Source organism: Pseudomonas sp. Pdm06 (assembly GCF_014851795.1).
Lineage (GTDB): Bacteria > Pseudomonadota > Gammaproteobacteria > Pseudomonadales > Pseudomonadaceae > Aquipseudomonas > Aquipseudomonas fluorescens_AA.
On record NZ_JACVAH010000020.1, the window covers coordinates 1 to 57,671 of the forward strand.

The 57,671-nt window shown below is 60.5% G+C and carries 52 protein-coding genes and 1 pseudogene (1 of these 53 running past the window's edge); 35 read left to right on the forward strand and 18 right to left on the reverse strand.

The window, feature by feature from the left end; all coding sequences use genetic code 11:
- The 15 genes and pseudogenes from IB266_RS26725 to IB266_RS26790 form a co-directional block, all read left to right on the forward strand.
- On the forward strand, nt 1–686 hold a 686-nt coding region (locus IB266_RS26725), incomplete at its 5' end, for an RHS repeat-associated core domain-containing protein (protein ID WP_318646606.1).
- A gap of 2 nt (nt 687–688) precedes the next feature.
- On the forward strand, nt 689–1,093 hold the full coding sequence (locus IB266_RS26730) for a hypothetical protein (protein WP_192263479.1): 405 nt from the start codon (nt 689–691) through the stop codon (nt 1,091–1,093).
- A 346-nt stretch (nt 1,094–1,439) separates the two neighbouring features.
- The gene (locus IB266_RS26735) at nt 1,440–2,693 is read left to right on the forward strand and encodes a cystathionine gamma-synthase family protein (RefSeq protein WP_072410372.1); all 1,254 of its coding nucleotides are present in this window, start codon (nt 1,440–1,442) and stop codon (nt 2,691–2,693) included.
- A 135-nt stretch (nt 2,694–2,828) separates the two neighbouring features.
- Nucleotides 2,829–4,259, forward strand: a complete 1,431-nt coding sequence (locus tag IB266_RS26740) for an amino acid permease (RefSeq protein WP_060740446.1) — start codon at nt 2,829–2,831, stop codon at nt 4,257–4,259.
- A gap of 59 nt (nt 4,260–4,318) precedes the next feature.
- A complete protein-coding gene (locus IB266_RS26745) occupies nt 4,319–5,203 on the forward strand; it encodes a LysR substrate-binding domain-containing protein (RefSeq protein WP_192263481.1) in 885 nt (294 codons plus the stop codon).
- A gap of 30 nt (nt 5,204–5,233) precedes the next feature.
- On the forward strand, nt 5,234–6,598 hold the full coding sequence (gene thrC, locus IB266_RS26750) for a threonine synthase (protein WP_192263482.1): 1,365 nt from the start codon (nt 5,234–5,236) through the stop codon (nt 6,596–6,598).
- A gap of 11 nt (nt 6,599–6,609) precedes the next feature.
- Entirely contained in the window at nt 6,610–7,047 is a 438-nt protein-coding gene (locus IB266_RS26755; RefSeq protein WP_053125728.1) for an Lrp/AsnC family transcriptional regulator, read from the forward strand.
- Nucleotides 7,048–8,162: 1,115 nt separating this feature from the next.
- A complete protein-coding gene (locus IB266_RS26760) occupies nt 8,163–9,221 on the forward strand; it encodes a homoserine dehydrogenase (protein WP_192263483.1) in 1,059 nt (352 codons plus the stop codon).
- A complete protein-coding gene (locus IB266_RS26765) occupies nt 9,218–10,630 on the forward strand; it encodes an aldehyde dehydrogenase family protein (RefSeq protein WP_192263484.1) in 1,413 nt (470 codons plus the stop codon). The genes IB266_RS26760 and IB266_RS26765 overlap by 4 nt, the downstream gene beginning before the upstream one ends.
- Nucleotides 10,631–10,855: 225 nt before the next feature.
- Nucleotides 10,856–11,860 (forward strand): hypothetical protein, encoded by a 1,005-nt coding sequence (locus IB266_RS26770; RefSeq protein WP_192263485.1) that lies wholly within the window; start codon nt 10,856–10,858, stop codon nt 11,858–11,860.
- 558 nt (nt 11,861–12,418) lie between these two features.
- The gene (locus IB266_RS26775) at nt 12,419–13,693 is read left to right on the forward strand and encodes a glycoside hydrolase family 68 protein (RefSeq protein WP_192263486.1); all 1,275 of its coding nucleotides are present in this window, start codon (nt 12,419–12,421) and stop codon (nt 13,691–13,693) included.
- 596 nt (nt 13,694–14,289) lie between these two features.
- Nucleotides 14,290–14,649, forward strand: a pseudogene (locus IB266_RS30820) (DUF6124 family protein).
- A 370-nt stretch (nt 14,650–15,019) separates the two neighbouring features.
- On the forward strand, nt 15,020–16,021 hold the full coding sequence (locus IB266_RS26780; RefSeq protein ID WP_192263487.1) for a restriction endonuclease: 1,002 nt from the start codon (nt 15,020–15,022) through the stop codon (nt 16,019–16,021).
- 201 nt (nt 16,022–16,222) lie between these two features.
- Nucleotides 16,223–16,795, forward strand: coding sequence for a hypothetical protein (locus tag IB266_RS26785; RefSeq protein ID WP_192263489.1), 573 nt, complete (start codon nt 16,223–16,225; stop codon nt 16,793–16,795).
- Nucleotides 16,796–17,212: 417 nt separating this feature from the next.
- Nucleotides 17,213–17,572 carry a DUF6124 family protein gene (locus tag IB266_RS26790; protein WP_192263491.1) on the forward strand — a complete coding sequence of 120 codons (360 nt, stop codon included), beginning with the start codon at nt 17,213–17,215 and terminating at the stop codon, nt 17,570–17,572.
- A 109-nt stretch (nt 17,573–17,681) separates the two neighbouring features.
- Here IB266_RS26790 and IB266_RS26795 read toward each other — a convergent pair whose 3' ends face one another.
- From IB266_RS26795 to IB266_RS26850, 12 genes are all read right to left on the reverse strand, one after another.
- Entirely contained in the window at nt 17,682–19,553 is a 1,872-nt protein-coding gene (locus IB266_RS26795; protein ID WP_192263493.1) for a DNA/RNA helicase domain-containing protein, read from the reverse strand.
- Between the two features lie 24 nt (nt 19,554–19,577).
- Nucleotides 19,578–19,961 carry a nucleotide pyrophosphohydrolase gene (locus tag IB266_RS26800; protein ID WP_192263495.1) on the reverse strand — a complete coding sequence of 128 codons (384 nt, stop codon included), beginning with the start codon at nt 19,959–19,961 and terminating at the stop codon, nt 19,578–19,580.
- A 129-nt stretch (nt 19,962–20,090) separates the two neighbouring features.
- Nucleotides 20,091–20,858: an HNH endonuclease gene (locus IB266_RS26805; protein ID WP_192263497.1), complete on the reverse strand. Its 768-nt coding sequence runs from the start codon at nt 20,856–20,858 to the stop codon at nt 20,091–20,093.
- Nucleotides 20,859–21,421: 563 nt separating this feature from the next.
- Nucleotides 21,422–22,153: a helix-turn-helix transcriptional regulator gene (locus tag IB266_RS26810; protein WP_092333808.1), complete on the reverse strand. Its 732-nt coding sequence runs from the start codon at nt 22,151–22,153 to the stop codon at nt 21,422–21,424.
- Between the two features lie 194 nt (nt 22,154–22,347).
- Nucleotides 22,348–22,875: an inorganic diphosphatase gene (gene ppa, locus IB266_RS26815; protein ID WP_053151827.1), complete on the reverse strand. Its 528-nt coding sequence runs from the start codon at nt 22,873–22,875 to the stop codon at nt 22,348–22,350.
- Between the two features lie 112 nt (nt 22,876–22,987).
- A complete protein-coding gene (locus IB266_RS26820) occupies nt 22,988–23,800 on the reverse strand; it encodes a zinc-dependent peptidase (protein ID WP_192263499.1) in 813 nt (270 codons plus the stop codon).
- Between the two features lie 5 nt (nt 23,801–23,805).
- On the reverse strand, nt 23,806–24,462 hold the full coding sequence (locus tag IB266_RS26825; RefSeq protein WP_106274660.1) for a DedA family protein: 657 nt from the start codon (nt 24,460–24,462) through the stop codon (nt 23,806–23,808).
- A gap of 400 nt (nt 24,463–24,862) precedes the next feature.
- Nucleotides 24,863–25,324: a GNAT family N-acetyltransferase gene (locus IB266_RS26830; protein ID WP_053125701.1), complete on the reverse strand. Its 462-nt coding sequence runs from the start codon at nt 25,322–25,324 to the stop codon at nt 24,863–24,865.
- Nucleotides 25,325–25,431: 107 nt separating this feature from the next.
- On the reverse strand, nt 25,432–26,256 hold the full coding sequence (gene eutC / locus IB266_RS26835) for an ethanolamine ammonia-lyase subunit EutC (protein WP_060740461.1): 825 nt from the start codon (nt 26,254–26,256) through the stop codon (nt 25,432–25,434).
- An 11-nt stretch (nt 26,257–26,267) separates the two neighbouring features.
- Nucleotides 26,268–27,662, reverse strand: a complete 1,395-nt coding sequence (locus tag IB266_RS26840; protein ID WP_103309209.1) for an ethanolamine ammonia-lyase subunit EutB — start codon at nt 27,660–27,662, stop codon at nt 26,268–26,270.
- 283 nt (nt 27,663–27,945) lie between these two features.
- Nucleotides 27,946–29,316: an ethanolamine permease gene (eat, locus tag IB266_RS26845; RefSeq protein ID WP_192263501.1), complete on the reverse strand. Its 1,371-nt coding sequence runs from the start codon at nt 29,314–29,316 to the stop codon at nt 27,946–27,948.
- Between the two features lie 260 nt (nt 29,317–29,576).
- On the reverse strand, nt 29,577–31,097 hold the full coding sequence (locus tag IB266_RS26850) for an aldehyde dehydrogenase family protein (RefSeq protein WP_192263503.1): 1,521 nt from the start codon (nt 31,095–31,097) through the stop codon (nt 29,577–29,579).
- Nucleotides 31,098–31,587: 490 nt separating this feature from the next.
- Here IB266_RS26850 and IB266_RS26855 point away from each other — a divergent pair, with 490 nt between their 5' ends.
- From IB266_RS26855 to IB266_RS26870, 4 genes are all read left to right on the forward strand, one after another.
- A complete protein-coding gene (locus tag IB266_RS26855) occupies nt 31,588–33,495 on the forward strand; it encodes a sigma-54-dependent Fis family transcriptional regulator (protein ID WP_192263505.1) in 1,908 nt (635 codons plus the stop codon).
- Between the two features lie 346 nt (nt 33,496–33,841).
- Nucleotides 33,842–35,191, forward strand: a complete 1,350-nt coding sequence (mpl, locus tag IB266_RS26860; RefSeq protein ID WP_192263507.1) for a UDP-N-acetylmuramate:L-alanyl-gamma-D-glutamyl-meso-diaminopimelate ligase — start codon at nt 33,842–33,844, stop codon at nt 35,189–35,191.
- The gene (gene ubiX / locus IB266_RS26865) at nt 35,188–35,835 is read left to right on the forward strand and encodes a flavin prenyltransferase UbiX (protein ID WP_060740467.1); all 648 of its coding nucleotides are present in this window, start codon (nt 35,188–35,190) and stop codon (nt 35,833–35,835) included. The genes mpl and ubiX overlap by 4 nt, the downstream gene beginning before the upstream one ends.
- Nucleotides 35,828–36,112, forward strand: a complete 285-nt coding sequence (locus tag IB266_RS26870) for a YceK/YidQ family lipoprotein (RefSeq protein ID WP_072411944.1) — start codon at nt 35,828–35,830, stop codon at nt 36,110–36,112. The genes ubiX and IB266_RS26870 overlap by 8 nt, the downstream gene beginning before the upstream one ends.
- 167 nt (nt 36,113–36,279) lie before the next feature.
- Here IB266_RS26870 and IB266_RS26875 read toward each other — a convergent pair whose 3' ends face one another.
- From IB266_RS26875 to IB266_RS26885, 3 genes are all read right to left on the reverse strand, one after another.
- A complete protein-coding gene (locus IB266_RS26875) occupies nt 36,280–36,921 on the reverse strand; it encodes an oxidoreductase (RefSeq protein WP_192263509.1) in 642 nt (213 codons plus the stop codon).
- A 27-nt stretch (nt 36,922–36,948) separates the two neighbouring features.
- Nucleotides 36,949–38,667, reverse strand: a complete 1,719-nt coding sequence (locus tag IB266_RS26880; RefSeq protein ID WP_192263511.1) for a C13 family peptidase — start codon at nt 38,665–38,667, stop codon at nt 36,949–36,951.
- A gap of 102 nt (nt 38,668–38,769) precedes the next feature.
- Nucleotides 38,770–39,225 carry a MaoC family dehydratase gene (locus tag IB266_RS26885; protein WP_060740471.1) on the reverse strand — a complete coding sequence of 152 codons (456 nt, stop codon included), beginning with the start codon at nt 39,223–39,225 and terminating at the stop codon, nt 38,770–38,772.
- A 360-nt stretch (nt 39,226–39,585) separates the two neighbouring features.
- Between IB266_RS26885 and IB266_RS26890 the strand changes: the two genes are divergently transcribed.
- Genes IB266_RS26890 through IB266_RS26900 form a run of 3 tightly spaced genes read left to right on the forward strand, consistent with a single transcriptional unit; the run spans nt 39,586 to nt 41,265 of the window.
- Nucleotides 39,586–39,951: a CidA/LrgA family protein gene (locus tag IB266_RS26890; RefSeq protein WP_192263513.1), complete on the forward strand. Its 366-nt coding sequence runs from the start codon at nt 39,586–39,588 to the stop codon at nt 39,949–39,951.
- A complete protein-coding gene (locus tag IB266_RS26895; protein WP_192263515.1) occupies nt 39,948–40,664 on the forward strand; it encodes an LrgB family protein in 717 nt (238 codons plus the stop codon). Before IB266_RS26890 ends, IB266_RS26895 begins: the two co-directional genes overlap by 4 nt.
- Nucleotides 40,665–40,674: 10 nt before the next feature.
- Nucleotides 40,675–41,265: an LON peptidase substrate-binding domain-containing protein gene (locus IB266_RS26900; protein ID WP_192263518.1), complete on the forward strand. Its 591-nt coding sequence runs from the start codon at nt 40,675–40,677 to the stop codon at nt 41,263–41,265.
- A 180-nt stretch (nt 41,266–41,445) separates the two neighbouring features.
- Here the strand turns inward: IB266_RS26900 and IB266_RS26905 are convergent, their stop codons facing one another.
- Both IB266_RS26905 and IB266_RS26910 read right to left on the reverse strand, forming a co-directional pair.
- The gene (locus tag IB266_RS26905) at nt 41,446–42,762 is read right to left on the reverse strand and encodes a bifunctional DedA family/phosphatase PAP2 family protein (RefSeq protein WP_192263520.1); all 1,317 of its coding nucleotides are present in this window, start codon (nt 42,760–42,762) and stop codon (nt 41,446–41,448) included.
- Between the two features lie 187 nt (nt 42,763–42,949).
- Nucleotides 42,950–43,627 carry a DNA-3-methyladenine glycosylase gene (locus IB266_RS26910; protein WP_192263522.1) on the reverse strand — a complete coding sequence of 226 codons (678 nt, stop codon included), beginning with the start codon at nt 43,625–43,627 and terminating at the stop codon, nt 42,950–42,952.
- A gap of 196 nt (nt 43,628–43,823) precedes the next feature.
- On the opposite strand from IB266_RS26910, the gene IB266_RS26915 reads away from it, so the two are divergent.
- From IB266_RS26915 to IB266_RS26975, 13 genes are all read left to right on the forward strand, one after another.
- A complete protein-coding gene (locus tag IB266_RS26915; protein WP_192263524.1) occupies nt 43,824–45,095 on the forward strand; it encodes a glutamate-5-semialdehyde dehydrogenase in 1,272 nt (423 codons plus the stop codon).
- A 1-nt stretch (nt 45,096) separates the two neighbouring features.
- Nucleotides 45,097–45,783 (forward strand): nicotinate-nucleotide adenylyltransferase, encoded by a 687-nt coding sequence (nadD, locus tag IB266_RS26920; protein ID WP_192263526.1) that lies wholly within the window; start codon nt 45,097–45,099, stop codon nt 45,781–45,783.
- A gap of 71 nt (nt 45,784–45,854) precedes the next feature.
- Nucleotides 45,855–46,349 carry a ribosome silencing factor gene (gene rsfS / locus IB266_RS26925; protein WP_058543147.1) on the forward strand — a complete coding sequence of 165 codons (495 nt, stop codon included), beginning with the start codon at nt 45,855–45,857 and terminating at the stop codon, nt 46,347–46,349.
- 9 nt (nt 46,350–46,358) lie between these two features.
- A complete protein-coding gene (gene rlmH, locus IB266_RS26930; RefSeq protein WP_047229490.1) occupies nt 46,359–46,826 on the forward strand; it encodes a 23S rRNA (pseudouridine(1915)-N(3))-methyltransferase RlmH in 468 nt (155 codons plus the stop codon).
- 9 nt (nt 46,827–46,835) lie between these two features.
- Nucleotides 46,836–48,731, forward strand: a complete 1,896-nt coding sequence (mrdA, locus tag IB266_RS26935) for a penicillin-binding protein 2 (RefSeq protein ID WP_060740479.1) — start codon at nt 46,836–46,838, stop codon at nt 48,729–48,731.
- Between the two features lie 31 nt (nt 48,732–48,762).
- A complete protein-coding gene (rodA, locus tag IB266_RS26940; RefSeq protein WP_192263592.1) occupies nt 48,763–49,866 on the forward strand; it encodes a rod shape-determining protein RodA in 1,104 nt (367 codons plus the stop codon).
- A 17-nt stretch (nt 49,867–49,883) separates the two neighbouring features.
- The gene (mltB, locus tag IB266_RS26945) at nt 49,884–50,894 is read left to right on the forward strand and encodes a lytic murein transglycosylase B (RefSeq protein ID WP_060740480.1); all 1,011 of its coding nucleotides are present in this window, start codon (nt 49,884–49,886) and stop codon (nt 50,892–50,894) included.
- Nucleotides 50,894–51,904: a septal ring lytic transglycosylase RlpA family protein gene (locus tag IB266_RS26950; RefSeq protein WP_060740481.1), complete on the forward strand. Its 1,011-nt coding sequence runs from the start codon at nt 50,894–50,896 to the stop codon at nt 51,902–51,904. The genes mltB and IB266_RS26950 overlap by 1 nt, the downstream gene beginning before the upstream one ends.
- Before the next feature lie 168 nt (nt 51,905–52,072).
- On the forward strand, nt 52,073–53,230 hold the full coding sequence (locus tag IB266_RS26955) for a D-alanyl-D-alanine carboxypeptidase family protein (protein WP_060740482.1): 1,158 nt from the start codon (nt 52,073–52,075) through the stop codon (nt 53,228–53,230).
- Between the two features lie 81 nt (nt 53,231–53,311).
- Nucleotides 53,312–53,587: a DUF493 domain-containing protein gene (locus tag IB266_RS26960; RefSeq protein WP_053125656.1), complete on the forward strand. Its 276-nt coding sequence runs from the start codon at nt 53,312–53,314 to the stop codon at nt 53,585–53,587.
- Nucleotides 53,587–54,234, forward strand: a complete 648-nt coding sequence (gene lipB, locus IB266_RS26965) for a lipoyl(octanoyl) transferase LipB (RefSeq protein WP_192263528.1) — start codon at nt 53,587–53,589, stop codon at nt 54,232–54,234. The genes IB266_RS26960 and lipB overlap by 1 nt, the downstream gene beginning before the upstream one ends.
- Before the next feature lies 1 nt (nt 54,235).
- Nucleotides 54,236–55,258 (forward strand): lipoyl synthase, encoded by a 1,023-nt coding sequence (gene lipA, locus IB266_RS26970; RefSeq protein WP_014340371.1) that lies wholly within the window; start codon nt 54,236–54,238, stop codon nt 55,256–55,258.
- A gap of 995 nt (nt 55,259–56,253) precedes the next feature.
- Complete coding sequence (locus IB266_RS26975) at nt 56,254–57,186, forward strand: S66 peptidase family protein (RefSeq protein WP_192263529.1); 933 nt, start codon at nt 56,254–56,256, stop codon at nt 57,184–57,186.
- 127 nt (nt 57,187–57,313) lie between these two features.
- Here the strand turns inward: IB266_RS26975 and IB266_RS26980 are convergent, their stop codons facing one another.
- Nucleotides 57,314–57,671: the 3' portion of a lytic murein transglycosylase gene (locus tag IB266_RS26980; RefSeq protein ID WP_192263531.1), read on the reverse strand. Its footprint extends 965 nt past the window's final position; the window shows 358 of its 1,323 coding nt (coding positions 966–1,323); its start codon lies off the right edge, out of view; it ends in the stop codon at nt 57,314–57,316.

Below are 57,671 nucleotides of genomic sequence, written 5' to 3' on the forward strand. Positions count from 1 at the left end.
GCGAACAACTGGAACAACCGCTGCGCTTCCAGGGCCAATACTTCGACCCGGAAAGCGGCCTGCACTACAACCGGCACCGCTACTACAATCCCGAGACCGGCCGCTATTTGACGCCTGATCCGAGCAAACTGGCGGGTGGGCTCAATGGGTATCGCTACACCCTGAACCCGACGGGGTGGGTGGATCCGTTGGGGTTGGTGGATTGTCCGGGGAAGGGTGGGTGTAGGCCGGCGGTTGGGGATCAGGATCCGGCGGCGAAGGTTGGGGTGGATGGGGGTGAAACATCCCTGCCAAAACCTAAATACCTTTATCGCGGAGACTTAAGAGGGCCAGAGGTGATTTTTAAGGAGGGCTTTGTGAGTTTGGGAGAAAGTACCGATTTACTGCTCCATGCTTTGGATAATACAAATCCACCCAGTAAGTATGTTAGTACGACAACGAGCGTAGGTGTTGGGATTGATTTTGGAACAAGATACGGAACACGGAAGGGCTATTTATATATTCTTAAGAAGATCCCCGGACGGGATGTGAATAAAGAAATCCCAAAAAACGATATTCCTTTTAGCTATGAACACGAGATTGCAATTTTTGATCGAGTAAAGACTGGGGATATTATTGGGGTGACGCCGTTGAAGAAGGATGGCACCTTCGTGGGTTATTCATTGCCCAATCCTAATAGAGAGTGATAATGAAAAATAGAAAAACTATTTTCGTCCTCAGGGGAGAACAGAAAGAAGAGGCTTGGCTCGATATTAATGAGCGAAGGTTGACTATTCTGCTTACGCTAAGTAATGGGTGGTCGAAAGCTTATATGGGAGTAAATATATATGACTGCTTTGGGAAAATTATAAAGGAGCACTCTGACTTAAAGTTTTTATGCAAGGGCGCTAAGCGAAATGTGCGCCCTTCAAGCATGTCTGCGCAGATGACGTTAGGCGTCGTGGCCTATGAAAATACTCTAGGAAAGCCTGCCTCAAGAGAAAATTTGGTGAATATATTTGATTATGATGATCAGGATATAATCAATGACCCTCAGTTGCAGAAGGATTATTTTTTTCTCTGGATGGAATCTATACGGGATGTGGACGAATAAAATCTAGATTGTGTGGTATAGGATGTGTCTATCGATTTCAGCGTTATGACAACTCGCGCCTACCAGCACAGCAAAAAAATCACGCCTCCCCAATGTGGGAGCGAGCTTGCTCGCGATAGCGGAGTATCAGTCACCCTCAATGGCAACTGACCCACCGTCATCGCGAGCAAGCTCGCTCCCACAGGTTCATCGGTGATTCGCCGGTCGCTACTCGGCCCTCAGCCATTAAAAAAACCACCCCTTTGGCACCGATAACATCGTTTCTCGGCCCCGCGGCTTTTCCCTATATTGGCCCTCAGATCCGGTGGATGGCTCAACGTCCACCCCCTCAGTGTGAGTAGCCTCAATGAACAATAAACCTGACAGCACAGGGCTTGATAACGCTGGCGCGGGAACCCGGGCGGTCTGGGGTGGGGAGCAAGTCAGGCACCCCTACAACGCCACGCAAACCCCCATCGTGGCCAGCGCCGCGTACGGCTACGATGACATCGACGTCTGGTACGACGTCGCCTTGGGCAAGGCCCCCGGTTTTATCTACAGCCGCATGAGCAACCCCACCGTCGAGACCCTCGAAGCCAAGATTCGCGAGTTGGAAATGGCCGAGTCCGCGGTGGCCTTCAGCAGCGGCATGGCGGCGATCAGCAGCGTGCTCTACACCTTCCTGGCCCATGGCGATCGCGTGGTGTCGACCAAGGACAGTTACGGCGGCACCAATAAGATCTTCGAAGAATTCCTGCCGCGCACCGGCGTGGCGGTGACCCTGTGCGAGACCTTCGATCACGACGACATCGAGCGTGAAATCGCCAAGGGCTGCCAGGTGCTGTACCTGGAAACTCCCACCAACCCAACCCTGAAGATCCTCGACATCCCGCGCCTGGTGGCGGCGGCCAAGCGTGTCGGCGCGGTGGTGGTGGCGGATAACACCTTTGCTACGCCGCTGAACCAGAGCCCGCTGGCCTTGGGGGTGGACGTGGTGATCCACAGCGCCACTAAGTTCCTCAGCGGCCATGGTGACGTGCTCGGTGGCCTGGTGTGCGGCCGCGAAGCATTGATGGCCAAGGTGCGTCATTACCGGGAAATCAACGGCGCGAGCCTCGACCCATTTTCGGCCTACCTGATCATCCGTGGCATGAAGACCCTGGCGCTGCGCATGCGCCAGCAGCAACACAGCGCCCGGGCCCTGGCCGAATTCCTCTGCACCGAACCCCTGGTGGAGTCGGTGAATTACCCCGGCCTGCCCAGCCATCCGAACCACGCCGTGGCCTGCGCGCAAATGTCTGGCTTCGGCGCCATCGTCAGTTTTGTCCTGGCCGGAGGCATGGACACGGTCAAGCTACTCCTGCCGCGCCTGCGCTTCGCCCATTGCGCGGGCAACCTGGGCGCGGTGGAAACCATCTACGGTCCGGCCCGCACCACCAGCCATGTCGAGAACACCTTGGAGGAACGCCAAGCCCTGGGCATCTCCGAAGGGCTGGTGCGGGTTTCGGTGGGTATCGAAGACACGGACGATTTATTGGACGACCTCAAACAGGCCTTCGCCTTTGTCAAAAAAACACTTGATCCGCAACTCAATGAAGTCCTCACCGAGACAGTGACCTGAAGTGTGAATGTTGATACTCCGCGACAAGGCTGTCAGCGGGGCGTTCATGAATAGGAATAATAATAAAAGCTCAGTGGCGCTTGTCTTACTCGCGCAGAGGTAGAGGCGCGCCCTGACATTTCATGAGAAACAACCATGTCCATAACAGAACAACAAACTAATACGCGGACCGGCTTCAAGCAGGAAATGCAGACGCGCCATATCGTCATGTTGGCACTAGGCGGCGTCATTGGTACCGGGCTGTTTCTCACGTCCGGCTACACCGTCAACCAGGCCGGCCCCATGGGCGCGGTGATCGCCTACATCATCGGTGCGCTGATGGTCTACATGGTGATGATGTGCCTGGGGGAACTGGCGGTGCAGATGCCCGAAACCGGCTCGTTCAGCACCTACGCCACGCGTTTCCTCGGGCCCGGCACTGGCTACACCGTGGCCTGGTTGTATTGGTTGACGTGGACGGTGGCCATCGGTTCCGAGTTCACCGCTGCCGGTATCCTGATGTCCCGATGGTTTCCCGATACGCCGGTGTGGATCTGGAGCGCGCTGTTCGCCGGCGTGGTGTTCCTCACCAACGTGGTCTCGGTGCGTTTGTTCGCCGAGACCGAGTTCTGGTTGTCGTTGATCAAAGTACTGACCGTGGTGGTGTTCCTGTTGATCGGCGGTGGCGCGATTCTCGGCCTCTTGAACATCGACCAGGCCCACAGCATCGGCTTGAGCAACTTCACCCGCGAAGGACTTTTTCCTACCGGCTTCATGCCCATTGCGATGACGCTGCTGGCGGTGTCCTTCGCGTTTTCCGGCACTGAACTGATCGGCATCGCCGCCGGCGAAACCAAGGACCCGCAACGCAATGTGCCGCGCGCCATCCGCACCACCGTGCTGCGCCTGGCGGTGTTTTTCGTCGGGACCATTTTTGTCCTGGCGACCTTGCTGCCCCGCGAGCAAGCCGGCCTGGTGGAGAGCCCCTTCGTCACGGTGTTCACCTACATCGGCATTCCGTACTCCGCCGACATCATGAACTTCGTGATCATCAGCGCCCTGTTGTCGGCGGCCAACTCCGGGTTGTACGCCGCCTCGCGGATGCTCTGGACCCTCAGCGACCAAGGCCACCTGCCCAAGCAATTCTCGGCCCTGACCCGCATGGGCACGCCGCTCAACGCGATCATCGTCAGCATGGCTGGCGGCGCCGCTTCGTTGCTCAGCAGCGTGTTCGCCGCCGACACCATCTACCTGGCGCTGGTGTCGATCTCCGGCCTGGCCGTGGTGGTGGTGTGGATGAGCATCGCCGCGAGCCAGATCGCGTTCCGTCGTCACTATGTGGCCAACGGCGGCGACATTCGCGACCTCAAGTTCCGCGTTCGCGGTTATCCGTGGGTGCCGCTGGGGGCGTTGGTGTGCTGCAGCCTGGCGTGTGTCGGGATCGCCTTCGACCCTGAGCAGCGGGTGGCGCTGTACTTCGGCTTGCCGTTCATCGCCTGGTGTTACTTCGTGTATTACATTACCCGCAAAAGCCGCGAGCGACGCTTGTCGGTTGCCCTCGTGGCACAACCGTCGGACGCGTTCTAAGCCGCGTCGACGGGGCGGGCAAACGTGCCCGGTGCGTGGGGGTCAACGAGGTCCAGATCATGAAGCAAAAAACGTTGCCCCCGTTGAATTGGCTGCGGGCATTCGAAGTGTCGGCCCGCTGCCTGAACTTCACCCACGCCGCCGACGAATTGTTTTTGACCCAGGGCGCGGTCAGCCAGCAGATCCGCCAATTGGAAAGCCATCTGGGGGTGGCGCTGTTCAAGCGCTTGCCCCGGGGGCTGGGCCTGACCGAGGAAGGCCAGGCGTACCTGCCGGTGGTGCAGGACGCGATCACGCGACTGGCAGTGGGCACCAACGAAATCTTTGGCCAGCACAAGCGCCGGCCAATCAAGGTGCGCGGCAGCCTGGCGTTTTTCGTGCACTGGCTGGCGCCGAAACTGGTGGACTTTCGCCAGGCTCATCCCCACGTCGACATCCGCTACATCAGCAACATCTGGGTCAAGGAACTGGACGGCGAAGACGACATGGAAATCCGCTGGGGCCACGGTCAATGGCCCGGCCTGGTGTCCCAGCGCCTGACCTGGGACACCTTGTTCCCGGTGTGCTCGCCGGCCTTGATGGCGACGCTGAAGGTGCCGGCGGACGTGGCGAAGCATTCGTTGTTGCACGTGCTGGGCTACGAAGAAGGCTGGGGGTACTGGCTGAAAATGGTCGGTGTCGACAGCGTCGATTCCTCGACCGGCATGCAATTCGACACACTGGTCTGCACCTTGCGCATGGCCGAACTGGGGCAGGGCATCGCCCTGGCGCGGTCGTCGATGGTCAGTGAGTTGCTGGAAGACGGGCGCCTGGTCGAACCCTTCGCCCAGCGCATCGAAGCCAGCGAATCGTTTTACCTGGTGCGCAGTTCCGGGGCCGAGCAACACCCCGACGCGGCGCGGTTTTCCACCTGGCTGGTGGAGCAGGCGCATCGTTTCAAGTGAGCCGTTTCAAGTGAATATCCGGAGTTGACCATGCGCTATGTGAGTACCCGAAATTCCGCCGTGCAGGTCGATTTCGAAAAAGTTGTGCTGTCGGCCATCGCCGAGGATGGTGGCCTGTTCGTCCCTGTCGAGCTGCCGCAGTTCGAATCCCAGGACATCGCTAACTGGTCCACATTGGCCTACGACGAACTGGCCTATCGAGTGATGCGTCCGTTCGTGGGCGAGGCGATCCCCGAGGCCGACTTCAAGCGGGTGCTCAAGGAGGCCGGCAGCCAGTTCAGCCATCGGTCCCTGGCGCCGTTGCATCAGGTGGATCGCAACGAATGGGTCCTGGAATTGTTCCATGGGCCGACCCGATCCTCGAAGGACTTTGCCGCGCAATTGCAGGCGCGACTGGTGCAGTACTTTTTGCGCAAACGCGGGCGTCGCGCTGTGGTGATCGGCGTCACCAACGGCGACACCGGCCTGGCCGCCATCGAGGCCTTCAAGCACTGCGACGAGACCGATGTGGTGGTGATTTATCCCGAGGCCGGTGTACCGCAAGACCAGCTTCAAGACCTGCAAGCGACGGCGCATCCGCGGGTTCATCAAGTGGCCGTCGATGGCAGTTTCGATGAATGCCAGACCCTGGTCACTCAACTGTTCCGACAGCACGAGGCGATCAGTTTCAATTCCAGCAACTGGGTCAGCGTCATGGCGCAGTTGGTGTTTTATTTCCACGCGGTGCTGCAGTTGGGCGGCGGCCAGCGACCCATTGGCTTCAGCGTGCCGGCGGCGAGTTTTGCCGAGGTCTATGCCGGCTACATCGCGCAGAAGATGGGCTTGCCGATCACGCAGATGATCGTCGCCACCAACCAGAATGACGCACTGCATCAGTTCTTTTTGAAGAACCACTACTCGCGGTTGCGCGCCAGCAAGACCCTGTCGCCGGCCATGGATTTGTCGATCTTTTCCAACCTGGAACGGTTTCTCTGGGAGCTCTATGGGCACGATGGTCAAGCGGTGAGCGCGCTGATGCACACCTTCGAAACCCGTGGCGAGATGACCATCGCCAACGAGTTCTGGCTACAGGCGCGGATGATCATCGACTCGTACGCGGTCAGCGATGAACAGACGCTGGAGGAAATCACCTCGCTGTACCGCGACACCGGCTACGTCATCGACCCCCATACCGCCACCGGCGTGCTCGCGGCACGCTTGTACCGCCGCAGCCTGGTGGCGCCGATGGTGACCTTGGGCGAGATCTCACCGGCCAAATCGGCGCAGTTGCTCGGCGACTTGGGCATCAGCATTGCGGCGCAACAGCGTCCAGTTTCCGAACATGGCCCGGCGCAGATTCATCGCATCCAGCCGGACGACCTCGGTGCCCTCCATCAACTGCTCGGCGCCCTATAACCGGAGGCCCCATGAAGCGAATCCTCGACCCCCTCGACGAACGCATCATCGCCGAACTGCGCCTCAACGCCCGCGCCGCCCACGCCGAGCTAGCGGCCAAGGTCAACCTCTCGCGCAACGCCGTACGCCAACGCATCGAACGCCTCGAACGCGACGGCGCGATCCAGGGCTATACGGTGCGCACCGGGGAGGGCGCGCAAGCGTCGTCGAACATCAACGCCGTGATCTTCGTCTACCGCTACGACCGCATGCGCGGCGCCGAGGTGTTGCAAGCGTTGCAGGCCATGCCGGAAGTGCTGCAGTGCGATGTGATGAGTGGCGAGTTTGACTTGATGCTGCGGGTGGGTGCGGCGAACCCGGAGCGGGTGCATAAAGTGTGGAAAGAAATCTCCGCGCTGCCGGGGGTGGAGAACACCGTGACGTCGTTTGTGTTGTCGTCGGTGGTCTAATGCCGCAGACGCCCAGCCACCACAACCCCGTGGCGAGGGAGCTTGCTCCCGCTGGGCTGCGAAGCAGCCCCAACCCGGTTGACCACAATCCACCAGGCCCACCGCGCAGGCCAATTCCAGGGGGCGCTGCGCAGCCCAACGGGAGCAAGCTCCCTCGCCACAAGAGCGGTCGGCGGTGTGTCAGCCAAGCAGTTGCATGCCTCAACACCAATGGACCAAACACTGAAAAAACCTGTGGGAGCGAGCTTGCTCGCGATAGCGGTACACCAGCCACCACTGATGTACCTGACCTGGCCCCATCGCGAGCAAGCTCGCTCCCACAGAGGAATGGGCCCAACCACTACCGTGGCGAGGGAGCTTGCTCCCGCTGGGCTGCGAAGCAGCCCCAACCCGGTTGACCACAATCCACCAGGCCCACCGCGCAGGCCAATTCCAGGGGCCGCTGCGCAGCCCAGCGGGAGCAAGCTCCCTCGCCACAAGAGCGGCCGGCGGTGTGTCAGCCAAGCAGTTGCATGCCCCAACACCAATGGGCCAAACACTGAAAAAACCTGTGGGAGCGAGCTTGCTCGCGATAGCGGTATACCAGCCACCACTGATGTACCTGACCTGGCCCCATCGCGAGCAAGCTCGCTCCCACACGGGGAATGGGCCCAACCACTACCGTGGCGAGGGAGCTTGCTCCCGCTGGGCTGCGAAGCAGCCCCAACCAGGTTGGCCACAATCCCCCAGGCCCACCGCACAGGCCAATTCCAGGGGCCGCTGCGCAGCCCAGCGGGAGCAAGCTCCCTCGCCACAAGAGCGGCCGGCGGTGCGTCGGCCAAGCAGTTGCATGCCCCAACACCAATGGACCAAACACTGAAAAAACCTGTGGGAGCGAGCTTGCTCGCGATAGCGGTACACCAGCCACCACTGATGTACCTGACCTGGCCCCATCGCGAGCAAGCTCGCTCCCACAGGGGAATGTGCCCGGCCAGTGGAACAAGCAGGCTTACCGCTTTGCCCACCCCCTGGTCAAAACGCCCAAAAAATAGAGCAAATTGGCATATTTCACTGCCCACCCCACCCCCCTAACCTAGATCCCAACAACCCACCCCCGGATCAAGGACATAACAAAAATGACTGAATACAAACTGGCGCTGGTCGGCTTCGGCGGTGTGAACCGGGCATTGGCTCAGCTGATTGCCGAGCGTAACGAAAGCTGGAAAACCGACCTCGGCTTCACCCTGAAAATCGTCGGCGTCACCGACCTGTTCCTCGGTTCGGTGATGGATCGCCACGGCCTCGACGCCGCGTCACTGACCAGACTGCCAGCCACCCAAGGCGCCATGGCCCAACTCCCCGGCGGCACCGTCGACGCCCTCAACGAAGCCGTGATCAAAGACTGCGGCGCCGACATCATCGCCGAAGCCACCTTCACCAACCCGGTGGACGGCGAGCCCGCCACTTCGTTCTGCCGCTGGGCCCTGGAGCGCGGCAAACACGTGGTCACCACCAACAAAGGCCCCATCGCCCTGCACGGCGCCGAACTCAAAGCCCTGGCCCAGCGCAACAACGTCGCCTTTGAATACGAAGGCTCGGTCATGAGCGGCACCCCCGTCATTCGCCTTGCCAAACAATCCCTCGCCGGTAGCTCGATCACCGGTTTCGAGGGCATCCTCAACGGCACCTCCAACTTCGTCCTCACCTGCATGGAAGGCGGATTGGGATTTGCCGAAGCGGTCAAAAAAGCCCAGGAACTGGGCTACGCCGAAGCCGACCCCACCGCGGACGTCGAAGGCCATGACGTGCGCCTCAAAGTCGTGATCCTCGCCAACGAACTGCTGGACGCCAAGCTCACCGTCAACGACGTCGCCTGCAGCGGCATCTCCGCCCTGGGTCTGGACGACATCGAAAAAGCCCGCGAGGACGCCGCACGCTGGAAACTCATCGGCGCCGCCACCCGCAACGCCGACGGCTCCATCAGCGCCAGCGTCGAACCGCGCCTGCTGAGTAACGACCACCCACTGGCCAGCGTCAGCGGCGCCACCAACGCCGTGTCGTTCACCTCAGAACTGCTCGGCGCCGTCACCGTGTCGGGCCCGGGCGCAGGCCGCACCGAAACCGCCTTCGCGCTGCTGTCGGACATCATCCACATCCACCAATCGGCAACCGGCAAACAGGAGCACAACCTGTGAACGTATCGCGCCTGGCCCTGGCGGTTGTCGAACCGCACATCGAAGTCCTCAACCCCTTTGACGGCAGCGTCGTCGGCACCGTCGCGGACCTCAAAGCCTCAGAAGTCCCACAACTGCTCGAGACCGGCCGCAACGGCGTCAAAGCCTGCGCCGCGCTGCCGCGTCATCGCCGCGCAAGCATTCTCGAACATGCCGCACTGAACATCGAACGCGACGCCAAGGCCTTCGCCCGGCTGATCGTCGACGAAGCCGGCAAGACCCTCAAACAGGCGGAAAAAGAAGTCAAACGCTGCGTCAACACCCTCAAACTCTCCGCCGAAGAAGCCAAGCGCAACGCCGGCGAAATCGTGCCGTTCGACGCCTACGAAGGCGCCGAATCGCGCCAAGGCTGGTTCACCCGCGACCCCCTGGGCCTGATCGTCGCCATCACCCCCTACAACGACCCGCTGAACCTGGTGGCCCACAAACTCGGCCCCGCCATCGCCGGCGGCAACGCCGTGATCCTCAAACCGTCCGAACTGGCACCGTTGTCAGCCCTCAAACTGGTCTCTTACCTGGTCGCCGCCGGCCTGCCCGAAACCGTGGTCACCGTCGCCACTGGTGGCGCCGAACTCGGCAAAGCCCTGGTCGCCGCCCGTGACGTGCGCATGATCTCCTTCACCGGCGGCTTCGTCACCGGCGAACAAATCGCCCGCACCGCCGGCCTGAAAAAACTCGCCATGGACCTGGGCGGCAACGCCCCGGTTATCGTCATGGCCGACTGCAACCTCGACGCCGCCGTCGACAGCTGCATCTCCGGCGCCTTCTGGGCCGCCGGGCAAAACTGCATTGGCACCCAACGCCTGCTCATCCACGCACCGATCTACGCCGCCTTTCGCGAGCGCTTCGTCCACCAGGCCCAAGCCCTCGTGGTCGGCAACCCACTGCTCGCCCACACCGACATCGGCCCGATGATCACCCACCAAGCCGCGCAAAACGCCGAACACGTGGTCAACGAAGCCCTGCAACAAGGCGCTACCTTACTCTGCGGCCACCGCCGCCAAGGCGCCTGCTACGCCGCGACCGTGTTGGAAAACGTCGACCATGCCAGCCGACTCTGGCGCAACGAGGTCTTCGCACCGGTGGTGGTGTTGCAGCCGTTCGAGACGTTTGATGAAGCCATTGCGCTGGCTAACGAACCTGATTACGCGCTTCATGCCGGGATTTTCACCAATGACCTGTCCACGGCTATGAGTGCCGCACGACGGATCGAGGCGGGAGGGGTGATGATCAACGACTCCTCCGATTTTCGTTTCGATGCGATGCCGTTCGGGGGCTCCAAGTACGGCAGTCTGGGCAGGGAAGGGGTGCGGTTTGCGTATGAGGAAATGACCCAGCCGAAGGTGGTTTGTTTGAATACGCTGGGTTGATAGGTCAGGTTGTTGGCATCGGGCAGGTTGGTCACCGGCCCGATTTTTTGCGGCATCCCAAAGAGCCTCGAGTCTTGCGCTTCACAAATGTTTTTCCGGGGCTGTCGGGCAAATCGTCCTGGCTCATCTAAGCTGAATTTTCCTGGAAAACGCGCCAAGTGCCTTCTCATACGAATGCGGCCAACCCGGCTTGCGGCACCGCTCAGCAGCCAGGCGGGAGGAAGGATGCCGAACGTACTGGTGGTGGTCTGGGACTTCGATACACGCAGATTAAGAGTCCCCGTCGAGAATAGTCTTCTCAGCATACAACTTAGGATTGGGGCTTTGCTGTACATGGCGAGAACGGCCTTCGCCAAACATGTCGATCAACATCAACTGAATTATTGCCTGGTCGTCGCCCCCGAGTATCTTTTCTCCAAGGACATGCCTGTCTCGTTTATGTCGGAGGAGGAAAAAGAAATCATCCGGGCAACATTGGCAGATATTTCAACGAGAAATCCGTGGCTGATACTGGTCCCTGGCACGACGCTCTGGTTCAAATCAATGTTGCGCCCGGAATCCAGGGCGCTGAAAAGGGAAACCGGGAAGTTGAAATCATGGGGACCGGCCAGAAATATCAACAAGGCAAAATATCGTGTGGAAATGGATGCGGTTGTGAATGAAATCCCGGAGCGGGACCGCATCAGTAAAGGGATCTATGGCCATCATGCAGCGACTACGAAGGAGGAGATCGCGAAAATCGAATCAAGAGGGGCGGAAGCCAGGGACGGAATCGTCAGAAATACCGGCTTCATCATTTGGAATGGAAACGTCTTCTATCAGCATAAACGCTACCCCAATATCGGAAATGATGGGTTGGACGAACTGGCCGGGGCGCAGTTCTGGGCCGATAAGATATTCATGCCGGGCAGTTATCGGGAAGCCCCGGCTATCCATGGGCTGCAACTGGCTTTGGAAATCTGCGCAGAACATTTCATTGGCGCGACGGTTTTGCATAAGAACAACGTCCTGGATTTCCATATCCTGGTCTCGGCCAGCATTGCTCTTGCTAAAGCTCGCGTGGGCGTAAAACACGGAGGATATGTGGTTCACGCTGATTCAGGCGGCAGTTCAGTCTACCGACGCGAAGGCAGGGACTTGGTTCTGCTCCAAGCCATCGATGAAACCGAAATAGGCTTGTTGGGTGTTGAAGCCGGTCGCGCCAGGAGTTTTGTTTGCGCGATTGCCTAGACCGAGCCTGACCTCGCCGAAAGAGCTGCGGCGGATGTGAAATCCAGATCCGCGCTTACCCCGGGTATTGAGTGACTGAGCCTTCGGAATCAACCCCATCAAAACAACTGACCCACCGCCATAACAAGTATTTCACCCCAGCCCTTGGGGGCAGTCCCCCCTGTGGGAGCCCCCCCCTGTGGGAGCCGAGCTTGCTCGCGATAGCGGCACACCAGTCAACATCAATACCGCAGACCCACCACCGCGCAAGCAGCCCACCACGTCCCGCTTCCCTTCATGCCACCGACGGCGACAAATCTAACCCCCCGTGTGGCTCCCCACTGAGTAGCGTTCAAGCACCGAGTGTGCAGGCAACGTCGTCGATCTCTCCCCAAATTAACTTCTGCAAACGTTCAAAGCTGAAACGTATCAGCTTCAAGAAAAAACCAAAATATGCACAAATGCATTTTTTCCTTGACCCGCAGGGGGGCGTCTCTATAAGGTTATTTCACTGTATGTGCACACAGTATTTCTCAAGCATCATTTATTTGAATCCATTCATGGACGAGGTATTACCTTATGAAAACCACCACTGAAAAATTCGGTGTCACCCCCCATCAACCCAGCCTGTGGACCCGCGCTGATGCGTTGAAAGTCCGGGCGGACGATCCCACCACCACTCAACCGCTGGTCCGCGCGGATTTCCCGGTATTGAGCGACGACGTGTTCATCTGGGACACCATGCCCCTGCGCGACCTGGACGGTAACGTGACGTCCGTCGATGGCTGGTCGGTGATCTTCACTCTGACGGCCGATCGTCATCCAAACGACCCGCAGTACCTCGACGAGGACGGTAACTACGACATCCTCCGCGATTGGAACGATCGTCACGGTCGGGCAAAGATGTACTACTGGTTTTCTCGTACCGGCAAGAACTGGGAATTCGGTGGCCGTGTCATGGCCGAAGGGGTTTCGCCAACCGCTCGCGAATGGGCCGGCACGCCGATTCTGTTGAACGACCGAGGTGAAGTGGACCTGTATTACACCGCCGTCACCCCGGGCGCGACCATCGTCAAGGTGCGCGGTCGGGTCGTGACCACTGAACATGGTGTCAGCATGGTCGGCTTCGAGAAGGTCAAGCCGCTGTTCGAGGCCGACGGCAAGATGTATCAGACCGAAGCCCAAAACGCCTTCTGGGGTTTCCGCGACCCATGGCCTTTCCGCGACCCGGAAGATGGCAAGCTGTACATGCTGTTCGAGGGTAACGTGGCCGGCGAGCGCGGCTCGCATAAGGTGGGCGAAGCCGAAATCGGCGATGTGCCACCGGGTTATGAAGATGTCGGCAACTCGCGCTTCCAGACCGCCTGTGTCGGCATCGCCGTAGCCCGCGACGCAGACGGCGACGACTGGGAAATGTTGCCGCCCCTGCTGACGGCCGTGGGCGTCAACGACCAGACAGAACGCCCGCACTTCGTGTTCCAGGATGGCAAGTACTACCTGTTCACGATCAGCCATACCTTCACCTATGGCGACGGTGTGACCGGGCCGGACGGCGTGTACGGTTTTGTCGCGGACTCGCTGTTCGGCCCCTACGTGCCGCTCAACGGTTCCGGCCTGGTACTGGGCAACCCGTCCTCCCAGCCATTCCAGACTTATTCGCACTACGTGATGCCCAACGGCCTGGTGACCTCCTTTATCGACAGCGTACCGACCGACGAAACCGGCACGCAGATTCGTGTGGGTGGCACCGAGGCGCCAACGGTGGGCTTGAAAATAAAGGGGCAGCAGACGTTTGTGGTAGGCGAGTACGACTATGGGTACATCCCGCCGATGCTCGACGTTACGCTTAAGTAATAGCAACGCAGGGGGGCAGGCAGCGGGTTTGAGGTCGATGACAAAACCGTTGTGGATATGATCGAGATATCCCGTCTGATTCATTGCGACGTTGCTCGCAAGCCCCGTTGAACAACGAGTCGTAACCTTCTTCGCGACTGGCTGCAAGGATGCAGCCAGTCGCGAATGCATTTCCCTGCGACGTATGTACACAAGCGCCTCTGTGGGAGCGAGCTTGCTCGCGATAGCGGTGCATCAGCCACATTCCAGCCAGCTGTTTATCGTGACTCCACGAGACTAGCCAAGACCGACATCGCCTTGCGCCATTGCCTACAACTACGCCAGAATCCGCCGGCTTGTACGTCTTGGGTCACGTCGGTAGTTTGGGTCCTGTCACTGTTCATCAGTGATCGGGTTTAGTCGCCCGTCTCAACCTAAGGCGTACCAAGTCCCCGTCGGACAGGCTTTGCTGTTCCTGTATTGATGGTGGCTGTGCGCAGGGCGCCCCCGGGCGCGCCGGGATTCTTAGGTTCACCGGTCGACTAACCTGCGCACAGCTGCCGCCCCCTCGTTTAGTCGCGAGGTGGTTGCAGCATCACTTACAGGAACCTAAGTCGATGGCAAAAATTACACCGAACCCTCCAACTGCAGATGAGCATGTATCTCGCGCTCAGTCTGCTCGTAACAATAAGCTTGATGACGCTGCCAACCGGGCGTTGGATTACTAACTGAAGCCTACGCCGAAGAGCGAAACATCTGACAAGCCCAACACCATCTTCCGTATCGCTCCGGATGTTGATTCGGAGTGTCTGCTTGCCAATCTTAGTGAGAACCTGGCTTCGGCTAATGCCATGATCAATGATTTGGCGTTTGGTCTTGAGGGATCACGACGGCATTTTGCGTTGGGGATTTTGCAGGTGATTGAGGTGAGTGAACTGCTGGCGAATCGGGCTTTGGATATTGTTGAGGTGAGGTAACAAGGGGCTGCGCTTACCCCGGGTATGAAAAAAGGTCTTGCAGGGCAAGGCCTTTTTTATGTTCGAGAGCTCGCGGCAATGAATCATCAGGTTCGGAGGCGCCGAGGGTTCGTCGCTCCATTTTGGCCATGAATTTCATTTAATCGCTGATGTCGATCATGACCATGGCAGCGCCCTAGGCCGGTAACTGTGCGGACTGGTTTATTAAATTGCTATTGCCGGTAGCGCTTGCCGCAGTGCGCCTTGCTTTCATTTTGAATAACGAGCTCGTGTGCGTTAGTCAGCGCTCCGTGTCAGTTTTTCATTCACAGGGTGCTATCACCATTGGTACATTTCATGCCCCGATCCCATGGACAGGAAGAGTACTAACATGCCAACGATGTGGATGATTCGAGGTGATGGTGGTCGTCTCTATGACGACTTCAGGGATCGCAATCTGGCAGCCATTGGGTGGGCTCAGTTAGCGCTCGCCGCAAAGCCTGGCGTTTCCCGAAAGGCCTTGATCCAGGCTTATAAGGATTTCCAACCAGGTATCAAGGACGCGAGCGCCGTATCGGGTGCATCTCAAGTGTTCCGTTTCGTTAACGAAATCAAAGAAGGCGATACGGTCGTCACTTACTCCCCTGCAAACCGGACCTACTTGGTAGGTCGTTTCACTGGCGCATGTCAGCTTCGTCCCGATCTGGCAGACGATGGGATGTCGTTGACCAGGCCTGTTGAGTGGTACGCGCAAGAGGTCGATCGCGACAAGCTAAACAGCGTCAGTAGAAACAGCCTGGGATCCACGTTAACCGTATTTAACGTCGCGGAGGTCGCTCAGAAGGAATTACTTGCCCTTGCTACCGGTAAAGACGTATCGGCGCCGCCAAAGGACTTCATCGACGATCCCGAAGCTCTTGAAGATCCGCTGAAAGGTGTTCAGGAAATTGCTTTCGAGCGCATCAAGGACCAAATCAATAGTCTGGACTGGTCTGAAATGCAGGAGCTGGTCGCCGGTATCTTGCGAGCGATGGGCTACAAAACGCTTGTCTCTCCAGCCGGGGCTGATCGCGGCAAAGACATCATTGCTTCGCCCGACGGTTTTGGATTCGAGCCGCCGCGCATCGTTGTCGAGGTTAAGCATCGAAATGTACGGATGGGGAGTAATGAGATCCGCAGCTTCCTTGGTGGAAGACACAAGGATGATCGAGGGCTGTATGTGAGCACTGGAGGGTTCACAAAGGAGGCGCTTTATGAAGGTGAGCGGGCGAACGTGCATCTGACAATGTGGACGCTGGATGAATTGGCTCGCACGTTGATGGCGCATTATCCGGCTACCGATCCGGAGACTAAACGATTGGTGCCGTTGAGCTACTTTTACGTACCTGCGTAGAGGGGGGCGCTCTCCTGTCATGTCGCTAAAAAGCTATTTTGATAACACGTTTCGTCCTTATGTCGTCGCCAGCAACATGAGAACGAAAGGGCCATATGGCGGCTCCATGATGGGGTGTGGCGATAGCCTACTCCATTGTTCTCAATATTTTGCCCGGCAGGTCGTTAGCTTTATCAGTTCACCCTGATCAAGGAACTTGCCGTGTCCGAAAATGTTTACGCACCACCTTCAGCTCCGCTGGAGGCCGTGGTTCAGCCATCCGAATTCTATGTGGTGTCGCCAGCAAAGCTTCTGGCGCTGGCGATTCTGACGTTTGGCTTCTATTTCTATTACTGGTCATACAAAAACTGGAGCCTGTACAAGCAATCCACCCAGGCAGATATCTGGCCGTGGGCTCGCGGCCTATTGTGCATATTTTTCATTCACCAACTGTATCGGCGTGCGAATGAGAAAATTCGCGGCAGTGGTCGTACGTATGAGTGGGACTATGAGCAGTGGGCAACCGTATTCGTTGTGCTGACGGTCGGTGCCAATCTGTTGGATGGAGTGGCGAAGCGCGTCGATGGCTTCGAGTTTCTGATCGGCTGGTTACTGTTGGCGATTCCACTGCGAGCCTATGTGGTAAGCCGGAGCCAACCGATGATCAACTTCGCCGCCAATGACCCTCAGGCGCTGAGCAATTCGCGCTTCACCGTATGGAATTACCTGTTCATGGTGTCGGGAGTTTTGCTCTGGGCGCTGACATTACTTGGTGCCTGGACTCTTTATCGTTGAACCGAATGGGAGTCGAGGCAGCTCAGCCGAAGGTGGTTCGTTTGAATACGTTAGAGTGAGGCAACGCGGTGTTTATTGGGGCGTGTGGGATTTGGGAGGGGCTGACGCCGTCTTGCGCCATTGCCTACAACTACGCCAGAATCCGCCGGCTTGTGCGTCTTGGGTCCCCTAGGTAGTTTGAATCCGTCACTGCTCATCAGTGATCGGGTTTCGCAGCCCGGACTCTATAGGCGCACAACGTCACCTTCGAAAGCAGATCGCCCATGTCTGTGATTTTCGTCAGAGGTGGCTGTGCGTGGGAGACCCTCGGGTCTGCCGGTCCCTAGAGTCCCGGTCTGCGAACCCGCGTACAGCTGCCACCCCAACTTCGTTTCGCAGCGAAGGGTGGTAGCTCCAACAGACTCTAGGAGCTTTATCATGGTCAAAATTACACCGAACCCGCCAGCTACCGACGAAACCGTGTCTCGCGTTCAGTCTGCTCGTAACAAGAAGCTTGATGATGCTGCGAACCGGGCTTTGGATTTTTATCTGAAGCCTACGCCGAAGAAGGAAACGTCTGACAAACCCAACACCATCTTCCGTATCGCACCGGATGTTGATTCGGAATGTCTGCTGGCCAATCTCAGTGAAAACCTGGCTTCGGCGAATGCCATGATCAGTGACTTGGCGTTTGATCTTGAGGGATCGCGACGGCGTGTTGCGATGGGTATTCTGCAGGTGATTGAGGTGAGTGAGCTGTTGGCGAATCGGGCTTTGGATATTGTTGAGGTGAGGTAGAGCGGGGCGTTAACTGCTTCTGGCGTAAAAAAGGTCTTGCTTGGCAAGACCTTTCAATAAAGAGCTCCGAAACGACGCGTGCCCAGATTGTCCAAGTCAGCAGGAGGACTCAGCGTGGACGGTAGTCGGCAAGCCGACTCTCAAAGTACCGTGCCGTCTCCTGATCAGTACAGTACAGGTAGCACCCTTTCATTCCACGGGTCATCAATGTTCGGTACGTGTTTTTGATGATCAGATCCGTCTCTTTCTGCGCGAAGTCAGGCCGCTCTTTCGCCAGTTTCTTCCAGCCACGAATCGATTTATCGTGCTTGTCACGTTTATGCGGCGACGTCAGCACTTGCCCGTCACGGACGATTAAATCCGGCCCGATTATCACTCCTATGTAGTCGACTTCCAGCCCTTGGCAGGTGTGGATGCAACCGACCTGTTCAATGGAGTTTTCCGCAATGATCCACAAACTGCCGTCCTGATCCAGGTTCCATTGGCGCGCATAATCATCGCCGATCACGATATCGGATGCCTGGGGATCTTTTTTGCTGAGCCAAGGCCAGCAGTAACCCGCGACTACGCGAGATTTGTTTTCGTGGTTTTTCTGCTCAATGGCCGCGTGCATCGCTTGAGGGGTGTTGAACACCTTGAACTCGTACTCGCTAGTATCGAGTAGCGGATTGGCGGTCGGTCGAATAGCCAATACGTCATCCAACCACGCTAGATAGCCATCAGAGCCACTGCAACGAAACTGAGAGGACAGCGAATACTCCTCCACCGTTGCACCTTTTGCTTTGGCAAAGGCACGGATTGCCTGCTTGCTACCAATGTCGCTCAAGGTCACGCGCTGGTCTTCGTCAATGAAGAAAATTGAGCATTTCGCTGAACCGACCAGTTCTTTGATTTGGTTCTCGCCCAAGTTTCCATAAAGACCGCTTTTCTCGTTCAGCCTATGGGCTTCGTCAACGATTAGCGCGTCATACGTGTTGGGCTCGGTATCGATAAACGCGCCCGATCCAGAAAAGAAATTAGAGAAATGGCTACGTTTGATCGTACCAACTAGCTTGCTTTCGTACACTTTGCGTGGCGCTGCGTTTTTCGAGACGTATTTGCTCATTAACTTCAGCGCGGTGAGGCTTACCAGCAAGTTGATCGCCAGAACGGTTTTTCCTGTTCCAGGACCACCTTCGATGATTAGCACCTTTGGGGCTTCTATGCTGGCTTCAGTTCCTGCAACGAGCGCTGACTCGAAGATTTCTTTCTGGTCATCAATCAACACAAACTCAGGTTTGCCATCCATGAGCCCGGTAAGTGCCTCGGCTAGCGCTTTGGATGGACGAATTTTTCCGTTGGAAAGTTCGTAAAGCACCTCTTTATTGTCACCGTGAGTGATGTGCTTTTTCAGGAAACTTCGTAGTTTCGTCAGTTCCTCAGGGCCTTTGAGAAACAGCGGAGCTTTACTGGTATGGGCTTGGTAGTGAGCGGAGTCGATGACGCCATCGCTGACATAGTTATGCAGATAGGCACAGGGGCGAATTTCGATGCTTTTGTCATAGACCGCTTCGTTGAAGCCTTCTAACAGGGCTGCGTACGACCATACCTGATAGGACGGGTGAATGGTTTCAACGAGACTGCCACCTAAGGCAGTTTTGACAATTGCGTCCTTGGTGGTTGCGCTCGCCTTGCTCCATTGCTTCAGCTCGATCAATACGGCTTTCTTGGCTTGGTTCTCATCACGACCTGTGAGCAAAAAGTCGATGCGCTTCGAAGACTGAGGGATGTGCAGCTCAATAGCCAAGCCAGCATTGCTAGGCAGGTCATCATCTCGAAGCACCTTGGCCATGTAGGTCAAGGATCCCTGCCACGACCTGATCTCTGATGCGCCCACCTTCTTACCGGTGGCCTCTTTGAAATGCCGCAGGATCACTTCTTCAATATCGTCGTTATCGTTGTCTTTCAGGAATTGCTGTTTGGTCGCCGCGTAAACGATCACAAGAGATCCTTAGAGCACTGAAGGTCAGAGTTGGTCGTACTTTTTGCTGGTGCTTTTGGCTTTGTCGACGGGGTATTTCTGGCCGTTCAGAGCAAGCTTGCTCGTTACCGCTTCGTTGAGATCGACGCCCAGCACGCTACTCAGGCGAACCAAGTACATGAGCACGTCGGCTAACTCGTCCTTCACGGATTGGGCGGTTGTCGGATGCTTAGCGGCAGCCAGTGAATCGGCTTCGTTCATCCATTGGAAAATCTCGCAAAGCTCACCCACCTCGCCTGTCAGGGCCAGCAAAAGGTTTTTGGGTGAGTGAAACTGCTGCCAGTCGCGATCATCTGCAAAGCGCTGAAGCGACGCCGCAAGATTTTCCACGTCGATTAATTGTTTGGGTGTGCCGTCTGCCTTGCTCACAGGCTTGCCTCTCGTTTGCCGCCAGAAACGTGACCAACAGCCACGTCAGAAATCTAGGGATGGATTGTAAGAGTTTTCTTTTGTGGCAGTGGGCTTTTCACTGATTTGCCCTTCGACAGTCGGCCCAGTTCAGGCCTTGTTTTTGGCGGCTTGGTAGCGGTCCTTGACCTCGGTCACACTCAGCCACTTACGGCGTGAATGCACCACACGATGACAATTGGCACATAACAATGCGAGGTCCGCGAGCTTGGTTTTATCGCCAGGTTGGAGCGTATGCAGTGGCTTAGTGTGGTGCACATCGATAACGCCTTCGACATCCGGGCCATATGTTTTGCTGAAGTTGAAGCCACAGGCTTCGCACTGGAGAACACCGTGCTTCTTGAGGGCTTCGTCCTTTTTTCGTTTGACGAGTTTTTTGTCTCTTTCCCGTACACGGTGCACGCGGGTTAATACTTTTCCTTCCTCTGCTTCGAAGAAGCCCGGCTCTTCCTCCTCGCTTAGATTTATTGGCGTAGTAGAAGTGGTTCCGACGTTCGCCTTGATGGCTGCTACGACTTCAGCTAGGCGCTCGGGGTTATCCGCGAATTCCAGCCATACCAGCTCCTCGTCTTTATTGCCTTTGGCAAGACCTGTGCGACCAGTATTGGTGTAGCTCGGATCCCAACGACGGAAGTTGTTGAGCTTCATGTAAACACCGTTGGTGTTACGAAAACTCTGGTTCTTGCTCAAACCGGTGGCGGTGCCGATGAGATTGAGGCTCTGTGATAGGGCTCGGACTTCTGGATGGTTAACGCCAGGTAAGCCATTGCGGTATAGCAGATAAAGGTTCAGGGCTAGGACGAGTTCGTCACGGCTCCAAGGCGGATTGGATTGATTGCTGGTAGGTGAAGAGGACATGGCGGGGGCTATCCGTAGGGTTCCCGTTTCGCTGTAGGACGCAGCGCAATATGTCGTCAGAATATTCTCTTCTGAAGGCGTTTGGGAATCATACGGTGTTCGATGACCTTTGTTGTCGAGCACGGGGAGACTTACAAGCAACGTTGTTTGGTCATCAGGGGGGATTTTGGATGGGGGATGGATAAAACTCAGACATTAAAAAGCCGGCTTATGGCCGGCTTCTCGTTGACTAACTCAGTTCGTTTTTGACAAACCTCACCAGCCTTCAAAACGTACATCCGGCTCTTGCGGCCGGCTGTGGGACTTGGTCAGAAAGTGATCTGCCTTGTCGGTGCGAGGCGTGGGCTCGCAAATGTGGGGCGGAGGATACGCGGGTTTTTGGCAGAATCCCAGTGGTAAGTGGTGTGGAATCATTGGGTTAGGGTTATTCGGGTAAAAGCAGGGGGCTGCTGCGCAGCCCAGCGGGAGCAAGCTCCCTCGCCACAAAAGCTCCTCACTACAAAGCTCCTCACCACAAGGCTCCTCGGCACAAGGCGCTTTGCCTGTCTGCCCGTTCGGGTGGGTTAGTCGCACACCGGCGGTCTCTGTTTGTTGAGGGTGGACCACCAGAACACCCAGCCAATCACCCGTATGTTCTGCGCTTCGATCTGTTCGGCGCTGAAGACTTCGTCCGGGTAGGCCGCGCTGTTGTGGCTGCGCAGGCGCAGTCGGTTGCCGGGGATGCGGTGCAGGTATTTGATGCGGAGCATGCCGTCGTGTTCGAGGGCGTAGATTTGGCCGTCGACGATTTGGGTCAGGCCGCGGTCGATGGCGAGGGTGGAGCCGTCTTCGATGCGTTCGGCCATGCTGTCGCCGACCATGGTGAGGCAGATGGCGTCGTTGGGGTTTATTTCCAGGGTTTCGAGGTGGCTGCGGGGCAGGCGGATGGATTGGTCGGGGATTTCGACGATGTGGGTTTTGGTTTCGCCGGGGGCGATGGGGACTTCCTTATAGAAAGGCAGTTCGATGTCCGTGGGTTCCAGCACGCTGTAGACACCATCGTTTTCGGCCGCCTCGTAGGTGGTGCCGGGGCCGAGGCCCAATGGGGTTTGCGGGCCTTCGCCGTGGGCGAGCCACTCCGGGCTGACGGTCAGCAGGCTGGCGATGGAGTGGATGCGCCCTGGCGGGATGCCACGGTTGAACCAGTTGTTCACGTGTTGGGATTTCACGCCGTATAACTTCGCGAAGTCGGCGGATCGGATATTCGCTTCTTTTAGAAGGGCTCGGAAGCGGTCGCCACTGGAAAGTATTTTCATAAACGGAAAGTTTAGGGGCGACTGTGTTTTCGGCAATAAACATGTCGTTCAAATATATAAGACGATCTTTCCGTTTTTGGGATTTGAAAGGCGCGGGCTAAACGTGGGTAAACGGTGTTAATACAGGCTCGTATTAGAAACCATTAAGGCATAAAAAAACCCCGGGGCAAACCGGGGTTCTTTTCAAGTTTGTTTCAGCCTTTGTAGGCGGCAACCGACTTGGTGATCGCTTCGCGGGCGGCGTCTGCGCCGGCCCAGCCTTCGATCTTGACCCACTTGCCTTTTTCGAGGTCTTTGTAGTTCTCGAAGAAGTGTTCGATCTGCTGGATCAGCAGTGGTGGCAGGTCGGTGTATTCCTTCACGTCGACGTACAGTTGCGACAGTTTGTCGTGTGGCACTGCGATGACTTTGGCATCGCCGCCGCCGTCGTCGGTCATGTTCAGGATGCCGACTGGACGGGCGCGGATGACCGAGCCTGGGGCCACTGGGTATGGGGTCACGACCAGCACGTCGAGGGGGTCGCCGTCGTCGGCCAGGGTGTTGGGGATGTAACCGTAGTTGGCCGGGTAGAACATGGGGGTGGCCATGAAACGGTCAACGAACAGGCAGTCGCTGTCTTTGTCGATTTCGTATTTGATCGGGGCGTGGTTGGCCGGGATTTCGATCGCGACGTAGATGTCGTTCGGCAGGTCTTTGCCAGCCGGAATCTTGCTGTAGCTCATTGGGCGGTGCCCCCGTTAGTTGACCAAATGACTTGGTCGGATTGACCAAAAAGTGGCGGCGATTATAGGCATATTCGGCCGCTGTTGCCACGTTACCAGGGTCTTAGAGACCTTAGTATGACGCCTGATAGACCGGATCTTCGGCTTGAAGTTGCCGCAGCCGGGCCAAAGGATCCTGGCGGTAGAAGGCCTTGAGCTGTTCATAGACCCGTGGATAGGCCTGGTGCAGCAGGTCCGGGGCGCTGAAGAAGTATTCGCTGGTGACGGCGAAGAACTCCGCCGGGTTTTCCGCGGCGTAGGGATCGATGAGGGTTTCTGCGTCGGGGTTCTGGTCCAGTTGGCGGTCGAGGTCGTCGAAGGCTTGTTGCATGGCTTCGGCCCAGTCGCTGACGCGCATGTCGGCGTGCAGTGGTGGCAGGCCGTTGGCGTCGCCGTTGAGCATGTCGAGTTTGTGCGCCAGTTCGTGGATCACCAGGTTGTAGCCGTCCCAGCCGCCGCTGGCTATCACGCCGTCCCAGGCCAGGATGATCGGGCCCTGGGGCCAGGCTTCGCCGCTGTGTTCGCCGTCCCATTCGTGCTCGATGCCGCTGGCGTCGCGGTAGCGCTGGGGGCTGAGGAAGTCGTCGGGGTAGAGGACGATTTCGTGGAAGCCCTGGTACCAGTTCAGCTCGCCGAGGTGCATCAGTGGCAGTTGGGCCTGGGCGGCGAGCAGCAGGCGTTGTTCCTGGTGCAGTTCGACGCCGGGCAGGGCGGTGAGGTGTTTATCGTGCAGGAACAGCACGCAGGCTTCCCGCAGCCATTGGTCCTCGGCGGCGCTGATGCCGTCGAGGAAGCTCAATTGTTGGCGCACCCGTTGCCAGGTGTCCTCGGCCACGGGATGTTTGGCGAGGGTGCGTCGGCGGCGCCAGTTGCTCAGGGACCACATGGCGATCAGCGTGGTTGGGCTTTCGAGGCGCGCTGGTTCATTTTGCTGCGCACCAGGCTGATGATCATCGGCAGCAGCGACACCAGGATGATGCCCACCACCAGCAGCGACAGGTTCTGCTTGATGAAGGGCACGTTGCCGAAGAAGTAACCGAGGGTCACCAGGCCGCCGACCCAGAGGACGGTGCCGAGGACGCTGAAGCCGAAGAAGCGCAGGTAATTCATTTTGCCCACGCCAGCGACGAAGGGGGCGAAGGTGCGGATGATCGGTAGGAAGCGCGCCAGGGTCACGGTTTTGCCGCCGTGTTTGTCGTAGAAGTCGTGGGTTTGCTGCAGGTAGTCGCGGCGGAAGATTTTTGAGTTGGGGTTGCTGAACAGTTTTTCGCCAGCGGTGCGGCCGATGAGGTAGTTGGTGCTGTCGCCGAGGATCGCCGCGAGCATCAGCAGGCCGGCCAGCAGCACGGGGTCCATGGCGCCACCGGCGGCGACGGCGCCGGCGATGAACAGCAGGGAGTCGCCGGGCAGGAACGGCATGACCACCAGGCCGGTTTCACAGAAGATCACCAGGAACAGGATGGCGTAGACCCAGGTGCCGTAGTTGGTCACCAGCAGGTCGAGGTACACATCGAGGTGCAGGATGAGGTCGAGGGGATTGAAATCCATGCATAACACCTGTGGTGGTGGCCTGGCTCGGCAGGCTTTGGGTCGGGCTTGGAGGATGGCTACAGAGTGTGTAGCTTTTTCTTACAAGCCGGGAAGAGCGGCATTATACGGGCTGGAGGGCAGGGAGCGGGGTGAGTTTGTAGCCAGGGATTTCGATGTGTCGTCGCAGGGTGAAACACCCGTGGGAGCAAAGCTTGCTCGCGATGGTGGCTATTCAGTCAACATTGATGGGCCTGACGGACCGCTATCGCGAGCAAGCTTTGCTTCAACAGATCTATCTCCCATAGATATGCCTGCTTGCCCGCGATGGCGGCGGGGCAGTCAGCATTGATGTTGCCCGACAGACTGCTATCGCGAGCAAGCTTTGCTCCCACAGAACGATCAGTCCGCGGTAATCGGGTCAGAGCCCTTCGCTGATCGGCAGCACGTAGTTCTTGAACTCGGTGTCTTCCTTGAAGCCGATCGATTCGTAGGTTTTCTGCGCCACTTCGTTGTTGCTGCTGGTGGAGACGCGCATGCGCACGGCGTTGGTTTCCTTGGCCATTTTTTTCGCGGTGCGGATCAGGTTGTCGGCCACCAGTTGGCGGCGGGCGTCTTCGGCGACGTAGATGTCGTTGAGGATCCATACGCGCTTGAGGGACAGGGATGAGTAGCTCGGGTAGAGCTGGCAGAAGCCCAGTAACCGGTTGTCGTCGTCATCGGGCAGGGCCAGGTAGATCACCGATTCCTTGCGGCGCAGGCGCTTTTCGAGGAAGGCTCGGGACGAGTCCGGGTAAGGCAGTGAGCCGTAGAATTCCCGGTACTTGACGAACAATGGGGTTAGCAGGTCCAGGTGTTCCAGCGTCGCTTGGATAATCCGCATGGTAGGTCTCGTCTGCAAAGGTCGACAGATATTCTGACAACAACGTCGCGCTGCCGTGCTTTTGATGCTGCCTGAAAGCGGATCAAAAACGCAATCGGATAAGCGGATCAGTTTCGGGGCGGCGCCAGTAGGAAATTACCTTTCATATCGGCTCCGTTTTCCGCCTCTAGAGTGTTCACCTGGGCTTCGTCCTTCAGATTGACGCCCGAAAGCTGACGGCGGCAGGCCTCGCGCATCAGGTAGATCAAGCGATGGGCCGCCATGCCGTAGCTCAGGCCTTCGAGGCGGACATTGGAGATGCAGTTGCGATAGGCATCGGTCAGGCCGACCTTGGGGGCGTAGGTGAAATACAGCCCCAGGCTGTCGGGGGAGCTGAGGCCGGGGCGTTCGCCGATCAGGATCACCGACATTTTTGCGCCGAGCCGCTGCGCCACTTCATCGGCCACGGCGACGCGGCCCTGTTCCACCAGGATCACGGGCGACGTCGACCAGCCTTCAGCGGCGATCTGTTCTTCCAGCCGTGCCAGGAACGGCAAGGTATGGCGATGCACCGCCAGGGCCGACAGACCGTCAGCCACGACGATGGCCAGGTCCACACCGCCGGGATGGGCCGCTGCGTAGTCTTGCAGGATTTGCGCGGAGGCCTCATCGAGCCGGCGGCCCAGGTCCGGGCGCTGTAGATAGCTGTGTCGGTCGGCCGCGGCGCTGTGGAGCAGCAGGCTTTCACGGCCGCGCTCGGTCAACTGTGCGCGAATGCCCTGGTGATCGAACGCGAGGTGCACGGCATCGCGGGCCTGGGCGTGGGCGTACTGGAAATCCAGTTGCGCCTGGGTCGGCAGGCTGGTGCCGGTACGGCCCAGGGCGATGCGTGCTGGGGTGAGGTTGCGCAGGTTCAGCCAAGGGTTTTGCGGGTCGACAGGTTTTTTATCCATGGGCAGTTCACTCATCCCAGATGTGCGAGGGCGTGACGGAACGCCGGTGGCAGGTTGTCGCCAAACCGCACCCGGCCATCGGCCTGGGTGAAGATGCCCATGTTCGCCAGCCAGGTTTCGAATTCCGGCGCCGGCTTCAGGCCCAGGGTCTGGCGGGCGTAGAGGGCGTCGTGGAACGAGGTGGTCTGGTAGTTGAGCATGATGTCGTCGGAGCCGGGGATGCCCATGATGAAGTTGATCCCGGCCACGCCCAGCAGCGTCAGCAGGGTGTCCATGTCGTCCTGGTCGGCTTCGGCGTGGTTGGTGTAGCAGATGTCGCAGCCCATCGGCACGCCCAGCAGCTTGCCGCAGAAGTGGTCTTCGAGGCCGGCGCGGATGATCTGTTTGCCGTTGTACAGGTATTCCGGGCCGATAAATCCTACAACCGTGTTTACCAGGAACGGGTTGAAATGCCGTGCCACGGCGTAGGCCCGGGTCTCGCAGGTCTGTTGATCGACGCCGTGGTGGGCGTTGGCCGACAGTGCGCTGCCCTGGCCGGTTTCGAAATACATCAGGTTGTTGCCCAAGGTGCCGCGATTCAGGCTGAGCCCGGCGTCGTAGCCTTCCTGCAAGATGTTCAGGCTGATGCCGAAACTGGCGTTGGCCGCTTCGGTGCCGGCGATGGACTGGAACACCAGGTCCAGGGGCACGCCACGGTTCGCCGCTTCGATGGAGGTGGTGACGTGGGTCAGCACGCAGCCTTGGGTGGGGATGTCGTAGCGCTGGATGATGGCGTCGAGCATTTCCAGCATGGCGCAGATCGAGGCGGTGCTGTCGGTGGCCGGGTTGATGCCGATCATGGCGTCGCCGTTGCCGAAGAGCAGGCCGTCGAGGATGCTCGCGGCGATCCCGGCGGGTTCGTCGGTGGGGTGGTTGGGTTGCAGGCGGGTGGACAAGCGCCCGCGCAGGCCGAGGGTGCCGCGGAACTTGGTGACCACGCGGATTTTCTGCGCCACCAGTACCAAATCCTGCACGCGCATGATTTTCGACACGGCCGCGACCATTTCCGGGGTCAGGCCGGGGGCCAGCGCCCGCAGGCTCTGTTCATCGGCGGCGTCGCTGAGCAGCCAGTCGCGAAAACCGCCGACGGTGAGGTGGCTGACGGTGGCGAAGGCTTGTTTGTCGTGGGTGTCGACGATCAACCGGGTGACTTCGTCGACCTCGTAAGGAATCAGCATTTCCTGCAGGAAATGGCTGAGGGGCAGATCGGCCAAGGCCATTTGCGCGGCCACCCGCTCGCCATCGTTGAGCGCGGCGATCTCGGCCAGGAAATCCCCCGAGCGCGCCGGGCTGGCCTTGGCCATCAGGTCTTTGAGGCTGTCGAAGCGATAGGTCTGGGCGCCGACGGAATGGGCGAATGCGGCCATGGGCGGTGTCCTCCTGTTCTCTAAATAATTCAAATACGCGCAGATCTGAAGCCTGTGGGGGAGCCCTGTGGGAGCAAAGCTTGCTCGCGATAGCGGAGTGTCAGAAAAGTATTCTCCACTGATACATCGCTATCGCGAGCAAGCTTTGCTCCCACGGGCTTTCCCACACAGGGCTATCTCCTTAGGGCCATCCCTAAAGCAGGGTTCTCCCACAAAAAGGGAGGGGACGGCGTGCACTTTTAAATGGCAGGCGCCAGGCCCTCAGCCCGGCGCCGGTGCAACTTCAGATACCTGTGAGCATAGCGTCCGCCGGCGCATCGGAGCGTTGCTTGGCGGTCAGTTGGAAATACAGGTAGCCGACAACCATGAACGCCAGGAACACCAAGCCAATCACCATGTTGAACCACGCCATCGCCACCAGGCACACCACCGCCAGGAACAGCGCAATGCCCGGTACGATCGGGTAGCCCGGCGCGCGGAAGGTGCGTTCCAGGTTCGGTTCGGTCTTACGCAGCCTGAACAGGCTGAGCATGCTGATGATGTACATCACGATGGCGCCGAACACCGACATGGTGATCATCGCCGCCGTCAGGCTCATGCCTTGCAGGTTGACCAGGCCATCGCTGTAGATCGCCGCGATGCCGATGACGCCGCCGGCCAGGATCGCCCGGTGCGGGGTCTGGAAGCGCGACAGTTTCGCCAGGCCACGGGGCAGGTAGCCGGCCCGGGCCAGGGCGAAGAACTGCCGCGAGTAGCCGAGGATGATCCCGTGGAAGCTTGCCACCAGGCCGAACAGGCCGATCCACACCAGCATGTGCATCCAGGTTGAATTGTTGCCGACCACCGCCTTCATGGCCTGGGGCAGCGGGTCGTTGATGTTCGACAGGGTGCGCCAGTCGCCCACGCCGCCGGCCATGATCATCACGCCGATGGCGAGGAACACCAGGGTCAGGATGCCGCTGACATAGGCGCGGGGAATGGTGCGTTTCGGGTCCTTGGCTTCTTCGGCGGCCATGGCCGCGCCTTCGATGGCGAGGAAGAACCAGATGGCGAAGGGGATCGCCGCGAAAATGCCGGGGATCGAGGCGAGGCTGAATTCATTGGAGCCGGCCCAGCCGTTGAGCACGAAGTTACTGAAGCTGAAGCCCGGCGCGACCACGCCCATGAACACCAGCAACTCGGCGACCGCCAGCACGGTGACCACCAGCTCGAACGCGGCGGCGATACTGACGCCGAGGATGTTCAGGGTCATGAACACGATGTACGCGCCAACCGCCGCGAGCTTGGGGTCCAGTTCGGGAAATTGCACGTTGAGGTAGGCGCCAATCGCCATGGCGATGGCGGGGGGCGCGAAGACGAATTCGATCAGGGTGGCGATCCCGGCGATCAACCCGCCTTTCTCGCCAAAGGCCCGTCGGCTGTAGGCAAAAGGCCCGCCGGCGTGAGGAATCGCGGTGGTCAGTTCGGTGAAACTGAAGATGAAGCAGGTGTACATCAGCGCCACCATGAGGGCGGTGACGAGAAAGCCCAGGGTCCCGGCGGTGCCCCAGCCGTAGCTCCAGCCGAAGTACTCGCCGGAAATCACCAGGCCGACGGCGATGCCCCATAAATGCAGGGTGCCGAGTGTGGGTTTGAGTTGGGTGGTAGAAGTCATAAGTCCTCTCTGTCTTTTTTATTGTTTGATCTGTTGGACTTTCGGGATTGCTGTGGAGCGGGCACGCAAGGCTCATGCCAGAGCGGTGGGGCGGTAAATTGATGTTGTCAGTGAGGGCGCCATCGCGAGCAAGCTCGCTCCCACAGTGGGTCTGTTGCCAACCCTGGAAAAAGAGTTATCCACAGATCCCTGTGGGAGCGAGCTTGCTCGCGATAGCTATCTAAGGGGCAAAGCAGGAGAACCTGCCTCGCCCCAAGGGCTTAGAAGAACCCCAACGGATTGATGTCGTAGCTCACCAGCAGGTTCTTGGTCTGCTGGTAGTGGTCGAGCATCATCTTGTGGGTTTCACGCCCTACGCCGGACTTCTTGTAGCCACCGAACGCGGCGTGCGCCGGGTACAGGTGGTAGCAGTTGGTCCACACGCGACCGGCCTTGATCGCCCGGCCCATGCGGTAGGCGCGGTTGATGTCGCGGGTCCACAGGCCGGCGCCGAGGCCGAACTCGGTGTCGTTGGCGATCGCCAGGGCTTCGGCTTCGTCCTTGAAGGTGGTGATGCTCACCACTGGGCCGAAGATTTCTTCCTGGAACACACGCATTTTGTTGGTGCCCTTGAGCAGGGTCGGCTGGATGTAATACCCGGTCGCCAGGTTGCCCTCGAGTTTTTCCACTTTGCCGCCGGTCAGCAGCTCGGCGCCTTCGCCCTTGGCGATTTCCAGGTACGAAAGAATCTTGTCGAATTGCTGCTCGGACGCTTGGGCGCCGACCATGGTGTCGGTGTCCAGCGGGTCGCCGCGTTTGATCTGCAGGACTTTTTTCATCACCACTTGCATGAATTCGTCGTAGATCGATTCCTGGACCAGGGCGCGGGATGGGCAGGTGCAGACTTCGCCCTGGTTGAAGAACGCCAGCACCAGACCTTCAGCGGCTTTCTCGATGAAGCTCGGTTCAGCCTGCATGATGTCTTCGAAGAAGATGTTCGGCGACTTGCCGCCCAGTTCCACGGTGGACGGGATGATGTTCTCGGCGGCGCATTTCATGATGTGCGAGCCCACCGGGGTGGAGCCGGTGAAGGCGATCTTGGCGATGCGCTTGCTGGTGGCGAGGGCTTCACCGGCTTCTTTGCCGAAGCCTTGCACCACGTTCAGTACGCCGGGCGGCAGCAGGTCGCCGATCAACTCCATGAGCACGCAGATGCCCAGCGGGGTTTGCTCGGCCGGCTTGAGCACCACGCAGTTACCGGCGGCCAGGGCCGGGGCGAGTTTCCAGGCGGCCATCAGCAGCGGGAAGTTCCACGGGATGATCTGCCCGACCACGCCCAGGGGTTCATGGATGTGGTAGGCCACGGTGTTGCCGTCGATCTCGGCAGCGCTGCCTTCCTGGGCCCGCAGGCAACCGGCGAAGTAGCGGAAGTGGTCGGCGGCCAGGGGGATGTCGGCGTTGAGGGTTTCGCGCACGGCCTTGCCGTTGTCCCAGGATTCGGTGATCGCCAGCACTTCAAGGTTGGCTTCGATGCGGTCGGCGATTTTCAGCAGGATCAGCGAACGGGCCTGGGCCGAGGTGGCACCCCAGGCATCAGCGGCGGCGTGGGCGGCGTCCAGGGCTTTTTCGATGTCTTCGGCCGTGGAGCGCGGGAATTCGGCAATGGGCTGGCCATTGACCGGGGAAGTATTGGTGAAGTACTGACCTTTGACCGGCGCGACGAACTCGCCGCCGATGTAGTTACCGTATTTGCTCTTGAACGAAACGATAGCGCCTTCAGTACCGGGGTGAGCGTAACGCATGATGAGTTCTCCTTGGCTTTTGTGCTTATACGGGAGGCCGCGCAAAATTGAGCGCTGGTAATAAAGCCTAGAGCAAAGGTTGGGCCATTGCCTTGCAGGGCCCGTAAATCAAGACTTTAGGAGGAGTTGCTCGGACAAACGGAGGGGGTGTGTGACGCTTGCGATACAGCGGGTGTGACAGTTTGTGCCAGATGCGAGACAGTCTGTGACTGACAGGTCGCGCCAGCATTGCAAAGGCGGTTGGGCTGGAGGATGCTGGGCTTCGATCCTGGAATCTCTGGCAAATGTATTTTTGTGGCAGGACAGCTTTTGTGGCGAGGGAGCTTGCTCCCGCTGGAGCGCGAAGCGGTCCCAAGGCAGCCAACTCGATCAGCCTGATACACCGCAAACTCAGGTTTTGGGGCTGCTGCGCAGCCCAGCGGGAGCAAGCTCCCTCGCCACGGGGTATGTGTTGGCAGGTCCAAAGGTCCTTCGGGGAGAATAATAAGAAATGCACAGCAACCATTTGAGTCGCCATGCCCAGCAAGTCCTGACGGTCACCCAGGGCAAGGCCCATCTGCAGGGCCCTGGCAGCGATCCGTCGATTGCCCGTTCCTGGCTGCGCTGTCTCGAGGACTATCACCTCGACCCGGCCCAGAACCTGGCGCCGACGGTGCTCGAGCATGGCCGGGTGCTGGAGAGCCGCGAGCGCTTGCAACAGGTGCTGCACATCGCCGGCAATGAAATGACCAGCCTGCACCAACAACTCTCCGGCGCCGGCCACGCGGTGTTGCTGACCGACGCCCGGGGCGTGATCCTCAACTGCGTCACCGCCCCCAGCGAACGGAAGATTTTCGAACGGGCCGGCCTCTGGCTCGGCGCCGACTGGAGCGAAGCCTGCGAAGGCACCAACGGCATCGGCACCTGCCTGGTGGAACGCCAGGCCCTGACCATCCACCAGGAAGAACACTTTCGTGGCCGCCACACCGGCCTGACCTGTTCGGCCAGCCCGGTGTTCGATCCCCAGGGCGAATTGCTGGCGGTGCTCGACGTCTCCTCGGCCCGGCCGGACGTGTCGCGCCAGAGCCAGTTCCACACCATGGCCCTGGTCAATCTCTCGGCGAAGATGATCGAGAGCTGCTATTTCCTCCGTTGCTTCGACAATCAATGGCTGTTGCGCTTTCATTTGCAGGCCGAATCCGTGGGGCTGTTCAGCGAGGGCTTGCTGGCGTTCGATGGCGAAGGGCGGATCTGCGCGGTCAACCAGAGCGCGCTCAATCTGTTGGGGCATATTCGCGGCAGCTTGCTGGGCCAGCGGGTGGAAGACTTTTTCGATTGTTCACTGGACGAGTTGCTGGGGCGGGCCAGTGCCCAGGCCAGCGCCAGTTGGCCGCTGCGCACCCGTGATGGCCGGCATTTGTTCGCCGTGTTGCGTGGGCAGCCGCGCAGTGTGCCGGTGCCGGTCGCGCCGGCGCTGCTCAAGGCCATCGAACCCGCGCGGCTGCCGGGCATCTGCCTGGGGGACACGGTGTTGCAGGAGCATTTTCGCAAGGCGCTGCGGGTGTTCGAGCGCGATGTGCCGTTGCTGATCCATGGCGAAACCGGCTCCGGCAAGGAGGCGTTCGCCAAGGCCGTGCACCACGCCAGCCAGCGCGCCGGCAAGCACTTCGTCGCCCTCAACTGCGCGGCCATCCCCGAAAGCCTGATCGAGAGCGAACTGTTCGGTTATCGCGGCGGCAGCTTCACCGGCGCGCGCAAGGAAGGCATGCGCGGCAAGCTGCAACAGGCCGACGGCGGCACGCTGTTCCTCGATGAAATCGGCGACATGCCCCTGGCCTTGCAGACTCGTTTGCTGCGAGTGCTGGAAGATCGCCAGGTGGTGCCTATCGGCGGCGAGCCCGAGACGGTGAACGTGCGCATCATCAGCGCTACTCACCGGCAGTTGCTCGACCGGGTGCGGGACGGCAGTTTCCGCGAGGATTTGTATTACCGCCTCAATGGCCTGGAAATCCCCCTCCCGCCTTTGCGTGAACGCAGTGACAAGTCGCAGTTGCTGGATTTTCTGTTGGCTGAAGAGAGCGGGACCGAGACGGTGCTCATCGAAGAGCCGGCGCGCCAGGCGTTGCTGGGGTTCGACTGGCCGGGCAACGTGCGGCAACTGCGCAATGTGCTGCGCACCCTCGCCGCGCTGTGTGATGGCGGGCGGATTGGGTTGGAGGACTTGCCGGCGATGATCCGCCAGCGCCCGGTTGCCCTGGTGGAAACGGTGGTAGAACGGCCACTGGAAGATGCCGAGCGCCTGGCGTTGCTCGATGCACTGGAGCGCCAGCGTTGGCACATGACCCACACGGCGGAACAACTGGGGATCAGCCGCAATACCCTTTACCGGAAGTTGCGTAAACACGCTATCGCCCGCTGAGCCACTGATAATTGATCTGCTGACTGCTGACTGCTGACTGCTGACTGCTGACTGCTGACTGCTGTTGTGGCGAGGGAGCTTGCTCCCGCTGGGCTGCGCAGCAGCCCCAAGCTTTCTTTCCCACCCTGAAACCGAAAGCGACTGCTGCGCAGTCGAGCGGGAGCAAGCTCCCTCGCCACAAAAGCTGGGTTGTACATTCCACATCGCCGCAAACTGACCCACCGCTATCGCGAGCAAGCTCGCTCCCACAGGGGATTTGCAGTGTCCTGATGGCTGCCGTTCGAAACACAAGGTGCGATTTCCCCCTCCCTACGCTAACCTGCGGCCATGTTTTACGAGGTCGACTATGCACATCCATATTCTCGGTATTTGCGGCACTTTCATGGGTTCGATGGCTGTCCTGGCCAAGGAGCTGGGCCATCACGTGACCGGTTCCGACGCCAACGTCTATCCGCCGATGAGCACCCAGCTGGAAGCCCAGGGCATCGAACTGACCCAAGGCTACGACCCGGCGCAACTGGACCCGGCGCCAGATCTGGTGGTCATTGGCAACGCCATGTCCCGGGGCAACCCGGCGGTGGAGTACGTGCTCAACAAAGGCTTGCCGTACGTGTCCGGGCCGCAGTGGCTGGCCGATCACGTGTTGCAGGGCCGTTGGGTCCTGGCCGTGGCCGGCACCCACGGCAAGACCACCACCAGCAGCATGCTCGCCTGGGTCCTGGAACACGCGGGCATGAGCCCGGGTTTCCTGATCGGTGGTGTGCCGCAGAATTTCTCGGTGTCGGCGCGCCTGGGTGGCACGCCGTTCTTCGTGATCGAGGCGGACGAATACGACAGCGCGTTTTTCGATAAACGCTCGAAATTCGTCCACTACCGTCCACGTACGGCGATCCTCAACAACCTTGAGTTCGATCACGCCGACATCTTCCCCGACCTGGCGGCCATCGAGCGGCAGTTCCACCATTTGGTGCGCATCATCCCGAGCGAAGGCCTGGTCATCCATCCGACCACCGAACCGGCCTTGCAGCGCGTCATTGAAATGGGCTGCTGGACCCCGGTACAAACCACCGGTGCGGGCGGTCAATGGCAGGTGAAGCTGCTCAAGGATGACGGTTCGCAATTTGAAGTCATGTTCGAAGGCCAGTCCCAAGGCGTGGTCGAGTGGGACATGACCGGCCAGCACAACGTCGCCAACGCCCTGGCGACGTTGGCGGCGGCCCGGCATGTCGGCGTGGTGCCGTCCATGGGCATCGCCGCGTTGAGCGCGTTCAAGAGCGTGAAGCGGCGGATGGAGAAAGTCGCCGAGGTCAACGGCATCACCATTTATGACGACTTCGCTCACCACCCAACGGCCATCGCCACCACCCTCGACGGTTTGCGCAAGCGCATCGGCGAGGCGCCGTTGATCGCGATCATCGAGCCGCGCTCCAACTCCATGAAGCTCGGTGCTCACCGCGATGGCCTGCCGGAAAGCGTGGTCGATGCCGACCAGGTGATCTGGTACGCGCCGGCCAACCTGGGCTGGGACCTCGGCGCCACCGCCGCGCTGTGCACGGTGCCGTCGATTGTCAGCGATTCCCTGGAAGGCATCATCGAGCGCGTGAAGAGCCAGGCCCAGCCAGGTACCCACGTGGTGATCATGAGCAATGGCGGCTTCGGCGGCCTGCATGGCAAGCTGGCCGAGGCACTGAAATGAACACGCGCTTGGAGAGTAATGGTCCCGAACGCATCACGTTGGCGATGACCGGCGCTTCCGGCGCCCAGTACGGCTTGCGCCTGCTCGATTGCCTGGTGCGCGAAGACCGCGAGGTGCACTTCCTGATCTCCAAGGCCGCGCAGTTGGTGATGGCCACCGAGACCGACGTGACCCTGCCGGCCAAGACCCAGATGATGCAGGCCTTCCTCACCGAATACACCGGTGCGGCGGCGGGGCAGATTCGCGTGTATGGCAAGGAAGACTGGATGTCACCGGTAGCGTCGGGCTCCGGCGCGCCGGCGGCCATGGTGGTGGTGCCGTGCTCCACCGGGACGCTGTCGGCGATTGCCACCGGGGCCTGCAACAACCTGATCGAACGGGCGGCGGACGTCACGCTCAAGGAGCGCCGCCCGTTGATCCTGGTGCCGCGGGAAGCGCCGTATTCGAGCATTCACTTGGAGAACATGCTCAAGCTGTCGAACATGGGCGTGACCATCCTGCCGGCCTCGCCGGGTTTCTATCACCAGCCGCAGACCATCGACGACCTGATCGATTTCGTCGTCGCGCGGATTCTCAATCTGCTGAACATCCCCCAGGACATGCTGCCGCGCTGGGGCGAGCATCATTTGAGCAGCGATGAATAAGCTGCTGATCGTGCTGCTGGCGCTGCAACTGACCGGCTGCGCCACCGCCCGCACCCTCGACGCGGCCAAGCCCGGTGCGCCGGTGGTGTACGCGGGCACGCGCCTGGATCTATACGCCCTCAACGGCGGCTGCTGCGCCAAGGACCGCTTTGGGGCCGAGGCACCGAGCTACCCTGGCGTCGATCTGCCGGGCAGTGCGCTGCTGGATACCTTGTTGTTGCCATTGTCGTTGTTTACAGCAATAGGCGTGGGGTTCCGGGCGACTGGCGGTATGTGACGCCGCTGAACTCGGTGGCGATGGGGTTTTCCTTGTGGGAGCAAAGCTTGCTCGCGATACAGGCGCCTCGATTCCAAGGTAGAACCGCGTAGATTTCATCGCGGGCAAGCCTTGCTCCCACAGCTTGCCCCAACGGATAAATCCAAAACTGTTCCGTCAGTGACAGATCATTTCCCCAGCTTACGCAACTCATCCGACTCCACCACCCGCACCCCATTCTGCTCTTCCAGCGCCAGGCGCCACATGGCCCGGGCCAGTTGGCAGGCTTCGATGCCGTGGTACTTGCCTGGGATCAGCTTCGACAACGGCCCGGCCAGTTGCTCGGCCAGGCGCGGTTCGACGCGGTCGCCCAGCAGCAGGGAAGGGCGGCAGATGGTCAATTGCGGCCAGTCCTGGGCCTTGAGGGCCGCCTCCATCTCACCCTTGACCCGGTTGTAGAAGATCGATGACTTGGCGTCGGCTCCCAGGGCACTGATCACCACCAGGTGCCGCGCGCCCAGTTCCCGGGCGCGCTTGGCAAATGCCACCACCAGGTCCAGGTCCACCGCGCGAAAGGCTGCTTCAGAGCCGGCTTTCTTGAGGGTGGTGCCGAGGCAGCAAAAGGCGATGTCGACCTGGCCGCTGAGTTGAGGGAACACCTGGGCCGGTTCCCCCACCGGGTTTTTCAGGCGCGTGTGTTCGGCCAGCGGCCGGCGGGTGGGGGCCAGGACCCGGGTGATGGTCGGCTCGTTGAGCAGCCGGTCCAGTAGATGTTCCCCGGTCAGCCCGGTGGCTCCGGCGAGCAAAACATGCTGAGGCGTCAAGTACATAGTGTTTCCCCCTTGATACGGTTCAGCTTAGTTGCTCTTTGTGGCCTCGTCGTTCAATGCAGTACTTTGCAATGCTTTCCGGGCCTGCTGTTTGCGCAGCAGTTGCCAGTGGGAAAGGACCGTCCTCGGCGCCCACATCTGCGGTTCGGAGGCTTCGAAATTGTCTGCCTGTTCCCGTTCGGCCACGGTGGCCTTGGCCCGCTTGAAAGCCTGCTCCAGGTCGTCGGTCTGGTTCAATGCCTGGGCGAACAGCGCATCGCCGAAGTAGGTGAAGTTGGCTTCCTCGGAGCAGCCGAAGGACACCCGGTCGGCCCGGGAAGCGGTCATGATCAAGGTGCGTTCATCCTTGAGCGCCGGGATGAAGCCGCCGGAGTAGCAGGCCGAGATCACCACGATCTTGTCGCGGTTCTTCAGCGGCGCCAGGACCACGGCCAGTTCATCGGCGGGCAGGTCGGCCAGTTCCATGCGCGGCTGGTCGAGCACCAGTTCATGCTCGCTGGTGCCGTGGCTGGTCAGGTAGATGAAAATCAGGTCTTCCGGACCACTGCGCTCGGCCAGGGTGGCGGCTGCGCGGCGCAGGCTTTCGCGGCTGGCCATGGGCCGGTCGCCGAGGTGATCGCGGTGGTTCACCAGGCGGATCTGCCCGAACGCGCCGAAACGGCTGGTGAGCATGTTGGCGACATAGTCGGATTCGCGCAGGAACACGCTTTGCTTGCCGTCGCCGCCCAGGGTCAGGCTGTACAGCTCCACCGCCGGGGTCGAGGCCGGGATGTTGGCCAGGGCCTCCTCCAGCAGGCGGCCCTGGGCCAGCAGGCCAAGTTCGAGCACATCCGGCAACAGCCTGCCGTCCGCGTCGCGCACCCGTTGGCCGTTGGCCCAGGTGCCGCTTTGCACGGTGCCATCGGTGAGCACCAGGGTGCCGTGTCCGTGGTAGCTGTCGCTTTCGAACTGGCCGATGTAGAAACTGCCGTCGGGCAGGTTCAGGCGGCCCTGGCCGGTAAAGCGCCAATCGTTGAATTGACCGAGGTAGTGGCTGCCGTCGGCACCGATCAGTTCGCCCTTGCCGGTCAGCGCGCCGTCCTTGAACCGGCCGATCCAGACATCGCCGTCGGCATTTTCGTAGCGACCGCGACCGTTGAGCTGGTTGTTTCTGAAACCGCCGATGTAGACATCGCCATCGGCGCTGTTGAAGGTGCCCTTGCCCTGCAGTTGCCCGTCGACAAAATGGCCGGTGAACTGGTTGCCGCTGGCATCGAAGCGCTGGCCTTCACCGTTGGGCTTGCCGTTGACGAAGGGGCCCTGGTACTGGCTGCCGTCGTCGAGTTCCAGGCGCCCGAGACCGGAATAGCGGTCGGCCTTGAACTCGCCCCGGTAGGTCATGCCGTTTTCCTTGAGCGTCCCTTCACCGTCCCGTCGCCCCAGCTTGAAGCCGCCGGTGTAGCTGCTGGAGGGTGTGGTCAGGCTGCCCTGGCCGTGGAACAGGCCCTGGTGGAACTGGCCGCGATAGACCTCGCCATTGCTGCCGTGCCATTCCCCGGTGCCGTGCCACTGGCCCTTGTCGAACTGCCCGGCATACCAACTGCCGTTGGGGTAGTCGATGCGCCCCTGGCCTTGCAGCAGCCCGTTCACCAGGTCGCCGCGATAGCGGCCGCCGTCGGGCAGGCGCGCGTCGGGTGGCAGCGGCGATTCGCCGCCGCCACAGGCGGTGAGCAACAGGGTCAGGGTCAGTGGGACGAATAAGCGCATAACCGGATCCAGATCATCAAGCCACGAGTATGCCGCAGCTAGCCCCCCTGGACATAGGGAAGCGATGCGAAACTGCACGAGCGGTTTCGCGACCGCGCAGGTTTACACGAAGCAGAGCGACAGCGGCTCGGCGATGTAGGCCGGTTTTTCCGAACCTTCGATTTCCAGCGTGGCGGTGGCCTTGAGCAGCCATTGGCCAGGTTTTTTCTCGGTGGCGTCCACCAGGTCGACCTTGAGCCGGACCTTGGAATCGACCTTCACCGGTTGGATGAAACGCACGCTGTCCAGGCCGTAGTTGACGACCATCTTCACGCCTTCGGGCAGGATCAGGATGTCCTCCATCAGCTTGGGCATCAGCGACAGCGACAGGAAACCGTGGGCGATGGTGCTGCCAAACGGGGTCTGCGCGGCCTTGACCGGGTCGACGTGGATGAACTGAAAGTCGCCAGTGGCTTCGGCGAACAGGTTGATGCGCGCCTGATCGATCGTGAGCCATTCGGAACGTCCAAGTTCCTTGCCGACATAATCTTTGAGCGCTGCAACGGGGACGTAGGGCATTGAGACTCTCCTTGGGTTCATCGGTTTTACTTTTTCTGGAGCGGGGATTGGCGTCCCCGAAAAACCACTGTAGATCAACATGGCGTGCAAGTAAGGTCACTGAACATGCTTTTTACGAATGCCGACCCATAGCGCGGGCATGCTTATAATGCCGGCGCATTCTTTGCAATTCCGTTCATTTAACGTGTGCGTTTGATTCCGTGGCGAGGGAGCTTGCTCCCGCTTGAGTGCGAAGCGCTCATGAAATGGGGCCGCTGCGCAGCCCAGCGGGAGCAAGCTCCCTCGCCACACAATCACGCCGCTCGCTTGAGTGAACCGAATTGGCGCGTTCATTGGGGCTGTTGCAGGGGGAGAGAGCGGATGTTGCTACGGGGCCTGACCTGGCTGGTGTTTTTTCAATTGCTGGGCACTGCGATCAATCATGTGTTCTTGCCGGTGCTGCCTGGGCCGATCATTGGCCTGCTGTTGCTGCTGGGCTATCTGGTGATGCGCGGTGAAGTCAGCGAACCGTTGAACCTGGCCGCCAGTAGCCTGCTGCGTTACCTGCCCTTGCTGCTGGTGCCGCCGGCGGTGGGGGTGATGGTCTATGCCGGGGCGATTGCCGCCGATTTCTGGGCCATCGTTGGCGCGTTGACCTTGTCCCTGGTGCTGTCCGTGGCGCTGACGGGCGTGCTGATGCAGCGCCTGGCCCGCCGTCACGTCGCCGCCCCGGAGGACAGCCAATGATGCTCGACTGGCAGGGCGCCTGGACCTCGGTGATCCACCATCCGCTGTTCGGCATCGGCATTACCCTGGGTGCCTATCAGTTGGTGTTGGCGGCGTTCGAAAAGACCCGCTGGGTGTTCCTGCAACCGGTGTTGATGTCGATGGTGCTGTTGATCGGCGTGTTGGTCGGCTGCGGCATCGGCTATGCCGAGTACCGCAAGAGCACCGAGATCCTCAGCATTCTGCTGGGCCCGGCCACGGTCGCCCTGGCGGTGCCGCTGTATTTGAACCTGCGACGGATCCGGCAGTTGTTCTGGCCGATTTTTACTACGCTGGTGATAGCCGGGGTGTTTGCCACTGGCTCCGCGGTGGTGTTGGGCTGGGCTTTTGGCGCCGAGCACATGATCCTGATGACCATGGCGCCCAAGTCCGTGACTTCGCCGATCGCCATGCTGGTGGCCGAGCAGATCGGCGGCGTGGCGGCCATGGCGGCGGTGTTCGTGTTGATCACCGGTGTACTCGGGGCGATCCTCGGTCCGAGTATTCTGACCTGGTTGGGGGTCCATAGCCCCGAGGCCCGGGGCATGGCCCTGGGGCTGGCGGCCCATGCGGTGGGCACGTCGGTGGCGTTGCAGGAAAGCGAGGAGTCGGGTGCCTTTGCGGCGCTGGCGATGAGTCTGATGGGCGTGGCCACGGCGGTGCTATTGCCGTTGGTGGTGTCGATGACCGTTTAAGGATCTGGTTATGAGCTTGCCGCTTTTCCCGTTGAACACTGTGCTGTTCCCCGGTTGCATCCTCGACTTGCAGATTTTCGAGGCGCGTTACCTCGACATGATTGGGCGCTGCATGAAAAAGGGCGAAGGCTTCGGCGTGGTGTGCATCCTCGATGGCGAGGAAGTCGGCCTCGCGCCTGAAGGCTTCGCGCAGGTCGGTTGTGAAGCGCGCATCACCGATTTTTCCCAGCAGGACAATGGTCTGCTGGGCATTCGCGTGGAGGGTGGGCGGCGCTTTATCGTCCATGGCACCAGCGTCCAGGCGGATCAACTGATGGTCGCTGAAGTCGAGTGGCTGGAGGAGGAACCGGAGCAACCGCTGCAAGAGGAGGACGCTGACCTGGTGGCACTGCTCAAGGCCCTGGCCGAGCACCCGATGGTCGAGGCCCTGAACATGGGCACCGAAGCGACCGGCCAGCAATCGCTGGCCAATCAACTGGCTTACCTGCTGCCGTTCAATGAGCTGGACAAGATCGACCTGCTGCAACTCGACGACCCGCAACAGCGCCTGGATGCGATCCAGGCGTTGCTCGATGAGCTGCAGGGCGAACTCTTCGCCTGACTCAACTCATATTTCACTGAATACCACTGATCCCTTGTGGGAGCGAGCTTGCTCGCGATAGCGGAGGGTCAGCTTGCATCAATGGTGAATGTGCAGCCGTCATCGCGAGCAAGCTCGCTCCCACAGTGGTTTCGAGCTGCGCCAGGAATCTCCTGTGGGAGCGAGCTTGCTCGCGATTGCTTAATAGGCATACCGCAACATCGCATGGGGCAAATGCCGCAGCGCGAAGAAGCTGAACACCGCCACCAGCGCCGGCAGAATCAACCACCAGACTTTCGGTGGCATGGCCGGCAGCGGGCTCTGGCGCTGGCTCAGCCACAGGGAGGCGGCACAGATGCTGGCGGCCAGCATGGCGCCGGCGACGATGTCGCTCGGCCAATGGGCGCCCAGGTAGACCCGCGACAGGGCGATGGCCAGCGCCGGCAAGCAGCCCAGCAGCAGCCAGGTCAGGCGCAGGCGTGGCGGTTGACCGCGGCCGGCCAGGACGGCAAGGGTCAGGAACAGCGCGAACGCCCCGGAGGAATGGCCGCTGGGCATGCTGTAGCTGGTCAATGGGTCGGTGAGGATTTCCGGGCGCATCCGGGCAAAGAAGTGTTTGCTGCCGGTATTGGCCAGGGCGGTGACCAGCATCGTGCCCCCGGCGAAGATTGCCTGCCGCCATTGCCGTGCCAACAACAGCAACCCGGTCAGCAGGCTGCAGACAATCAACATGTAGCGGAATTCGCCGATCAACGTGAAGGTCACGGCGATTTCATCCAGCGTCGGGCTGCGATGTTCCTGGACCAGGGCCATCAAGCCCTGGTCGAATGCCGTCAGGTAACGAAAGCCGATGAACAGGCCGATCAGGATCACCAGGCCGATGCCGGCGATCAGCGCCGTGGCATGGCGATGGCGACGCAGGGTGCTGTTGACGCTCAGCCCGATCATCACCGCGATGCTGCCGATGACCACGCCGGCCTGTGGCCAGAACCCTTCGGGCAATGGCAGGCGGAATGCCGCCCCGGTGGCCCAGCCCGGCAACAGGTAGGCCACGGTCCAGCCCGCCGCGGCCAACACGCTGACGGCGGCGAAGCGCGGGAACGGCATGTCGCACATCCCGGCCACCATCGGCAACATGGGCCGTAGCGGGCCGATAAACCGCCCCACCAGCAGGCTGGCGATGCCGTAGCGCTGGAAATAGTTTTCCGCGGCGCTCATCCACTCAGGGTGATGCCGCAGCCCGGGTAGGCGGCGGATGTTCTGGTGGAAATGCCGGCCAAGGAAGTACGACACCAAGTCCCCCAGCAAGCCGCCGAGCAGGCCGAGCAGCAACGTCTCGCCCAGGGACAGCGCGCCGCTGCCGGCCAGCACCGCGATGGCAAACAACAGCACCGTACCCGGCACGATCAGGCCGGCGATGGCCAGGCATTCCACACAGGCGACGATGAACACCGCCACCGCCAGCCATTGCGGGTTGACGGTCAGCCAGCCGGTGATGCTATCGAGCCATGGGCCCATAAGGACAACTCCATTGAATAGTGATTGGCATGCAGTTTTTACTGTGTGAACGAAAATTCAAGATCACTGAAGATTCAAACTGTGGGAGCGGGTTTGCTCGCGAATGCGGTGTGTCAGTTGACATTGATTTATCTGACACACCGCATTCGCGAGCAAGCCCGCTCCCACAGGGGGATGCGGTATTTCATCAGGGCAGCAAAAAATAATCACGCCCTTCGACCTGCCCCCGTCGCAGCGGGTTACGGGTGCACCACGGTGCGTAGGCGGCATCGACGAAGCGATAGAGCAAGTGTTCATCCCGTCCCAATGGAATACCCAGGCGGGTGGTCTGGATCGCGTTGACCGTTGGCACGTCCACATCTTCCACCAGCAAGCGCTCGGGGTCGAAGCGCTTGGCGTCCCAGTCCGGCACTTTCAGCCCCAAAGCTTTGCACAACAGGGTCTGGCCGGCACAGAGTTTTTGCGGTGTGCGCGGCCGGCCTTGGGCGTCGGGGTTGTTCAATAGCATCTGCGCCAGGCTCGCCGGCCCGGAAAGGGTATCGACCCACGGGTAAGCCGATTTGATCAGCACTGCATTGCCTGGACCCTGGGCGCTGAAGTTCAGCGAATCGCCGCCCCGGGCGTAGTACATATAGATGTGTCCGCCATCCAGAAACAAAGCCTTACGTTTTTCCGTGTAGCCCAGTGAGGCGTGGCTGCCTTTTTCGGCAAAGTAATACGCCTCGGTCTCGATGATCCGCGCGCTGAGCCACAGGTCGCCGACCTTGTGACGAATGACTTTGCCCAGCAGGTCTTTGGCAAGGACCTGGGCGTCGCGGTCGAAAAAGGCGTGGGGCAGGGCGTTGGGCGATGGCAAATCGGTCATGGCGATAGACGAAGTGAGGCCAAAGGAAGCGCGATGATAGCAATGGAAAGCTTAATCACCGCTGAACACTCGCTTCAACCGGCTGTTTACGCCTGTTTTACTTCTCCGCCGGTCACCACTGCGAGTCCATGCTGTTAGTCGAGGGTTACGACAGCTATAATCTGCCGCTTTCCCCATCGCCAAGACCACACAGACCATGACTGAGTCCGTTCTTGACTACATGACCCGCCTGGGTCGCGCCGCTCGCGAAGCGTCGCGCATCATCGGCCTGGCCAGCACCGCGCAGAAAAACCGCGCCTTGCAGGCCGCCGCCAATGCGCTGGACGCTGCGCGCGCCGAGTTGTCCGCTGCCAACGAGCTGGACCTGGCCGCCGGCCGGGCCAATGGCCTCGAACCGGCCATGCTCGAGCGCCTGGCGCTGACCCCGGCTCGCATCGACGGCATGATCGTCGGTCTGCGCCAGGTCGCCGCCCTGCCGGACCCGGTCGGGGCGATCCGCGACATGAGCTACCGCCCATCGGGCATCCAGGTCGGCAAGATGCGCGTGCCCCTGGGCGTGGTCGGGATCATCTACGAATCGCGGCCGAACGTGACCATCGACGCTGCGAGCCTGTGCCTGAAGTCGGGGAACGCGACCATCCTGCGCGGCGGTTCCGAAGCCATCCATTCCAACCGTGCCATTGCCGCCTGTATCCAGCGCGGCCTGGCCGAGGCCGATCTGCCGGCGGCCGTGGTGCAGGTGGTGGAAACCACCGACCGCGCCGCAGTCGGCGCCCTGATCACCATGCCCGAGTTCGTCGATGTCATCGTGCCACGTGGTGGCAAAGGCCTGATCGAACGGGTCAGCCGTGACGCCCGCGTGCCGGTGATCAAGCACCTGGACGGTATCTGCCACGTCTACGTCAGTGCCCACGCCGAATTGCCGAAGGCCCAGCGCATCGCCTTCAACGCCAAGACCTACCGCTACGGTATCTGCGGCGCGATGGAAACCCTGCTGGTGGACCAGGCCGTTGCCCAGGACTTCCTGCCGTCGATGGCCGCCCAGTTCCGCGAAAAAGGCGTCGAACTGCGCGGTTGCGAGCGTACCCGGGCGATCATCGAGGCCGTTGCGGCCACGCAAGAAGACTGGGACACCGAGTACCTGGCGCCGATCTTGTCGATCCGCGTGGTCGACGGGCTGGACCAGGCCATCGAACACATCAACCGCCACGGCTCGCACCACACCGATTCCATCGTCAGTGAGCACCAGGGCGAAACCCGGCGTTTCGTGGCCGAAGTGGATTCGGCGTCGGTGATGATCAACACCCCGACCTGCTTCGCCGACGGTTTTGAATACGGATTGGGTGCCGAGATCGGCATTTCTACTGATAAGCTGCACGCCCGCGGCCCGGTGGGCCTCGAAGGCCTGACCTGCGAAAAGTACATTGTGGTCGGTGACGGCCAGTTGCGCGGACAGGAGCCGGTCTGACTTGGGCGACCTCGACCCGTCAGCCGCTGTGACGACGACAACTCCGCCCCGGCGCATCGGTATCCTGGGCGGCACGTTCGACCCGGTGCACATCGGCCATTTGCGCGGTGCGCTGGAAGTCGCCGACGCCCTGGCCCTCGATGAGCTACGCCTGACGCCCAGCGCCAGGCCGCCTCACCGGGACACGCCGCAGGTGTCAGCGCAGGACCGTCTGGCGATGGTCGAGTGCGCGGTGTCCGGTGTGGCACCGCTGGTGGTGGACGCCCGCGAATTGCAGCGGGACAAACCGTCCTACACCATCGATACCCTGGAGCTGATGCGCGCCGAACTGGCCGTTGATGCCCAGGTTTTTCTGCTTCTGGGCTGGGACGCATTTTGCGGCCTGCCCACTTGGCATCGCTGGGAAGAGTTGCTCCAGCATTGCCACATCCTGGTGTTGCAACGCCCGGATGCCGACAGCGAGCCGCCGGATGCCTTGCGCAACCTGCTGGCGGCCCGCTCGGTGAGCGACCCGCTGGCCCTGAAAGGGCCGAGCGGACAGATTGCATTCGTCTGGCAGACGCCGCTCGCGGTATCCGCCACCCAGATCCGTCAACTGCTGGCCAGCGGTAAGTCGGTACGTTTCCTGGTGCCCGACGCGGTCCTGGCCTACATCGATGCGCACGGGCTTTACCGTGCGTCGAACTGAAAAAGGCGCGCTTCAAGGCACGTGAATGCGTGTAGCGAAGCGCCCGAACATACGAGCAAAACGAGTTTTATATGACTGACAAAGACGTAAACAAAGTAAAGCGCAAGGGCACGTTCAAGAGCGCCCCGCTGCCTGTAGAGGCACATACCGGCGTGGCGCTGGTCGGCGAAGAGCTGGTCAAGGTGGCCGTGGCGGCCCTGGAAGACGTCAAGGCCCAGGACATCCAGGTGATCGACGTTCGTGAAAAGCAAAGCATCACGGACTACATGATCATCGCCACCGGTACCTCCAACCGCCAGATTGGCGCGATGCTGGACAAGGTCCGCGAAGCGGTCAAGGCCCAGGGCGTCAAGCCGCTGGGTGAAGAAGGCAAGGGCGACAGCGACTGGGTGCTGTTGGACATGGACGATGTCATCGTGCACATGATGACCGCCTCGGCGCGTCAGTTCTATGACCTGGAGCGCCTGTGGGCCGGTGCCGAGCAGAGCCGTTCGGCCAGCGCCGCGCACCACAGCCCGGAAAACCCCCATGAGCACTTCACCAAGCTCAACAAAGACCAGCAATAAGGGACCGCTGTGCGACTGCGCCTGATCGCCGTCGGTTCTCGCATGCCCAAGTGGGTGGAAGAAGGCTGGCATGAGTATGCCAAGCGTCTTCCCTCCGAGCTGGCCCTGGAACTGGTGGAAATTCCGCTCAACACCCGTGGCAAGAACGCCGACGTGGCGCGTTTCATCCGCCAGGAAGGCGAAGCCATGCTGGCCAAGGTCGGGCCGAACGAGCGCATCGTCACCCTCGAAGTCCATGGCAAGCCCTGGAGCACCGAGCAGTTGGCGGTGGAGCTCGATCGCTGGCGGCTGGACGCGCGCACGGTCAACTTCATGGTCGGCGGCCCGGAAGGGCTGGCGCCGGAAGTCTGTGCCCGGGCCGATCAGCGCTGGTCGTTGTCGCCGTTGACGTTGCCGCACCCGCTGGTTCGGATCCTGATCGGCGAACAGTTGTATCGTGCCTGGACAGTCCTGTCCGGGCACCCTTACCACAAGTAATCCTGCCCCATGCCCCAGCCGATCCGCATCAAGGACCACGAAAAAGACGCCCGTCTGGTACGGGGCCGCGTCGTGTTCGGTGCTATTACGGTGGTGACGCTGATCGGCGTGCTGATTGCGCGCTTGTATTTCCTCCAGGTGATCCAGTACGAGTACCACTCCACCCTGTCGGAAAACAACCGGGTGCACGTGCAACCGATTCCGCCGACCCGCGGGCTGATCTTCGACCGCAACGGCGTGGTGGTGGCGGATAACCGGCCCAGCTTCAGCCTGAGCATGACCCGCGAGCGCTCCGGTGACTGGCAGCAGGTGCTCGACGTGATCGTCGAAGTGCTGCAACTGACGCCCGAGGACCGGGCGATCTTCGAGAAGCGCATGCGCCAGGGCCGACGGCCGTTCGAGCCGGTGCCGATCCTGTTCGAGCTGACCGAAGAGCAGATCGCCCTGATCGCCGTGAACCAGTTCCGCCTGCCCGGCGTCGAGGTGGTGGCGCAGTTGGTGCGGCATTATCCCCAGGGGCCGCATTTCGCCCACTCGGTCGGCTACATGGGGCGGATCAACGAGAAAGAGCTCAAGACCCTCGATCCGGTCAATTACAGCGGCACCCACCATATCGGCAAGACGGGTATCGAGCGCTTCTACGAGCCCGAACTGCATGGCCAGGTGGGTTACGAGGAAGTCGAGACCAACGCTCGCGGTCGCGTATTGCGGGTGCTCAAGCGCACCGATCCGATCCCCGGCAAGGACATCGTCCTGAGCCTGGACATCAAGCTGCAAGAGGCCGCCGAAGCAGCGCTGGGCGGACGGCGCGGCGCGGTGGTGGCCCTGGACCCGAACACCGGCGAGGTACTGGCGATGGTCAGCCAGCCGAGTTTCGACCCGAACCTGTTCGTCACCGGCATCAGCTTCAAGGCCTACGCCGAGCTGCGCGATTCCATCGACCGGCCGCTGTTCAACCGTGTGTTGCGCGGCCTGTATCCGCCGGGCTCGACCATCAAGCCGGCCGTGGCGATTGCCGGGCTGGACTCCGGCGTAGTGACCGCTTCGAGCCGGGTCTACGACCCGGGTTATTACCAGTTGCCGAACTATGACCACAAGTACCGCAACTGGAACCGCACCGGCGACGGTTATGTGGACCTGGAAACGGCGATCATGCGTTCCAACGACACCTACTTCTATGACCTGGCCCACAAGCTGGGGATCGATCGGTTGTCGTCCTACATGAACAAGTTCGGTCTCGGCCAGAAAGTCTCCCTGGACATGTTCGAGGAATCCCCTGGCCTGATGCCTTCGCGCGAATGGAAGCGGGCGACCCGGCGCCAGGCCTGGTTCCCCGGCGAAACCCTGATCCTGGGGATCGGCCAGGGCTACATGCAGGCCACGCCACTGCAGTTGGCCCAGGCCACGGCGCTGGTGGCGAGCAAGGGCAAGTGGTATCGCCCGCACCTGGCCAAGACCATCGAAGGCCAGAAACCGGTGGACCCGGACCCGATGCCGGACATCATCCTGCGCAACCCGTCGGACTGGCAGAAGGTCAACAACGGCATGCAGCAGGTGATGCACGGCGCCCGTGGTACCGCCCGCAAGGCGTCCATCGGTGCGCAATACCGGATTGCCGGCAAGAGTGGTACGGCCCAGGTCGTCGCCATCAAGCAGGGCGAGAAGTACGACCGCTCCAAGGTCCAGGAACGCCACCGCGACCATGCCTTGTTCGTCGGTTTCGCGCCGGCCGACAACCCGAAGATCGTCGTGGCGGTCATGGTCGAGAACGGCGAGTCGGGTTCCGGCGTCGCCGCGCCGGTGGTGCGCCAGATCATGGACGCCTGGCTGCTGGATGAGCACGGCCAGCTCAAGCCTGAATACGCGAGCCCCATCACTGCGGAGGCTACGGCCCGTGAAGAATAATTTCGACCGGATCCTTTCCAGCGAAGACGTGATGCGCCGTCGCGCCACCTTGTTGCAGCGCATGCACATCGATGGCCCGTTGCTGATCCTGCTGCTGACCCTGGCCGCCGGCAGCCTGTTCGTGCTGTATTCGGCCAGCGGCAAGAGCTGGGACCTGTTGGCCAAGCAGGCCACCTCGTTCGGCATCGGCCTGGTGTCGATGATCGTGATCGCCCAGCTCGAGCCGCGGTTCATGGCGCGCTGGGTGCCACTGGCCTATGTGGTGGGGGTCTGCTTGTTGGTGGTGGTGGACATCATGGGCCACAACGCCATGGGCGCCACCCGCTGGATCAACATACCCGGGGTGATCCGTTTCCAGCCTTCGGAATTTCTCAAGATCATCATGCCGGCGACCATCGCCTGGTACCTGGCCAAGCGTTCCCTGCCGCCGCAGCTCAAGCATGTGTGCATCAGCCTGTTGCTGATCGGCGTCCCGTTCATCCTGATCGTCCGTCAGCCGGACCTCGGCACCTCGCTGCTGATCCTGGCCGGCGGCGCCTTCGTGCTGTTCATGGGCGGGCTGCGCTGGCGCTGGATCCTCAGCGTGATCGCCGCCGCCGTGCCGGTGTCGGTGGCCATGTGGTACTTCGTGATGCACGACTACCAGAAGCAGCGGGTGCTGACTTTCCTCGACCCGGAGAGCGATCCGCTGGGCACTGGCTGGAACATCATCCAGTCCAAGGCCGCCATCGGCTCCGGCGGGGTGTTCGGCAAGGGCTGGCTGATGGGCACCCAGTCGCACCTGGACTTTTTGCCGGAAAGCCACACCGACTTCATCATCGCCGTCATGGGCGAGGAGTTCGGCCTGGTGGGCATCTGCGTGTTGCTGCTGATCTATCTGCTGCTGATCGGCCGGGGGCTGGTGATCACCGCCCAGGCCCAGACGCTGTTTGGGAAATTGCTCGCGGGCAGCCTGACCATGACGTTTTTTGTTTATGTTTTCGTCAACATCGGTATGGTCAGTGGCCTGTTGCCGGTCGTGGGGGTGCCGTTGCCTTTCATTAGCTACGGAGGAACTTCGCTGGTGACCCTACTGTCAGCGTTTGGGGTTTTGATGTCGATTCATACGCATCGCAAGTGGATCGCGCAGGTTTGAATAAGGTGAAGAGTTCAATGCAAGCAATGCGCGGCTGGTCGACGCGATATGCGCCGTGGATCGGCCTGGTCGGCTTCCTGGGCAGTGCGTCGCAGGCCTTGGCCGGTGAATACGAAGGCTCGCCCCAGGTGGCCGAATTCGTCGGTGAGATGACCCGCGACTACGGTTTTGCCGGTGAGCAACTGATGGGGGTGTTTCGCGAGGCCGAACGCAAGCAGTCGATCCTCGATGCGATCTCCCGGCCCGCCGAGCGGGTCAAGCAGTGGAGCGAGTACCGGCCGATGTTCATCACCGAGGCGCGTATCGCCCGGGGCGTGGACTTCTGGCGCCAGCACGAGGCCGCCCTGGCCCGTGCCGAGCAGGAATACGGCGTGCCGGCCCAGGTCATCGTGTCGATCATTGGCGTCGAGACCTTCTTTGGCCGCAACACCGGGAATTTCCGGGTGATCGACGCGTTGTCGACCCTGGGCTTCGATTACCCGCCGCGTGCCGAGTTCTTCCGCAAGGAGCTGCGCGAGTTCCTGCTGCTGGCCCGTGAAGAGCAGGTCGATCCGTTGACCCTCAAGGGTTCCTACGCCGGGGCCATGGGCCTGCCGCAATTCATGCCCAGCAGTTTCCGCGCCTACGCGGTGGACTTCGACGGCGACGGCCACATCAATATCTGGACCAACCCGACCGATGCCATCGGCAGTGTCGCCAGCTATTTCAAGCGCCACGGCTGGGAAGCCGGCCAGCCGGTGGTCAGCCGTGCCGACGTGCGTGGCGAGCAAGTGGACGAGGGCCTGACCGAGGGCATCGAGCCGACGAAAACCGTCGGGGAGTTGCGGGCGTTGGGCTGGTCGAGTCATGATGCGCTGCGTGACGACATGCCGGTCACCGCGATGCGCCTGGAAGGCGAACAAGGCCCCGAATACTGGATGGGCCTGAAGAATTTCTACGCGATTACGCGTTATAACCGCAGCGTGATGTACGCCATGGCCGTATATCAACTGTCTGAAGAGCTGGTCAAAGCACGGGGCGTCAAATAATGCGGGCATTGCCTACCTATCAACCCCTGAAGCTCGTGGCGTTGGCCGCGCTGTCGCTGTTGGTCGTCAGTTGTTCGACCAGCCGCGCGCCGGCCCAGAAAAACACCACCGCCGTACGCGCGACGCCGGGCCTGGACATCAACCGGGCCCACAAGGACGGCGCGCCGTGGTGGGACGTGGATGTCTCGCGCATCCCCGACGCCACGCCGACCCTGCACACCGGTCCCTACAAGGCCAACCCGTACACGGTGCTGGGCAAGACCTATTTCCCGATGGCCGAGTCCAAGCGCTACGTGGCCTCGGGCACGGCGTCCTGGTACGGCACCAAGTTCCATGGCCAGAACACCGCCAATGGCGAGGTCTATGACCTGTATGGCATGAGCGCGGCCCACAAGACCCTGCCGCTGCCCAGCTATGTGCGGGTGACCAACCTGGACAACAACAAGAGCGTGATCCTGCGGGTCAACGACCGTGGGCCGTTCTATTCCGACCGCATCATCGACCTGTCGTATGCGGCGGCGAAAAAACTCGGTTACGCTGAAATCGGCACCGCCCGGGTCAAGGTCGAAGGCATCGACCCGCAGGAATGGTGGGCCCAACGTGGCCGTCCGGCGCCTTTGATGCTCAACGAGCCGAAAGTGGCGCAAAATGCCGCGCCAACCGTGACGGCGTCCACCGGCACGGTCGAGCAGTGGACACCACCGCCGCAGCAACACGCCGCGGCCGTGCTACCCGTGCAGATCGATGCAAAAAAAAACGCTTCTGCAACAGCGTCTGGCCAGTTTCTGCAAGTGGGCGCGTTCGCCAACCCGGACGCTGCCGAGCTGCTGAGGTCGAAGCTAAGCTCGATGGTGAGCGCCCCGGTGTTCATCAGCTCGATCGTGCGCAACCAGCAGACACTGCATCGGGTGCGCCTGGGGCCGATCGGTTCTCCGGGTGAAGTCCAGCAGGTGCAGAACAGTGTGCGCCTGGCCAATCTCGGTTCGCCGAGCCTGGTCACCGCTGAGTAATTGAATGAGGCTCGCTTGCGGTTGGAGCGGGTCAGGTTGTTGGCTCCATGAATAATAAAAGCCCGGCAAGGGCAGTGAGTGAGCAACTTAAATACGCGGCAGCTCGTTAGAAAGCTGCCTGTTTCAGTTTTGCCTTCGGGCAGTCCCATTAGCGATTTCGAGAGACGGATGAACATCACCACCTTTGCCAAACGCCTTTGCCTGCTAGTCCCGCTGCTTCTCTCACCGGCCGCGTTCGCGGTCGAGATGATGCCGGCTCCCCCTCAATTGGCCGCCAAATCCTTTGTGCTCATGGATGCCAGCAGCGGCGAGGTGCTGGTAGAGAACAACGGTGACCAGCGCCTGCCACCGGCCAGCCTGACCAAGCTGATGACCGCCTACATCGCTACGCTGGAAATCCGTCGCGGCCAGATCGGTGAAAACGATCCGGTGACCGTCAGTGAAAACGCCTGGCGTACCGGCGGTTCGCGGATGTTCATCAAGGTCGGTTCGCAAGTGACCGTCAGCGACCTGCTGCACGGCATCATCATCCAGTCCGGCAACGACGCCAGCGTCGCCCTGGCCGAGCACATCGCCGGCAGCGAAGATGCGTTCGCCGACATGATGAACAAAACCGTGGCCGACCTGGGCATGACCAACAGCCACTTCATGAACCCCACCGGTCTGCCGAACCCTGAGCACTATTCGTCGGCTCACGACATGGCGCTGCTGGCCCGGGCAATCATCCACGAAGACCCGGCCCACTACGCCATCTACTCCCAGAAGGAGTTCTTCTGGAACGGCATCAAGCAGCCTAACCGCAACCTGCTGCTGTGGCGCGACAAGACCGTCGATGGCCTGAAGACCGGTCACACCGACGAAGCCGGCTACTGCATGGTGTCTTCGGCTGTGCGGGATGGCATGCGCCTGATCGCTGTCGTCTTCGGCACCAGCAGCGAAGTGGCCCGTGCCGCCGAGACCCAGAAGCTGTTGACCTACGGCTTCCGTTTCTTCGAAACCCAGACCTTCTACCAGAAGGGCACCGAACTGGCCCAGGCCCAGGTCTGGAAAGGTTCGAGCAACCAGGTCAAGGCCGGCCTGGCCCAGGATCTGACCATGACCCTGCCCAAAGGCCAGCTCAAGAAGCTCGCTGCCAGCATGACCATGAACCCGCAACTGACCGCTCCCATCGCCAAGGGCGACGTGATCGGTAAAGTCGAAGTCAAACTGGACGACAAAGTGGTGCACAGCGCTGACCTGATCGCTCTGGACGCGGTCGAGGAAGGTGGTATCTTCCGCCGCATCTGGGATAGCATCCGTCTATTCTTCTACGGCTTGTTCAACTGATCGAAGTGTTGACCTGCATGGCCTCGTTCCCATCCGGAGCGGGGCCATGTGCGTTACCACGGCTTACGAGGCCGTTACGCCATGACAGACTCTGAAGTAAAGGCGCCAAAAATCGAATTTCCCTGCGCGGATTACCCCATCAAGGTAATCGGCGACACCGGCGTGGGGTTCAAGGACAAGATCATCGCGATCCTTGAAAAACATGCCACCGTTGACCACAAGACCCTGGCCGAGCGCCAGAGTACCAACGGCAAGTACACGACGATCCAGTTGCACATCATTGCCACCGGTCAGGAACAGCTCTACGACATCAACAGCGAGCTGCGAGCGACCGGTTTCGTGCACATGGTGTTGTGATGCCGGGCACGCTGGGCTTTCGCGAGCTGGGCACGATGGCCTACGAGCCGGTCTGGCATGCCATGCAACGCTTCACGAACGAACGCGGTACCACCGCCGACGATGAAGTCTGGCTGGTGGAACACCCGCCGGTGTTCACCCAGGGCCAGGCCGGCAAGGCCGAGCACCTGTTGCTGCCGGGGGATATCCCGGTGGTGAAGGTCGACCGGGGCGGGCAGGTGACCTACCATGGCCCTGGCCAGCTGGTCGCCTACCTGTTGCTGGATGTGCGCAAGCTGGGGTTTGGCGTGCGCGAGCTGGTCACCCGCATGGAAACGTGCCTGATCGAGCTGCTGGCCAGCTACGGTGTGGCGGCGGCGGCCAAGCCGGATGCGCCGGGTGTCTACGTCGATGGGGCGAAAATCGCCTCCCTCGGCTTGCGGATCCGCCATGGCTGTTCGTTTCATGGCCTGGCGCTGAACGTGGACATGGACCTGGCGCCATTCCGACGGATTAATCCCTGTGGTTACGCGGGACTGGCGATGACCCAGTTGAGCGAGCACGCAGGATCGATTGAATTTGCCGAGGTAAGTGCCCGGCTGCGCGCGCAGCTCGTCAAACACCTCGACTATGCTGAGCAGACGACCCTCACGGGCGGAATCGACTGATATGACTACTGATGCAGTGCAAACCATGATCCCGACGCTGGACGTCACCGAGCGTCCGGCCCCGCGTGCCAAGGTAGAGGCCGGCGTCAAGCTGCGCGGCGCCGAGAAGGTTGCACGCATCCCGGTCAAGATCATCCCCACCACCGAACTGCCGAAGAAACCCGACTGGATCCGCGTGCGCATCCCGGTTTCCCCGGAAGTCGACCGCATCAAGGCCTTGCTGCGCAAGCACAAGCTGCACAGCGTTTGCGAGGAAGCTTCCTGCCCGAACCTGGGCGAGTGCTTCTCCGGCGGTACCGCCACGTTCATGATCATGGGCGACATCTGCACCCGTCGTTGTCCATTCTGTGACGTCGGCCACGGCCGTCCGAAGCCCTTGGACACCAACGAGCCGGAAAGCCTGGCCATCGCCATTGCCGACCTGAAACTCAAGTACGTGGTCATCACCTCGGTGGACCGTGACGACCTGCGTGACGGCGGTGCCCAGCACTTTGCCGACTGCATCCGCGAGATCCGCAAGCTGTCGCCGAACGTACAGTTGGAAACCCTGGTGCCCGATTACCGTGGCCGCATGGACATCGCCCTGGAAATCACCGCCGCCGAGCCGCCGGATGTGTTCAACCACAACCTGGAAACCGTACCGCGCCTGTACAAGGCCGCGCGTCCGGGGTCGGATTACCAGTGGTCGCTGACCTTGCTGCAGCGCTTCAAGCAGATGATGCCGCACATTCCGACCAAGTCCGGCTTGATGCTGGGCCTGGGTGAGACGGATGAGGAAGTTATCGAGGTCATGAAGCGCATGCGTGAGCATGACATCGATATGTTGACCTTGGGGCAGTACTTGCAGCCGTCCCGTAGTCACTTGCCGGTGCAGCGTTTTGTGCACCCGGATACTTTTGCCTGGTTTGCTGAGGAAGGGTACAAGATGGGCTTCAAGAACGTGGCTTCGGGGCCGTTGGTGCGGTCTTCGTATCATGCGGATGAGCAGGCTAAGTTGGTCAAGGCTGAGCTGCTCGGATCCTGATTTTTTAGCGTTGGTTTTTGGGGTGGTGTGCATATCCGTTTTTGCGTAACGGCGGCTTATGGTTCCGCTCTTACAGCGGGTCACTTTTGAAGAGCGCAAAAGTAACCAAAACGCTTTTGCCCCACCACTCGGCACCTCGCCTAGGCTCGGTGTGCCCGAACGCAGGCATTGCTCCGTGGGCCGCCGCGAAGGGCCATCCATGGCCCAGCGCGGCTACCTCGGCATCCATGCCGAGGTGCCCACTGCGCAATGCCTGCGTTCGGCCATCGTGGTTAACGGGGCGCCCCAGATCAAAAACCGAAGCGAGGCGGCCTGACAGCCGGCCTGTTTCTTGATGACTGTACTCATCCTGTGGGAGCGAGCCTGCTCGCAAAAGCGGAGGATCAGTTTGTGGTGATGTTGGCTGTGCTGACGTCATCGCGAGCAAGCTCGCTCCCACAGGTTTTTGTGTTGTGTGCAAATGCTGTGATCACCCACAGGTTTTTGTGTTGTGTGCAGATGCTGCGATCACCCGCAAGTCCATGTGGGAGCGGGCTTGTGTACCTGCCCAGATATTGTGAACACCGCCAGGCCCTGTGGGAGCGAGCTTGCTCGCGATAGCGGTACTTCAGTTACATAGATGCTGGATGTGTCGTGCTTTGCTTTGCTTTGCTTTGCTTTGCTTTGCTTTGCTTTGCTTTGCTTTGGATCTTGATCTTGATCTAGGCGCCCCGTTAAACCACGCTGGCCGAACGCAGGCATTGCGCAGTGGGCATCCCGGCATGGATGCCGGGATAGCCGCGCTGGGCCATGGATGGCCCTTCGCGGCGGCCCACGGAGCAATGCCTTCGTTCGGGCATGCCGAGCCTAGGCGAGGCACCGAGTGGTGGGGCAAAGCGTTTTTGGTTACTTTTGGCGCTCTTCCAAAAGTGACCCGCTGTAAGAGCGGAACCATAAGTAGCCGTTACACAAAAAACGGATATACACACATAACAAGCCTACAAAGCGGGAAACGCATGGACCTAGCCCCACACCACCCCGTACCAGCCCTCCCTCAAGAAGGCTTGATCGCCGTGATCGCCCCCGCCGGCCCCGCCCCCCTGGACACGGAAAAAGCCATCCAATGGATGCGCGCCCGAGGCCACGAGCTGCGAATACTCCCAGGCGTCTACGAAAAAAACGGCTACCTCGCCGGCAGCGACGAAATACGCCTCAACGACCTGCACGCCGCCTTCGCCGACCCAGAAGTCAAAACCATCATCTGCCTACGGGGCGGCTACGGCACACCGCGCCTGCTGGATCGCATCGACTTCGACCTCCTGCGACGCAACCCCAAGCCATTCGTAGGCTACAGCGACATCACCGCCCTGCACCTGGCCATCAGCCGTTACGCAGGCTTCGTGACGTTCCACGGCCCGCTGCTCAACGCCGATCTGCTGGGCGACAAGGAACCCCCAACCGTCACCTCGTTTTTCAGCCTGCTGCGTGGACAGTTGAAGGCCGGCAGCGAACTGAACCACCCCGCGGCCTACCCATTGACCACCGTCGAGCCAGGCATCGCCTACGGACGTCTGCTGGGCGGCAACCTGTCGATCATTGCCGCGACCATGGGCACGCCTTATCAGGTCGACGCCGAAGGGGTGATCCTGTTCATCGAAGACGTCAACGAGCCGCTGTATCGCATCGACCGACTGCTGACCCAACTGCGCCTGGCTGGCACGTTGGCGCAGCTGCGCGGCGTGTTGGTGGGGGACGTGGCCGGGGTCGATGTCGAGGCGTTGAACGGGCTGCTCAAGCAGACCTTCGCGCCATTGCGCATTCCGGTGCTGTCCGGCTGGCGCAGCGGGCATTGCGATCCGAACCTGACCTTGCCCATGGGGGCGCTGGTGACGCTGGATGCGGGGGAGAAGAGGTTGGTGTTGGAGCAGGATGTGGTGGTCAGTCGTTAGTCATGTAGCGCTTGGGAATCAGCCATCGCGAGCAAGCTTTGCTCCCACGGCTCGCTCCCACAGGTTGATTGGGAACACCTGTGGGAGCGAGCTTGCTCGCGATAGCGGCAGTCGCCAATAAGGCGAATCAGCGGCTACGCAATGCCTCCAGCAACTGCTGTGTCGGATACCCATCCGCCGGCCAGCCGAACGACTGCTGAGCGCTGCGGATGGCCTTGCGGGTGTTGGCGCCGATGATGCCGTCGGGGTTGCCCGCGTCGTAGTTGTGCTTGCCCAGCAGGGTTTGCAATTCGATGCGTTCGCTGCGGCTCAGGGGCAGGTCTTCCTTGGGCCACTGGCCGTAGACCAGCCCGCCGTCGGTGAAGCGCTTTGACAACAGCCCGACCGCCAGGGCATAGGACGACGAGTTGTTGTACTTGAGGATGGCACGGAAGTTATCGAAGATCAGGAACGCTGGGCCGCGATGGCCGGCCGGCAGGAGCAGG

Coding starts and splice junctions, on each gene's coding strand:
- IB266_RS26960 (WP_053125656.1), top strand. CDS start 53,312: ATGACAGACTCTGAAGTAAAGGCGCCAAAAATCGAATTTCCCTGCGCG.
- IB266_RS26740 (WP_060740446.1), top strand. CDS start 2,829: ATGTCCATAACAGAACAACAAACTAATACGCGGACCGGCTTCAAGCAG.
- ubiX (WP_060740467.1), top strand. CDS start 35,188: ATGAACACGCGCTTGGAGAGTAATGGTCCCGAACGCATCACGTTGGCG.
- IB266_RS26885 (WP_060740471.1), bottom strand. CDS start 39,225: ATGCCCTACGTCCCCGTTGCAGCGCTCAAAGATTATGTCGGCAAGGAA.
- IB266_RS26890 (WP_192263513.1), top strand. CDS start 39,586: ATGTTGCTACGGGGCCTGACCTGGCTGGTGTTTTTTCAATTGCTGGGC.
- IB266_RS26820 (WP_192263499.1), bottom strand. CDS start 23,800: ATGTGGTCCCTGAGCAACTGGCGCCGCCGACGCACCCTCGCCAAACAT.
- IB266_RS26825 (WP_106274660.1), bottom strand. CDS start 24,462: ATGGATTTCAATCCCCTCGACCTCATCCTGCACCTCGATGTGTACCTC.
- IB266_RS26855 (WP_192263505.1), top strand. CDS start 31,588: ATGCACAGCAACCATTTGAGTCGCCATGCCCAGCAAGTCCTGACGGTC.
- eat (WP_192263501.1), bottom strand. CDS start 29,316: ATGACTTCTACCACCCAACTCAAACCCACACTCGGCACCCTGCATTTA.
- IB266_RS26880 (WP_192263511.1), bottom strand. CDS start 38,667: ATGCGCTTATTCGTCCCACTGACCCTGACCCTGTTGCTCACCGCCTGT.
- IB266_RS26975 (WP_192263529.1), top strand. CDS start 56,254: ATGGACCTAGCCCCACACCACCCCGTACCAGCCCTCCCTCAAGAAGGC.
- IB266_RS26955 (WP_060740482.1), top strand. CDS start 52,073: ATGAACATCACCACCTTTGCCAAACGCCTTTGCCTGCTAGTCCCGCTG.
- mpl (WP_192263507.1), top strand. CDS start 33,842: ATGCACATCCATATTCTCGGTATTTGCGGCACTTTCATGGGTTCGATG.
- IB266_RS26775 (WP_192263486.1), top strand. CDS start 12,419: ATGAAAACCACCACTGAAAAATTCGGTGTCACCCCCCATCAACCCAGC.
- rsfS (WP_058543147.1), top strand. CDS start 45,855: ATGACTGACAAAGACGTAAACAAAGTAAAGCGCAAGGGCACGTTCAAG.
- IB266_RS26840 (WP_103309209.1), bottom strand. CDS start 27,662: ATGGCCGCATTCGCCCATTCCGTCGGCGCCCAGACCTATCGCTTCGAC.
- mrdA (WP_060740479.1), top strand. CDS start 46,836: ATGCCCCAGCCGATCCGCATCAAGGACCACGAAAAAGACGCCCGTCTG.
- IB266_RS26790 (WP_192263491.1), top strand. CDS start 17,213: ATGGTCAAAATTACACCGAACCCGCCAGCTACCGACGAAACCGTGTCT.
- IB266_RS26895 (WP_192263515.1), top strand. CDS start 39,948: ATGATGCTCGACTGGCAGGGCGCCTGGACCTCGGTGATCCACCATCCG.
- IB266_RS26735 (WP_072410372.1), top strand. CDS start 1,440: ATGAACAATAAACCTGACAGCACAGGGCTTGATAACGCTGGCGCGGGA.
- IB266_RS26950 (WP_060740481.1), top strand. CDS start 50,894: ATGCGGGCATTGCCTACCTATCAACCCCTGAAGCTCGTGGCGTTGGCC.
- IB266_RS26755 (WP_053125728.1), top strand. CDS start 6,610: ATGAAGCGAATCCTCGACCCCCTCGACGAACGCATCATCGCCGAACTG.
- IB266_RS26910 (WP_192263522.1), bottom strand. CDS start 43,627: ATGACCGATTTGCCATCGCCCAACGCCCTGCCCCACGCCTTTTTCGAC.
- eutC (WP_060740461.1), bottom strand. CDS start 26,256: ATGGATAAAAAACCTGTCGACCCGCAAAACCCTTGGCTGAACCTGCGC.
- IB266_RS26905 (WP_192263520.1), bottom strand. CDS start 42,762: ATGGGCCCATGGCTCGATAGCATCACCGGCTGGCTGACCGTCAACCCG.
- IB266_RS26810 (WP_092333808.1), bottom strand. CDS start 22,153: ATGAAAATACTTTCCAGTGGCGACCGCTTCCGAGCCCTTCTAAAAGAA.
- mltB (WP_060740480.1), top strand. CDS start 49,884: ATGCAAGCAATGCGCGGCTGGTCGACGCGATATGCGCCGTGGATCGGC.
- rodA (WP_192263592.1), top strand. CDS start 48,763: ATGCGCCGTCGCGCCACCTTGTTGCAGCGCATGCACATCGATGGCCCG.
- IB266_RS26760 (WP_192263483.1), top strand. CDS start 8,163: ATGACTGAATACAAACTGGCGCTGGTCGGCTTCGGCGGTGTGAACCGG.
- IB266_RS26830 (WP_053125701.1), bottom strand. CDS start 25,324: ATGCGGATTATCCAAGCGACGCTGGAACACCTGGACCTGCTAACCCCA.
- IB266_RS26730 (WP_192263479.1), top strand. CDS start 689: ATGAAAAATAGAAAAACTATTTTCGTCCTCAGGGGAGAACAGAAAGAA.
- IB266_RS26870 (WP_072411944.1), top strand. CDS start 35,828: ATGAATAAGCTGCTGATCGTGCTGCTGGCGCTGCAACTGACCGGCTGC.
- lipB (WP_192263528.1), top strand. CDS start 53,587: ATGCCGGGCACGCTGGGCTTTCGCGAGCTGGGCACGATGGCCTACGAG.
- IB266_RS26770 (WP_192263485.1), top strand. CDS start 10,856: ATGCCGAACGTACTGGTGGTGGTCTGGGACTTCGATACACGCAGATTA.
- IB266_RS26780 (WP_192263487.1), top strand. CDS start 15,020: ATGCCAACGATGTGGATGATTCGAGGTGATGGTGGTCGTCTCTATGAC.
- IB266_RS26900 (WP_192263518.1), top strand. CDS start 40,675: ATGAGCTTGCCGCTTTTCCCGTTGAACACTGTGCTGTTCCCCGGTTGC.
- IB266_RS26805 (WP_192263497.1), bottom strand. CDS start 20,858: ATGTCCTCTTCACCTACCAGCAATCAATCCAATCCGCCTTGGAGCCGT.
- thrC (WP_192263482.1), top strand. CDS start 5,234: ATGCGCTATGTGAGTACCCGAAATTCCGCCGTGCAGGTCGATTTCGAA.
- IB266_RS26875 (WP_192263509.1), bottom strand. CDS start 36,921: ATGTACTTGACGCCTCAGCATGTTTTGCTCGCCGGAGCCACCGGGCTG.
- IB266_RS26745 (WP_192263481.1), top strand. CDS start 4,319: ATGAAGCAAAAAACGTTGCCCCCGTTGAATTGGCTGCGGGCATTCGAA.
- ppa (WP_053151827.1), bottom strand. CDS start 22,875: ATGAGCTACAGCAAGATTCCGGCTGGCAAAGACCTGCCGAACGACATC.
- IB266_RS26915 (WP_192263524.1), top strand. CDS start 43,824: ATGACTGAGTCCGTTCTTGACTACATGACCCGCCTGGGTCGCGCCGCT.
- lipA (WP_014340371.1), top strand. CDS start 54,236: ATGACTACTGATGCAGTGCAAACCATGATCCCGACGCTGGACGTCACC.
- IB266_RS26850 (WP_192263503.1), bottom strand. CDS start 31,097: ATGCGTTACGCTCACCCCGGTACTGAAGGCGCTATCGTTTCGTTCAAG.